The sequence below is a fragment of the Streptomyces sp. NPDC057623 genome (genome assembly GCF_042800355.1).
Taxonomy (GTDB): Bacteria; Actinomycetota; Actinomycetes; order Streptomycetales; family Streptomycetaceae; genus Streptomyces.
The window spans coordinates 1-48,239 of the sequence record NZ_JBHVGZ010000075.1; the positions used below are offsets into that span (position 1 = coordinate 1).

At 69.3% G+C, this 48,239-nt stretch carries 43 protein-coding genes and 4 pseudogenes; 17 read left to right on the forward strand and 30 right to left on the reverse strand.

Annotation, left to right across the window (positions count from 1 at the left end):
- Positions 1-391: 391 nt before the first annotated feature.
- Positions 392-1,462 (reverse strand): AAA family ATPase, encoded by a 1,071-nt coding sequence (locus ACFU95_RS42510; protein WP_383840452.1) that lies wholly within the window; start codon positions 1,460-1,462, stop codon positions 392-394.
- Between the two features lie 36 nt (positions 1,463-1,498).
- Positions 1,499-1,639 (reverse strand): annotated as a pseudogene (locus tag ACFU95_RS42515) (helix-turn-helix transcriptional regulator); the annotation flags it as partial.
- A gap of 479 nt (positions 1,640-2,118) precedes the next feature.
- On the opposite strand from ACFU95_RS42515, the gene ACFU95_RS42520 reads away from it, so the two are divergent.
- From ACFU95_RS42520 to ACFU95_RS42530, 3 genes are all read left to right on the forward strand, one after another.
- Positions 2,119-3,474 (forward strand): condensation domain-containing protein, encoded by a 1,356-nt coding sequence (locus ACFU95_RS42520; RefSeq protein ID WP_383840340.1) that lies wholly within the window; start codon positions 2,119-2,121, stop codon positions 3,472-3,474.
- A 97-nt stretch (positions 3,475-3,571) separates the two neighbouring features.
- Positions 3,572-4,216 (forward strand): TetR/AcrR family transcriptional regulator, encoded by a 645-nt coding sequence (locus tag ACFU95_RS42525; protein WP_383840342.1) that lies wholly within the window; start codon positions 3,572-3,574, stop codon positions 4,214-4,216.
- A gap of 85 nt (positions 4,217-4,301) precedes the next feature.
- Entirely contained in the window at positions 4,302-7,982 is a 3,681-nt protein-coding gene (locus tag ACFU95_RS42530; protein WP_383840454.1) for an ABC transporter ATP-binding protein, read from the forward strand.
- A gap of 9 nt (positions 7,983-7,991) precedes the next feature.
- Here ACFU95_RS42530 and ACFU95_RS42535 read toward each other — a convergent pair whose 3' ends face one another.
- The 13 genes from ACFU95_RS42535 to ACFU95_RS42595 form a co-directional block, all read right to left on the reverse strand.
- Entirely contained in the window at positions 7,992-9,167 is a 1,176-nt protein-coding gene (locus tag ACFU95_RS42535) for an acyl-CoA dehydrogenase family protein (RefSeq protein ID WP_383840345.1), read from the reverse strand.
- On the reverse strand, positions 9,164-9,427 hold the full coding sequence (locus ACFU95_RS42540; protein ID WP_383840348.1) for a phosphopantetheine-binding protein: 264 nt from the start codon (positions 9,425-9,427) through the stop codon (positions 9,164-9,166). Before ACFU95_RS42540 ends, ACFU95_RS42535 begins: the two co-directional genes overlap by 4 nt.
- Positions 9,424-10,683, reverse strand: coding sequence for a type III PLP-dependent enzyme (locus ACFU95_RS42545; protein WP_383840351.1), 1,260 nt, complete (start codon positions 10,681-10,683; stop codon positions 9,424-9,426). Before ACFU95_RS42545 ends, ACFU95_RS42540 begins: the two co-directional genes overlap by 4 nt.
- A complete protein-coding gene (locus tag ACFU95_RS42550) occupies positions 10,680-12,245 on the reverse strand; it encodes a class I adenylate-forming enzyme family protein (protein ID WP_383840354.1) in 1,566 nt (521 codons plus the stop codon). Before ACFU95_RS42550 ends, ACFU95_RS42545 begins: the two co-directional genes overlap by 4 nt.
- Positions 12,242-12,961 (reverse strand): response regulator transcription factor, encoded by a 720-nt coding sequence (locus ACFU95_RS42555; RefSeq protein ID WP_383840357.1) that lies wholly within the window; start codon positions 12,959-12,961, stop codon positions 12,242-12,244. The genes ACFU95_RS42550 and ACFU95_RS42555 overlap by 4 nt, the downstream gene beginning before the upstream one ends.
- Positions 12,958-13,638, reverse strand: coding sequence for a hypothetical protein (locus tag ACFU95_RS42560; protein WP_383840360.1), 681 nt, complete (start codon positions 13,636-13,638; stop codon positions 12,958-12,960). Before ACFU95_RS42560 ends, ACFU95_RS42555 begins: the two co-directional genes overlap by 4 nt.
- Position 13,639: 1 nt before the next feature.
- Positions 13,640-15,286 carry a hypothetical protein gene (locus ACFU95_RS42565; protein ID WP_383840363.1) on the reverse strand — a complete coding sequence of 549 codons (1,647 nt, stop codon included), beginning with the start codon at positions 15,284-15,286 and terminating at the stop codon, positions 13,640-13,642.
- Complete coding sequence (locus tag ACFU95_RS42570) at positions 15,283-15,885, reverse strand: hypothetical protein (protein WP_383840367.1); 603 nt, start codon at positions 15,883-15,885, stop codon at positions 15,283-15,285. Before ACFU95_RS42570 ends, ACFU95_RS42565 begins: the two co-directional genes overlap by 4 nt.
- 8 nt (positions 15,886-15,893) lie before the next feature.
- Positions 15,894-17,180 carry a YcaO-like family protein gene (locus ACFU95_RS42575; protein WP_383840370.1) on the reverse strand — a complete coding sequence of 429 codons (1,287 nt, stop codon included), beginning with the start codon at positions 17,178-17,180 and terminating at the stop codon, positions 15,894-15,896.
- Positions 17,181-17,185: 5 nt separating this feature from the next.
- Positions 17,186-17,974, reverse strand: a complete 789-nt coding sequence (locus tag ACFU95_RS42580) for a glycosyltransferase family 2 protein (protein ID WP_383840372.1) — start codon at positions 17,972-17,974, stop codon at positions 17,186-17,188.
- A gap of 16 nt (positions 17,975-17,990) precedes the next feature.
- Complete coding sequence (locus ACFU95_RS42585; protein WP_383840375.1) at positions 17,991-18,755, reverse strand: class I SAM-dependent methyltransferase; 765 nt, start codon at positions 18,753-18,755, stop codon at positions 17,991-17,993.
- A gap of 28 nt (positions 18,756-18,783) precedes the next feature.
- Complete coding sequence (locus ACFU95_RS42590; protein WP_383840377.1) at positions 18,784-20,232, reverse strand: hypothetical protein; 1,449 nt, start codon at positions 20,230-20,232, stop codon at positions 18,784-18,786.
- A gap of 176 nt (positions 20,233-20,408) precedes the next feature.
- A complete protein-coding gene (locus tag ACFU95_RS42595) occupies positions 20,409-20,657 on the reverse strand; it encodes a hypothetical protein (protein WP_383840380.1) in 249 nt (82 codons plus the stop codon).
- A gap of 353 nt (positions 20,658-21,010) precedes the next feature.
- Here ACFU95_RS42595 and ACFU95_RS42600 point away from each other — a divergent pair, with 353 nt between their 5' ends.
- Genes ACFU95_RS42600 through ACFU95_RS42625 form a run of 6 tightly spaced genes read left to right on the forward strand, consistent with a single transcriptional unit; the run spans position 21,011 to position 30,238 of the window.
- Positions 21,011-22,357, forward strand: a complete 1,347-nt coding sequence (locus ACFU95_RS42600) for an LLM class flavin-dependent oxidoreductase (protein WP_383840383.1) — start codon at positions 21,011-21,013, stop codon at positions 22,355-22,357.
- Positions 22,354-23,997, forward strand: a complete 1,644-nt coding sequence (locus ACFU95_RS42605; RefSeq protein ID WP_383840386.1) for a hypothetical protein — start codon at positions 22,354-22,356, stop codon at positions 23,995-23,997. The genes ACFU95_RS42600 and ACFU95_RS42605 overlap by 4 nt, the downstream gene beginning before the upstream one ends.
- Positions 23,998-24,008: 11 nt before the next feature.
- On the forward strand, positions 24,009-25,775 hold the full coding sequence (locus ACFU95_RS42610) for an NHL repeat-containing protein (RefSeq protein ID WP_383840389.1): 1,767 nt from the start codon (positions 24,009-24,011) through the stop codon (positions 25,773-25,775).
- A complete protein-coding gene (locus ACFU95_RS42615) occupies positions 25,772-27,031 on the forward strand; it encodes a nucleotide sugar dehydrogenase (RefSeq protein ID WP_383840392.1) in 1,260 nt (419 codons plus the stop codon). The genes ACFU95_RS42610 and ACFU95_RS42615 overlap by 4 nt, the downstream gene beginning before the upstream one ends.
- A 40-nt stretch (positions 27,032-27,071) precedes the next feature.
- Positions 27,072-29,429 (forward strand): amidohydrolase family protein, encoded by a 2,358-nt coding sequence (locus ACFU95_RS42620; RefSeq protein WP_383840395.1) that lies wholly within the window; start codon positions 27,072-27,074, stop codon positions 29,427-29,429.
- Complete coding sequence (locus tag ACFU95_RS42625; RefSeq protein ID WP_383840399.1) at positions 29,426-30,238, forward strand: inositol monophosphatase family protein; 813 nt, start codon at positions 29,426-29,428, stop codon at positions 30,236-30,238. Before ACFU95_RS42620 ends, ACFU95_RS42625 begins: the two co-directional genes overlap by 4 nt.
- An 83-nt stretch (positions 30,239-30,321) precedes the next feature.
- On the opposite strand, the gene ACFU95_RS42630 is transcribed toward ACFU95_RS42625, so the two are convergent.
- From ACFU95_RS42630 to ACFU95_RS42640, 3 genes are all read right to left on the reverse strand, one after another.
- Positions 30,322-31,461, reverse strand: coding sequence for a nucleotidyltransferase family protein (locus ACFU95_RS42630; protein WP_383840402.1), 1,140 nt, complete (start codon positions 31,459-31,461; stop codon positions 30,322-30,324).
- A gap of 61 nt (positions 31,462-31,522) precedes the next feature.
- Positions 31,523-33,097: an amino acid adenylation domain-containing protein gene (locus tag ACFU95_RS42635; protein ID WP_383840405.1), complete on the reverse strand. Its 1,575-nt coding sequence runs from the start codon at positions 33,095-33,097 to the stop codon at positions 31,523-31,525.
- A 174-nt stretch (positions 33,098-33,271) separates the two neighbouring features.
- Positions 33,272-33,979, reverse strand: a complete 708-nt coding sequence (locus ACFU95_RS42640; RefSeq protein ID WP_383840457.1) for an alpha/beta hydrolase — start codon at positions 33,977-33,979, stop codon at positions 33,272-33,274.
- A gap of 150 nt (positions 33,980-34,129) precedes the next feature.
- Between ACFU95_RS42640 and ACFU95_RS42645 the strand changes: the two genes are divergently transcribed.
- Positions 34,130-34,660, forward strand: a complete 531-nt coding sequence (locus tag ACFU95_RS42645; RefSeq protein WP_383840460.1) for a MarR family winged helix-turn-helix transcriptional regulator — start codon at positions 34,130-34,132, stop codon at positions 34,658-34,660.
- Between the two features lie 3 nt (positions 34,661-34,663).
- Here ACFU95_RS42645 and ACFU95_RS42650 read toward each other — a convergent pair.
- Positions 34,664-35,269 (reverse strand): annotated as a pseudogene (locus ACFU95_RS42650) (gamma-glutamyl-gamma-aminobutyrate hydrolase family protein); the annotation flags it as partial.
- A 2-nt stretch (positions 35,270-35,271) separates the two neighbouring features.
- Between ACFU95_RS42650 and ACFU95_RS42655 the strand changes: the two are divergent.
- A pseudogene (locus tag ACFU95_RS42655) lies at positions 35,272-35,496 on the forward strand (tyrosine-type recombinase/integrase); the annotation flags it as partial.
- A gap of 287 nt (positions 35,497-35,783) precedes the next feature.
- On the opposite strand, the pseudogene ACFU95_RS42660 reads toward ACFU95_RS42655, so the two are convergent.
- Positions 35,784-35,975, reverse strand: a pseudogene (locus tag ACFU95_RS42660) (CorA family divalent cation transporter); the annotation flags it as partial.
- Positions 35,976-36,606: 631 nt separating this feature from the next.
- Between ACFU95_RS42660 and ACFU95_RS42665 the strand changes: the two are divergent.
- The gene (locus tag ACFU95_RS42665; protein ID WP_383840408.1) at positions 36,607-37,662 is read left to right on the forward strand and encodes a beta family protein; all 1,056 of its coding nucleotides are present in this window, start codon (positions 36,607-36,609) and stop codon (positions 37,660-37,662) included.
- A gap of 48 nt (positions 37,663-37,710) precedes the next feature.
- Here ACFU95_RS42665 and ACFU95_RS42670 read toward each other — a convergent pair whose 3' ends face one another.
- The 7 genes from ACFU95_RS42670 to ACFU95_RS42700 form a co-directional block, all read right to left on the reverse strand.
- Positions 37,711-38,199: a hypothetical protein gene (locus tag ACFU95_RS42670; RefSeq protein WP_383840463.1), complete on the reverse strand. Its 489-nt coding sequence runs from the start codon at positions 38,197-38,199 to the stop codon at positions 37,711-37,713.
- Positions 38,081-38,533, reverse strand: a complete 453-nt coding sequence (locus ACFU95_RS42675) for a DUF3093 family protein (RefSeq protein ID WP_383840411.1) — start codon at positions 38,531-38,533, stop codon at positions 38,081-38,083. Before ACFU95_RS42675 ends, ACFU95_RS42670 begins: the two co-directional genes overlap by 119 nt.
- A gap of 42 nt (positions 38,534-38,575) precedes the next feature.
- The gene (locus ACFU95_RS42680; RefSeq protein WP_383840414.1) at positions 38,576-39,142 is read right to left on the reverse strand and encodes a carbonic anhydrase; all 567 of its coding nucleotides are present in this window, start codon (positions 39,140-39,142) and stop codon (positions 38,576-38,578) included.
- A 21-nt stretch (positions 39,143-39,163) separates the two neighbouring features.
- Complete coding sequence (locus ACFU95_RS42685; RefSeq protein ID WP_383840417.1) at positions 39,164-39,832, reverse strand: DsbA family protein; 669 nt, start codon at positions 39,830-39,832, stop codon at positions 39,164-39,166.
- Positions 39,829-41,868, reverse strand: a complete 2,040-nt coding sequence (locus ACFU95_RS42690) for a cytochrome c oxidase assembly protein (RefSeq protein ID WP_383840420.1) — start codon at positions 41,866-41,868, stop codon at positions 39,829-39,831. The genes ACFU95_RS42685 and ACFU95_RS42690 overlap by 4 nt, the downstream gene beginning before the upstream one ends.
- Positions 41,858-42,460 carry a copper resistance protein CopC gene (locus ACFU95_RS42695; protein WP_383840423.1) on the reverse strand — a complete coding sequence of 201 codons (603 nt, stop codon included), beginning with the start codon at positions 42,458-42,460 and terminating at the stop codon, positions 41,858-41,860. The genes ACFU95_RS42690 and ACFU95_RS42695 overlap by 11 nt, the downstream gene beginning before the upstream one ends.
- Before the next feature lie 90 nt (positions 42,461-42,550).
- Positions 42,551-43,222: a hypothetical protein gene (locus ACFU95_RS42700; RefSeq protein WP_383840426.1), complete on the reverse strand. Its 672-nt coding sequence runs from the start codon at positions 43,220-43,222 to the stop codon at positions 42,551-42,553.
- A gap of 294 nt (positions 43,223-43,516) precedes the next feature.
- Here ACFU95_RS42700 and ACFU95_RS42705 point away from each other — a divergent pair, with 294 nt between their 5' ends.
- From ACFU95_RS42705 to ACFU95_RS42720, 4 genes are read left to right on the forward strand one after another with little or no spacing between them, the layout of a single operon-like run.
- Complete coding sequence (locus ACFU95_RS42705; protein ID WP_383840429.1) at positions 43,517-43,657, forward strand: hypothetical protein; 141 nt, start codon at positions 43,517-43,519, stop codon at positions 43,655-43,657.
- Between the two features lie 43 nt (positions 43,658-43,700).
- Positions 43,701-44,036: an ArsR/SmtB family transcription factor gene (locus ACFU95_RS42710; RefSeq protein ID WP_383840432.1), complete on the forward strand. Its 336-nt coding sequence runs from the start codon at positions 43,701-43,703 to the stop codon at positions 44,034-44,036.
- Complete coding sequence (locus ACFU95_RS42715; RefSeq protein WP_383840435.1) at positions 44,036-44,782, forward strand: cation transporter; 747 nt, start codon at positions 44,036-44,038, stop codon at positions 44,780-44,782. Before ACFU95_RS42710 ends, ACFU95_RS42715 begins: the two co-directional genes overlap by 1 nt.
- A complete protein-coding gene (locus tag ACFU95_RS42720; RefSeq protein WP_383840438.1) occupies positions 44,779-45,075 on the forward strand; it encodes a methyltransferase in 297 nt (98 codons plus the stop codon). The genes ACFU95_RS42715 and ACFU95_RS42720 overlap by 4 nt, the downstream gene beginning before the upstream one ends.
- A 120-nt stretch (positions 45,076-45,195) precedes the next feature.
- Here ACFU95_RS42720 and ACFU95_RS42725 read toward each other — a convergent pair whose 3' ends face one another.
- The 3 genes from ACFU95_RS42725 to ACFU95_RS42735 all read right to left on the reverse strand — a co-directional run bounded on the left by ACFU95_RS42725 (position 45,196) and on the right by ACFU95_RS42735 (position 47,623).
- The gene (locus tag ACFU95_RS42725; protein WP_383840441.1) at positions 45,196-45,681 is read right to left on the reverse strand and encodes a DUF5990 family protein; all 486 of its coding nucleotides are present in this window, start codon (positions 45,679-45,681) and stop codon (positions 45,196-45,198) included.
- A 191-nt stretch (positions 45,682-45,872) separates the two neighbouring features.
- Entirely contained in the window at positions 45,873-46,607 is a 735-nt protein-coding gene (locus tag ACFU95_RS42730; protein ID WP_383840444.1) for a DUF899 domain-containing protein, read from the reverse strand.
- A 584-nt stretch (positions 46,608-47,191) separates the two neighbouring features.
- Complete coding sequence (locus ACFU95_RS42735; RefSeq protein ID WP_383840447.1) at positions 47,192-47,623, reverse strand: hypothetical protein; 432 nt, start codon at positions 47,621-47,623, stop codon at positions 47,192-47,194.
- 317 nt (positions 47,624-47,940) lie between these two features.
- Between ACFU95_RS42735 and ACFU95_RS42740 the strand changes: the two genes are divergently transcribed.
- Positions 47,941-48,239, forward strand: a 299-nt coding sequence (locus tag ACFU95_RS42740; protein ID WP_383840449.1) for a transposase, incomplete at its 3' end; no start/stop codon positions are given.

The window sequence follows — 48,239 nt, forward strand, 5'->3', positions numbered from 1 at the left end:
AACCAGCGAGACCGACCTACCCACCGAACTCACCGCATAGCCTCAAAACGAGATCACCGAGTGGCCGTCAATACACCACTCCCGCGGACGTGACCACGTACCAGAACGTTGCCCCTGCGAGTGTCCGGGCCGCCGGCCGCGCCATCCGTCGTCTTGAGGTCCGCCCGCTCGCGTCACCCTTCCAACTGCACCTGGAGGCAAAGCCGTCGGCCGATGGCGGCGTGGCGGTCGAGTTGCAGTGGGACCCACGCGCCGTGGCCACGTCCTGTGTCCATCGCCTGCGCGACGTACTGGTGACCGACGCGGAACGCACGGCAAGCGCGAAAGGGAAGTCGTCGGCCGGAAGGCGCCGGAGCGGAACGTGAAGCTCGTCGGCCAGCGGCCATGGCAGCTACGCGTCGACCGGGATCGCACGCTCCGCCGCGCTCAGTACGACGGAGCGTACGCAGGACATCACCCGGTACCGGTAGACGTCACCGCGGACGACTTGGACCAAGGAGTGGTCGGCGAGTTGAGCCAGCATCTGGACGATGTCCAGAGGTGAGAAAGGGGCAGGAGGCGCGGACGCGGCGGGAGACGGAAACCTCTGGATGTCCCGCAACGAGAACTCGCCGCCGATGGACGCGAGTCGGCCGAGGAACGAGCGAAGGGTGGGGTCCAGCAGGTCGAGGCTCCATTCCACGCTCCTGACGATGTCCCGCTGGTGCGGCAGCAGCGAGCCGTCCATCGACCTCAGCACCTCCTGCTTCGCCTCGTTCCCCAGCAGAGCCAGCAGATCTTCGAGGGAGACCGAGCGCAGCCGCTCCGCGGCGATCTCAAGGGAACGCGGTATGCCGTCGAGCAGCTGGCACAGCCTTTGCACCTGGGTCGGATCCATGGTGTCGGCCAGACCGGGGAACGCGGTGCTCGTGCGCTGCAGGACCAGCTCGACGGCCGCCGGCAGCCCGCCTCGCGCACGGGGAGAATCCGCGCGCAGCGGTGTGACCTCCCAGGTACAGGCGGCGTCCATCGCGAGGCGGAGTCTTGAGGTGATGATCAGCCGTATCCCGGGGTGATCGGCGAGGAGGCGCCTGCTCAGCCGGGTCACCGATGTGGCGACGTGCTCGGCGTTGTCGAGAACAACCAGGTGGGAGGGGTGCAGACGCTCCTTCGTGACCGCGGCCGAGACCCGTTCGTAGCTCTGCTGCGGGTCGCCGCCCTCGGCGGGCAAGAGGCCCAGGTCGATCACCGACACCCCCTTGACCGAGACGCCCTTGACCGGCCCTTCCGTCGCGGACTCGGCCAGCGCCATGGCCAGCCTGGTCTTGCCCACTCCGCCCGGTCCCACGAGGACGACCATGCGCCGCTCACGGATCATCCCGGAAAGGAACCGGAGGTCCTCGTCCCGGCCCACGAGTGGGTTCTGTGGAGATTTCGTGCCACGCCAGGGCACCGTCAATTCGGCGTACGCTTGTTGCTTCATGAGGAACGCCTGTCTGCCCTCCGGGTCGAGAACCGAGGACAGGAGGCGCAAGGACGCCCGTCGCGGGTGACTCACCTTTCCGGTTTCCAGGTTTCTGATGGTGCGTACACTGACGCCGGAAAGCTCCGAGAGTTCCTCTTGCGTCCAGCCGTGACGTTGGCGCAGATTTAACAGCATCTCATGCAGCAAGGAATACGTCCTCGTTCAATAAACCGCTTCGTCGATCTGGCCTGTTGGCACGAGGCGGATGTGCGTTCAGTGCGGAAGGCGCTACCCGGGTAGGCGCCAGGTCTAAGAAGCAGTCATACGAGTACGCCACCTCCGCCCGGCCTGTTGGCTCCCCGTGAGTCAGTCCAGCTGCATGGACACCGTCTGCCGAGATTAAGAGTGCCTTCGCGAGTTAAGCAAGCCCTTTCCCTTGCCCCCTCGTAAAATCTCCGAAAGTAGCGAAGTAGGACCAAAAGGTAGAAAAGGTGACAGCTGCTGATTTGTAGCCCGGGGCTTCGCCTGGCGGGTGGCAAACTCGCGGGGTTCGGTTTTTGCCAAAAATTGAGAGATCCTCGATGTGGGTACGGCGTTGACAAGCGCTTTCTGGTCGGATTAGATATCGTGGGCCGTCAATTCCGCAAAGCGCGTGGGCGGGAAATGGAGAAGAGGTGAAAGTGGACAAAATAACGATTCACTTCGAAGGTGAGCGCGACGCGGTCGCACCCCTTACCTGGGCACAGCGAAGGACTTATCGAGGATCTCGCCTCAAGTACCGGCCGTTCGTGTGTGTCCAGGCTGTTCCGCCAGGGATGGGCATCCATGAGGTCGGTAACGCCGCCAAATGGGCATTGGAGGAGTTCGAGTCCCTGCGGACGACATTTCCGTTGGATGGAGATGGCGATCCCTACCAGAAGGTCGAAAAGTTCGGATCGGCGGATATCTTCATAATTCCAGCCGGAGAATCCACCGGAGAATCCACCGGAGAATCCGCCGGGGAAGCCGATATCCAAAGTGCAATACATCGCCTCCAGAGGGAGCGCTTCGATGTCACGGCCGAGATCGGGGCATTATTTGCCATAGTGACCTGCGCCGACGTTCCAACGCACCTTATTTGTCTGGTTTCCCACCTCGCAGTGGATGGTCATGGTCGCGCGGCGCTGGGAGCGGCGCTCGACAGCCACTTCTCCGGGCAGTACGACCGGCCATCGACGCCTCTGATGCAGCCGGTGGACCGAGCGCAGCTGGAGCAATCGACGAAGTGGCAAGAAAGGAGTGCTCGCTCCCTCGAATACTGGAAGTCGGTTCTGGAGAAGCTTCCGCAGGACGCCAGTCGGTCGGCAGTAATTGATTCTGATGCACTGGGGGCTGCTGTCTCAGTCATCTCGAAGAATTATGCAATGAGTACATCCGCTGTCTATCTGGCCATTATTTCGGTGGCTTCCGGCGCACTCATCGGGCGGGACAAGTCCTCCTTTCTGCTGCCGGCTTCCAATCGTCTGAACCTGGAAGAGCGTTCGTTCGTCGGGGAGCTTGTGCAATTTGCCCCTGGGGTACTGGAAGAGCTCGACAGGCCTTTCGAGGCGATAGTCAATGACGCTTGGAAAGCAAGTGCCAAGGGTTACAGATTCAGTCGCTACGACGAGCAGGCTCTTCAGTTGATGCTCACAGACCTCGACGAAGGCAGGGAGTACAAAAGAGCTTTCGACTTCTCATTCAATGACGTAAGGAATTCCACGGAAGGGGAAGCGTATCGCGGAGTGGTAGAAGATATTCGCGACCTCGCGAAACAGACGAAAATCGAATTGCGCGAAAAGGTGCCCCAAGGCGGAGCTCGTTTCCTGTCGTTCACCCTCTGGGGTGAAGGCAGTCAAACACTCGCGATCGCTGTTCACGACTCGTACTTCCCGGAGTTTCCGGTCCCGCGCATTTTGCTGGCAATTGAGGCTCTGGCGGTCGGAGTGGCCCTGGGGGATGCGGAGGCGCTCCATCACCCCATGCGATTCGCGAGAGCCCACCTGACATGAGGAGGCCGCCCTGGTCCGGGTGTGAGCTTGTCCGCGCAGGATTTTCGACGGTGGAGGAAACGCCGATATGGCAACTCGGCGTACTCGTACCCACAGCGTGAACCGTCCCACCGGCGACCAGCCGGCCTTCCTGCTCGACGCGGCAGCAGAGATGTTCCTGGCCGCCGGCTTCGACAAGACCTCCATGAACGAGATCGCCGCCAGGGCCGGCGTCTCGAAGACCACGGTCCATGCGTACTTCCGTGACAAGCTCGAACTGTTTCACGCGGTGGTCCGGCGGGGCGCGTCCAAGACGAACCTCAGATTCGACCCAGCGCTGCTCGACTCAGCCCAAGACACCGAGGAAAAGCTTTCCCGGGTCGCCCTGATCCTCTTGGAATCCACGACCGAGCCCGAGCACCTGGCCTTTCTGCGGATCCTGGTCATGGAGCGCGACCGCATACCAGAGCCGTTACGAGTGGTGAACGAATGCGGCGGCCACGATGTCATCGACGTTGTCACCGCTGTCCTCAGCGAGGACGCCGCCGAACATGGCTACTCCGTGCCAGAACTGAACACTTACGCCGCGATGTTCACTCGAATCGCACTGGCCGGCGTCCAACTGTCCGCACTTCTCGACCCTGGCTTCCGGCGCGACCGCACACTTCTCCAGGCCCACGCCAACTGGATCACCGCAGTCTTCCTGCGCGGCATTCGCCCACGGGACGGCGCCGACAGTCAACCCCTGCCGTCAAACATCTGATTGAACACGAGTCATCCGACAGGCTGGAGCGTCAGTGGAGAAGTTTGTCGTCAGTACGGGCTGGGTGCGGCGCCTGGGGGTTCATATGCTCCGGCACCGCAGGGAAATAGTGCTCACACTGCTCGGCGCGGTACTCGGTAGCGTCTGCATGATCGCCACGCCTCTGATCGTGCGGCAGATCATCGACGGCGTCATACTCGCCCAAGGGTCGGCGTTGTGGCCGTGGCTGGCCCTGGTCCTGGCGCTCGGCGTCGCTACGGTCAGCTTCGAGTTCCTCCGCCGTCTGTCCGGTGCTCGCCTTGCCCTCGAAGTCGAGTGCGACCTTCGCAACGGCATGCACGACCACCTTCATTCCATGGACGCGGAGAACCTCAACCGCATGCCGACGGGCCAACTCGTCGGGCGCGCCAATTCCGACACCACCCTGGTCCAGGGACTGCTCAACTACTTCCCGTTCCTGGGCAGCGACGCCCTGAGGGTAGTGCTGGCGGTCGGGGTGATGCTCTTCCTGTCCCCGCTGCTGGCCATCGTCAGCATCGCCATCGTGCCGACGGTGCTCGTCCTCGCCCACCGGATGCGCTGGAAGGTGTTCCCCGCCACTTGGAACGCCCAGCAGCGCGTGGGCGACGTCGTCCAGATCGTCGACGAGGACATCAACGGAGTGCGGGTCGTCAAGGCTTTCGGCCAGGAGCGGCGGGAACTCGAGCGAGTCGCCGAGGCGTCGCGGGCCCTCTACGGTTCGCAGATGCGCCTGGTGCGACTGCAGGCCCGCTACCAGCCGGTCCTGCAGGCTGTTCCGGTCTTCGGGCAGGTTGCCATCCTGGCCTTCGGCGGCTGGATGGTGCTACGCCACGAGATCACCCTGGGCACGTTCCTGGCCTTCTCCACCTACGTCGCCCAACTCGTGCCCCCCGCCGGCCGATTGGCCCGCTTTCCCATCCTCGCGCAGCAAGCCAGGGCCGGTGTCGAGCGCATCTTCCAGCTCATCGACATGCGCCCTGCCATCGCCGACGCGCCCGACGCGACGGAACTGCCGGCTCTCCGCGGCGAGATCACCTTCTCCGGTGTTCATTTCTCCTACGCGGAAGGCCCCGACGTGCTGCGCGGCCTCGACCTGCACATCCCGGCCGGATCACGCGTCGCCGTCGTGGGCCGGAGCGGGAGCGGCAAGTCGACCGCGGCAGCGCTGGTCTCACGCATCCATGACCCGCAGCGGGGTGCCGTGCTCGTAGACGGCCACAACGTACGGGACGTGACGCTGCGCTCCCTGCGCAGCCAGGTCGGCGTGGCGTTCGAGGAGAGCTTCCTCTTCTCCGAGTCGGTACGGGACAACATCGCCTACGGATGCCCGGGTGCCGGTGACGCCGACATCGAGCAGGCGGCACGCGCCGCGGGCGCTCACGACTTCATCATGGGCCTGCCCCGTGGCTACGACACGGTGGTGGGAGAGCGGGGACAGACCCTGTCGGGCGGGCAGCGTCAGCGGGTGGCCCTGGCCCGTGCGCTGCTGTACGACCCCCGGGTCCTGATCCTCGACGACGCGACCAGCGCGGTGGACGCCTCCACCGAGGAGGCCATCCACGACGCCCTGCGCGAGGTGATGGCCGGGCGGACCACCATCCTGATCGCGCACCGCCGCTCGACCCTGCGTCTCGCGGACCAGATCGTCGTCATGGACCACGGCCATGTCGTCGACACCGGCACCCACGACGAGCTGATGGAGCGCAGCGCCCTCTACCGGACACTGCTCAGCGGGGAGCCCGACGACGACGCGGCCGGTGGCCGTATCGAGGCACTGGCTTCCCTGTCCGGCACCGGTACGACCGCCACGGCGTCGAACGGGAAGCGTCAGCCCGGCCGGGGCGACGGCGGCTCCGGCCGGCGAAGCGACGTGGCGTCAGCTCCCGGACCGCTGGGCCACCGGGCGGCACTCGAGCCGGTGCGCGACATTCCGGCCATCGACCTGGAGACCGAGTCACGCCGGGACTCCTCGTTCGGGCTGGGCCGGTTCCTGGCGGAATTCCGCCGCCCGCTCCTGCTCGGCCTGCTCCTGGTCGTCCTCGACGCACTCGCCTCACTGGCCGGCCCGTATCTGATCAAGAACGGCGTCAACAGCGGCGTGATGGCCGGATCGGAGGTCGCCCTCTTCACCGCATCGGGCATCTACCTGACGGTGGCCCTGCTCGGCATGCTTGTCCAGATCGGCGGTACGTTCGTGGCCGGCAAGACCGCCCAGCGCATCATGCTGTCCCTGCGGATCCGGATCTGGGCCCAGTTGCAGCGGCTGTCCCTCGACTACTACGAGAGCGAGATGGCCGGACGGATCATGACGCGGATGACCACCGACGTCATTCAGTTCGAGTCGCTGATCGAGAGCGGCATGCTCTCCGCGATCGTCTCACTGGTCACCTTCGCCGGCGTGGGTATCGCGCTGTTCGTGCTCAACCCCGAACTGGCGGCCGTCGTGCTCACCCTCGTCGTCCCGCTCGCCATCGCGACCGTGCTGTACCGACGGCGCGGCGGCATTCTCTACGGCCACGCCAGGGAACGTATCGCCGTCGTCAACGCCGACTTCCAGGAGAGCCTGTCCGGGATACGCGAAGCCCAGGCCTTCGTCCACGAAGAGGCCGCCAAAGCCCGGTACCGCCGATTCGGCCGCGATCACATCGCCTCCCGGATGTCGGCCCAACGGCTGATGCTGGCCTATTTCCTGTTCGTGCAGTTCCTCCCGGACGCCGCCGTCGCCATCGTCCTGGGCGTGGGAGCCGGGATGGTCACGTCCGGGCACCTCACCTCGGGCGCTCTGATCGCGTTCATCCTCTACATCGGCCTCTTCTTCTCACCCCTCCAACAGTTCTCGCAGGTCTTCGACTCCTGGCAGCAGACCCGGATCTCGGGGAACCGCATCGCCGACCTCATGAAGACCGACACCCGCACCCCCAACCCCGAGCATCCCGAGGAAGCGGGTCACCTGTCGGGTGAAGTGGTCATCGACGACGTGCACTTCTCCTACCCGGCCGTGGCGCACGCCGACGCCCTGGGGGCCGGGCCACCCGAGGCGCTGCGCGGAACCAGCCTGCGTATCGCGTCCGGTGAGACGGTCGCGCTCGTCGGCGAAACGGGCGCGGGCAAGTCGACCGTCATGAAGCTGGTCGCACGGTTCTACGATCCCGGAGAGGGCGCCATCCGCGTCGACGGCCACGATCTCCGCACGCTCGACCTGCCGTCGTACCGGCGCCGGCTCGGCTATGTGCCGCAAGAAGCGTTCCTGTTCACCGGATCGGTCCGCGACAACATCGCCTACGGCCGGCCCGGCGCCGACGACGCCGAGGTGGAGGCGGCGGCGTGCGCGGCCGGTGCCCACGACTTCATCACCGGGCTGCCCGGCGGCTATCTGCACGAGGTGGCCGAACGTGGCCGGTCCCTGTCGGCCGGGCAGCGTCAGCTCATCGCGCTGGCCAGGGCCGAACTGGTCGACCCCGTCCTGCTCCTGCTGGACGAGGCCACCTCCAACCTCGACCTCGCCACCGAGGCCCGGGTCGCGGCGGCGATGCGGCGCGTCGCGCACGGCCGGACCACGATCGTGATCGCGCACCGCCTGCAGACGGCCCGGACCGCGGACCGGATCGCCGTGCTCGACGGCGGCCGGATCATCGAGGCCGGGACGCACGAGGAACTGCTCGCCGAGGGCGGGAAGTACGCCTCGATGTGGCAGGCGTTCGAAACGGCCGGCCACGCCGGAGCGCGCACCGTGCTCGAGACGTAGGCCCCCGGGTCAGGCGAGGGTCACCGAGCGGTCCCACAGCGACAGGGCGCCGTTGGCCGTCCACAGCCTGTCGTTGGAGTAGTTCAGGCTCGCCGACCGCAGGTCTCTGAGCGCTCGCTCCAGTGGTACAGGGCTGCTCGACGAGTAGCCGGTGGACAGCCCGGCCAGCTCCACCATCCGGTCCACCGCGCGGAAGGAGAGGTCCGAGGCGGCCAGCTTGAGCGAGTTCAGATGGATCTGCAGCACCTCCGGGCGCACCTCGCGGACACCCTCGCGAACCTCGGCGACCTCCTGGGTCACGCGCTCCAGGTAACCGTGGACGAGTTCGAGGTCGAGACGGATGCGAGCCAGTCGCTCCCGTACCAGGTCGGAGGTGAGGGTGGGGCCGCCCTTGCGGCGTGGGTTGCGCAGATGGCCGATGAGCTGGGCGAAGACATCCCGTGCGGCGCCGAGCCAGCACGCGGACAGTCCCAGGTGCGCCAGTGGAATGGCACTCTCGGTGGCCACCGAGCGGAAGCCGCCGGGGCCACCGATCAGATTCCGTTCGGGCACGGTGCCGCTCAGTTTGAGCGAGACGTTCTCCATGCCCCGCATGCCCAGTGTGTCCCAGTCCCCCGAACATTCGACGCTCACCTGGTCGCGTCCGGCGTACACCAACGAGACCTCGTGGCTGGGCACGTCCGGGGCCGCCCGCATCGTCAGGAGGAAGCCGTCGGCGTGTGCCCCGCCCGAGACCACGGGGGCCCACCGGTCCAGGTGCAGCCCGTCCACGTCCGGGACGACCGGGGACTGGGCCGAGACGAAGCTCCAGCCCTTGACCGCCTCCGTGGTGATCGACGCGAGATAGCTCTCCCCGCCTGCCACGGAGGGCAGCAGCTCATCCTTGAGCTCCCTCGTGCCGTAACGCACCACGGCATCGACCTGCTGACAGTGCATCGCCCAGATCGTCGCCGTGTTCAGACAGCCGCCGCCCAGTTGTTGAGCGGTCCGCACCAGGCCCGGCAGATCCCCGCCCCAGCCGCCGTACTCGACGGGTACGAGAAATCCGAGGAGTCCCGACCCGCGCAGAGCCGCCATGCCGTGGGCGGGGAAGGACGCCTCCTTGTCGGCGTGGGCGGCGTGCTTGCGCAGCGTCTCCAGTACATCCGTCAGGACGTCGTTGACCCGCTGGCCGGGGGCCGTCATGGCTGCGGCTCCGCGGTGGGCAGCCCGGAGACCGCCTGCCACAGGCTGCCCGCCGTGGCGAAGGTGACCGGCTGCAGCAACTCGTCCGGAATCTCCGCGCCGTAGTTCTCCTCCAGCATCAGCAGCAGCTCGACGCTGGCCATCGAGTCCAGTCCCGCCGCTGCCAGGTCCAGGTCGGCCCGCAGCGGTTCACCGTCCGGCAGGGTGCGCAGCACGGAGCGCAGGATGGACTCGAACGCCGAGTCCCAGGGAGCCGTCATCTCTCTCTACCTTCCAGTGGTGTCTCGATCACTTCGAGCCGACGGACGTGCACCTCGGCGGCGCCGTCGACGACCACCTCCGTGGCCGGAGGGTGGCTCAGAAAGGCCAACAGGCTCGCGGTCAGGCCGTAGGCACCCGTGTTGGGTATGCGCAGCACGTCTCCCACCTTCAGCGACCCGAGGGGCGCCGACCGGCTGAGCACGTCGAGGGGGGTGCACAGGGGGCCCACAAGGGTGACGGCTTCGCGGGCCGGCTCGCCGCCCGACGCCTCCCGTGTGTCGGCACCGGCGTCCGCGCCCGGTTCCGGAAGGGCGGCGGGGGCCATGATCCGTCCCAGTCCGGACATGCCGCCCAGCACGTTCGTCCCCGCGTCAAGGATCGCGTACGTCCTGTCGCCGCTGTCCTTGATGTCGAGCACGGTGGTCAGCAGGGTGCCGCAGGCGGCGGTGAGGTGGCGCCCCGATTCGAAGGCGACGACCGGACGGCCGTCCCGCCATCCGGGAAGGTGGCGGTCCAGAACCGACTCGAGCTCAGCACGCAGGCCGCCGTAGTCCGGGCGGTCTCCCGGCTTGGCGAAGGGAGCGGCGAAGCCCCCTCCGAGATCGATCAGTTCGGGGTCGAAACCGGTTCTCTCGCGCAGGGCGGCGGCTGTCTCCACGCTCAGCCGGAACTCCCGGGCCAGCGCGGCCGGGTCGGCGACGTTGGTGGCCGGAAAGAAGTGCAGCCCCACTGGGCGCAGTCGGCCGGTGGCCCGGAACAGGCCGGGCTGGGCACAGGCCTGGTCGAAGTCGATACCGAACTGCGAGGGCACTCCCGTCATCCGCAGCCCGGTGCTTCCCGCCGCCGGGCCGGGGGCGTTGATCCGTATCAGACAGTCGATCTCCTCCGCCTCCGCCTCGGCGGCCTCGGCGAGCCGGTCCCGTTCGGTGGCGGACTCGACGGAGAAGCGGCGGACCCCGGACCGGATCGCGGTCCGCATCTCCTGGAGGGTCTTGCCGGGGCCGGTGTAGAGGATGTCGGACGGAGACTGGGAAGCGGCCAGGGCCGCCCGCAGTTCGCCGGGCGAGCTGATCTCGGCGTGCACGGTCAGGTCCGTCAGCTCCCGCACGATCCGGGGGTGCGGATTCGCCTTCAGGGAGTAGTAGAGCCGGGAGCCCTCGGGCAGTCCACGCCGCAGTGCGGTGACCGCTTCCCGGACCTTCTCCAGCTGGTAGACGTACAAGGGGGTGCCGTAGCGGCTCGCGTAGTCGATCATGGCTTGGGGTCCGTCCGTGTCACCGGCGTCGAGGGTTCCGGCAGGTCCCGCTCGGCCTCGCGCAGCCGCCGCTTGTCCACCTTTCCGTGCGCCGTCTGCGGAAGCCGCTCCCGTACCCAGCAGTGGTCGGGAACCTTGGCGGGCTCCAGCCGTTCGGACAGCCCCCGCAGGACATCGGCGGGAGCGGCGTCCGAGACCACCCACAGGTGCAACCTGCCGACCGGGCCGGGCGGGTTGACCGCGGCCTGGACGACTCCGGGTACATCGAGGGCGGCCGCCTCGATCTCGGCCGTACTGGTGCGCATGCCGCGCCGCTTGAAGATGTCGTCGTCCCGGCCGAGGAACGTCAGACGCCCCGCTGAGTCGAGCATCCCGAAGTCGCCCGTGAACAGAGCCCGCTCACCCGTGACCGGATGGGGGCGGTAGCGCTCTTCGGTGGGCCGGGGGGCCTGCCAGTACCCGTCCATCAGGTGGGGTCCGCACACCACGATCTGGCCGGGCTTCCCGGGAGGCAGGACCGTCCCCGCCTCGTCCACGATGTCGACGGTCGTGCCGGGCAGCGCCGTGCCCACGGTGCCGGGGGCGCGCAGATCCTCGTCGGCACCGGCGATGGTGATCCGCTTGCACTCCGTCATGCCGTACATGAGGACGACGGCGGCTCCCGGGAACACGGACCGCAACTCCCCGGCCGTGCCCGCCGTCAGCTCGGCACCGGTGTTGGTGATCAGCCGCACCGGTGGCAGCTGTCGGCCCCGTCGCGCGAGGCGCAGCAGGAGGATCGCCAGCGTCGGTACCAGCGGCAGGACGGTCGCCCCGTATTCGGCGGCGAACTTGAGCACCGCGGGCTCGGGCTGACGGCCGGTCACCGCGAGCGCGGCTCCGGCCTGTGCACAGAGGAAGACCTGGTAGAGGCCGTAATCGAAGGAGAACGGAAGCCTGCAGTAGACGACGTCGTCAGGACGGTACGCCAGTCGGCTCGCCACCGCCGCCACCGCGAAGGCGATCTGTTCGTGCCGGCAGACGACCGCCTTGGGCCGGGACGTGGATCCGGAGGTGTACATCAGCAGAGCGACGTCGGAGGGACCCGCCCGATCCGCGTGCGCGCGTGACAGCGGGGCGGGCAGGCCCGCGAGAAGCTGGTCGACGGAGATCTGCCGGGCATCGCCCGTGGGGACGTCGTGGTCGTTCTCCTTGCGCCCCTCGTGCACGAAGAGGACCGGACGACAGTCCTGCAGCAGCGCGGCGAGCTGGTACGGCCGCGACTCGGGGCTCACCGGAACGAAGACAGCGCCGTACCGGATGACGCCGTACAACAGACCTACCACCGTCCGGGAGTTGGGCAGGCTAACGACCACCCGGTCTCCCCGGACAACGCCCTGGCCCTTCAGCCAGGCGCACACCGACCTGCTGAACCGGTCGAGTTCCCGGTACGTCCACACGGCGGTCTCGTCCCGCACCGCGACCGCGTCGGGCTCTCGCTCGGCAGCCTTCACCAGCCACTCGTGCACCGGTCCGGTGCGCGAGGACCCGGCTGTGTTCCCTTCGTGGACAGGGGCGGTCATCGGCGCTCCCCTCGCGCGGCCGCTCCGCACCGGGGGGCCGTGAGCAACCCCGCCTCCAGCGCGAACACGGCGGCAGCCGTACGGTTGGGCGTTCCCAGTTTCAACAGGATGTTGCCCACGAGTCGCTTGACGCCATGGTCGGAGATGCCGAGCCGCCGCGCTATCTGCTTGTTGCTCAGCCCCTCCGTCAGATGCACCAGGGTCTCCCGCTCGCGTTCCGTGAGCGGGGACAGTGGGAACCGGTCCCGGCCGGGCTCCTGCAGGGCGGCGACAAGCCGCCTGCCCAGCCTGAGCGGCATCGGCATCTCGTTCCTGGCCAGTTGGGCCAAGGCCCGGTCCAGGGTCTGCCCGGTCACTTCCTCCCGCAGCAGAAAGCCGTCGGCCGGCAGGGTGTCCAGCGGCGTCGCCGAGGTCAGTCGTGACTCGTCGAGCAGGACCAGAACCCGTGGTGTCGGGCCGGAACGTCCGGACAGACAGGCACGCAGCGCGGCACTCCGGGAGCCCGAGACGACCAGCACGTCCGTCTGCCCCTGCGACAGGACGCGCGACAGTTCGGCGAGAGTGGCACAGCTCTGGGCGAGCCGGACGATCGCCAGCTCGCTCAGCTGCTTCCGCAGCCCCTTCCGCAACAGTTCGTCCTCGACGAAGAGCGAGACGCGCAGGGCGTCCTGCTCGGCCATGGCCGGCGTCTTCGCCGGCGACGTTCCGTGTTTCATTCTGCGATCGCCTTGGTGAGAAGGGAGCTTGACTTCGGGTTCGGCAGCCCCACCGACAGGCCGATGAGTGGCGCGCGGGTGACACTGTCGAAGCGCAGGGCGGTGCGCCCCGCGAGAGTGGGGCCGTAGAAGAGGCACGACTCCAGTCCCGCTGTCGCGGCCGCCAGCTGCGCCCGGTAGACCGACCGTCCGGCCAGCTGGTAGAGCGGCGCGGCGGACCTCCCTGCCGGGACGAGCAGGTTCGCCATGGCGACGACGATCACGGGCGCGAGATGGAACTCGCGCTGCGGCCAGGCCTCGGCACCTGGGACGGGCCCTACCCGGTGCAGCCGCAAGCCGCCGTCCGGCAGCGCCTCGACGTGGTACGAGCCGACGGCGAGGCCCTGCGCGCGCCGGGCGACCACGGCCCAGCCCAACAGCGGGGTCAACCGCACAGCGCCCGACAGCACTGCCGAGACCGCCGCCGCCGGGACCTCCTGCTCCGCGTAGAGCCGCGTCGACCGCCGATCGGCGAGCGCGGCGGGCAAGGCCACTGCCGGGGCGGCGGGCGCCGGGAGCGGCACCGGCGTGTCCCCCCGTTCCGGCAGGCAGGGCGGCAGGCCGTCCGTACCGGCAGCGCCCGCCCGCGGATCCCGCGCCTGTTCCAGGGCCTGTGCGAACTGCGGATACCCCGTCATGTCACTCGCTCTCCGTGTGGATGTCCGGCAGTTCGACCAGCCCGGCCAGGAGCAGTTGCCGCGACAGCCCCGGAACCGCGTCGAAGAACTCCCCGGCGCACGCGGGAGAGGACAGGCGCGCTGTGACCGCCCGGGCCTCGCAGACCGTCAACAGGTGTTCGAGGGTCACGCCGGCGTCGAGTCGCCCGATGCGCGGGGCCCGCGGACCGTACTTGCTCTCCAGCGGCTCGATGTCGACCACCTGGAGAACACAGGTCGTGTCGCCCGCCGACACCCGGAGCCGGTCGTGCGCCCCGTGCGGGACCTCCAGCCGGCACAACGCGTCGATCTGCGGCTCGTAACTGTGCAGCCCGGCCCGCGCCGAACCCCACGTCGACTCCGGCAACCAGGCCAGCGCCCGCGGTGAGCCGATGTTTCCGCCGGTCGGCGGATAGCGGCGCAGCGTGCCGGGCCGTAGTCCGTAGGTCTCGGTCAGCAGGGCGCTCAACCGCGCCCATGGCCCGTGCTCGATCACGGCCGGCTCGCGGACATCGGTGCTCCACAACGCCGTCTCGTCCACACACAGCCGTCGTGGTACCTGGGCCAGCACGTTCGCGGCGGTGTAGTGACCGTACTGGGCCCGGCCTCCGTGCAGGTCCTCCGGAAGCCCGGCGACCGCGTACTCGTACACATGGGCCGATGCCGTCGACGTGTCCCGCACCGGCCCGTCGGACACGCACCGACGGCAGTCGGCGGCCGGGCTGACCGACCGCACGGTGACGCCGTCCTCGACGTCTCCCACACCGATGATCTGGCGCACGGTGGAGGGGTGGCCGACGCCCGCCATCAGAGCGAGACACTCGGCCGCGACGTAGGCGGCCACGACATCGGTGCGCGTCTCCCGCTCGAGAAGGGTGTCGGTGTTCTCGGGGGCCTTCGGCTTCTCCTGCCCAGCATGGTCGGGCAGGGCCCGTCGGGCGCAGCCGAGGCACGGAAACAGACTCCTGTCGAGCAGCGGGCCCAGGAAGGCGCCGTCCTCGCTGTCGAGAACGACGAGCCAGCGCCCTCCCGACACGGCCATGGCGTCGTCGAAGGCGATGAGCTCCGCCGGATCGTCGGCCCGCTGTCTGATGACGACGGTCAGGTCGGCCGTACCGTCCGGGTCGATGGCGTCGGGGCTGCCGAAGGCACTCGTACGCACCGTCAGCCCGTGCTCCGTCAGCAGTTCGCCGACCCGGGAACGCAGTCCGCCGTTGCCGATCAACCGGACCACCTGGGCCCGCAGGCACCGCACCACCGCCCGGCCACTGGAGTGGAGGGCCGTGTCGGCGGTGACCCGCGCGTACCAGTCGGACAACGGGGTGTCCGGGATGTCCTCGCATCCGGCCAGATCCTCCAGGACCCCGATGGAATCCAGCTGCCGCAGCGCCTTGTGCAGGACGGCCTCCGAGCAGGCCGCGGCCGCGGCGAGTTCGGTCTGGTCGGCCCGGCCCGTCATGGCGGAGAGCAGGGGCACGAGCAGTCGGCCGACGTGCCGCCCACGGACGTAGTGTGTCCGGTCGGCACCGCGGACGACCATGGCGTCGTTCTCCATGGCCCATGTCACCCCGGGCCGGAGCCGAGGCTTCAACGGCAGTTCGGGCAGGCTCAGATCGATCGCGTCCGTCATGAGACCGCCCTGGCCGAGATGTCCCGGACGTGTGTGCACCGACGGCAGTACGGCATCGGCAGGACGCGCAGAGCGCGCGCGCCGTGGGGTGGGAACTCCATGTGCCAGGCCAGCCCGGCGGGGGGATCGTCGCGTCCCGTGCCGAGTGCCATGCGCATCACCAGCGCGGCCGCGGCCCGCGCCGCCAACGGGCTCACTCCGGACACCCCGGAGGGCCTCCCGTCGGTGGTGAAGAACGGTTCCAGTCCCCACTGGTGCTGGTCGCTGCGCTGCAACAGGCAGGACAGGCAGGGTCGTCCCGCGTCCCGAAGCGGGCCGACCAACAGGCCGTGCGGACCGCTCAGCACGGAGAGCTTCCATGCGCCCGCCGACTGCGCCTCCTCTTCGTCGGCGCCGAGTACCGATACCGATACGGGAGACGCGGCGACGTCGACGACCAGAGTCGGACTGCCGCAACCCTGGGCGAGGCGACCGGGCCGCTCATGGCGCCGCAGGTAGGCGGCCACGTGGTCGGCCACCCGCTGTCCGAAGGCGTCGTGTGCCGTGCAGCGCACGACGGGCAGCACGCTGTCACGGCGACCGGGGTCTTCTTGGAGCATGCCGTTCCTCAGGCCAGGGGACAGGGCATCGGGTTCACCTCGGCGAACGGCACTCCGATGCGACGGAGGCGGTCGCTCGCGAGGTATCGCGCCGCGAACACGGGGGACAGTGGTTGGAGGGAGGGAATGATCGCCCGCACGACGCGAACGCCGGACGGGGCGACGTCGCGCGGTGTCAGATCCACCGCGTAGATCTCGTGCCCGGCCTCGATCAGCCGGCCGACAGGGTCGGAACCGGGCGTCGGGCTCAGGGACGGCTCAAAGGCGTCGTCCGGCCTGGAGCCGTCCAGGAAGTCGAAGCAGTGAGCCTTGCTCTCCGGTGCCATGAAGAGAGCGCCGTCATGGACGCGTCGGCAGCGGACCGGGCTCGTGGGCGCCCGGTCTCCCGCGCGCACGGAGGCCTCCAGACCCGCGTGGATCTGGGCCGCCTCAGCCGCGCTCGCTGCGGCGGCGGCCCGGAGGGTCCGGCGTGCCGCGGCTCCGACGATCCGGTGCACACCGCGTCCGGGGCCGCGCAGGACCGAGAGCACGGTGGGGACACCGAGGTCGCTGGTGATGTCCCAGCTGGTGAGGGTGTACTCCCGCATCCGCTCGGCGGAGTACGGCAGTCGGGCCTCCGGGTCCGTCTCCGAGGGACCGCCGAACCCGTCGGGAAGCCTCCGCGCGCGGGCACGCAGCAGCCAGGTCAGCGCGACCGCGTCACGCTCGACGACCTCGAGCACCGCGTTCTCCAGTGCCCGCGCCCAGGACAGGTGCGCGGCGGTGCCGGTGGAGACGGGCACCCAGAACTCCTCCCCGGGGTACCGGGGCGCGGTGTTGAACGCCATGACCGTCGGTACGTACACCACGGCCCCGTCCCCGCAACGCGTCGCGCGTACCCAACGCACCCGGTCCCGGTCGCCGAGCACGCCATGCGTGCCCGAGCGCGGGCCGGGTTCCCTCGGGTCGTGGCGGGGCAGGACACGCGTCGGGAGCGCGCCCGGCCCCAGTTCGACCGCCGACGCGAGTGTCGACCGCTGTTCGGCACAGGTGACGGAGGCATAGCGTTCCACCGCTTCCATCCGTGCTTTGAGGGCGGCTGAGGCGGAGTCCGGGTCGCTGGCCGCGCCGTGCAGGACCTCGGCACAGCCCAGAGCGTCCACGGGCGGCCGGTCTCCGGTCGCCGCGCGGTGCAGCCCGGCGCTGACCACGAAGGTGTGCCGGTCACCGTACGCGGCATGGCCGCCCCGCGGCGGCGACAGCACACCGTCGAGCGACTCCGCGAGCCGGGAGGCCCCGGCCTGTGATTCCCGCACCGTGGTCACCTCTGCACGAGCAGCGGCCAGGCGTCGACGTCATGGCGGTCCATGACGTCGGTCACCACTTCCAGGTAGACGGCGGCTCGGGCGCAGCGGTCGCCGAGCCGATCCGCCCCGTACCGTTGCTCCACGCCCAGCCCGGCGTAGATGGCGGGATGCGGTACCTCAGTGATCGAGAAGCGACCGGCCAGACCGAGCAGCATCAGGATTTCCAGCGTGCTTCCGTACTCCCGCACCTGGATCCGAGGTGCCAGGAACTCCATCGCCGCACGGCCCATGGCCCAGCAGCCGGAGATGACGTCGGTCATCGCCAGACCGCAGACCTGCTGGACGAGGGACCGGAACATCACGTTGAGCGCGATGCGGTCGGTGGGCGGCGCGGCGACGACGTGGGACAGCGGGTGGTAGCGGGATCCCAGCACCAGGTCGGCTCCGGCCCCCTGCCGCGCCAGGAGTTCCCGCAGCACGGCGGGATCGTGCTGTCCGTCGCCGTCGATCCGGGTGACGACGTCGTAGCCGTGGGCCATGGCGTACTCGATGCCCTGCCGTACCGCCGCGCCCACGCCCCGCGGCACGCCGACGGAGGTGACCCGGTCGGGAAAGGCCGAGGCGCTGAAGGCGTTGCCGCCCGCATCGAGCACCAGCACATCGGCGTCCAGCGCGTCCAGGACGGAGCCGACCACACCGGACACCCGACCGGACTCGGCCAGCGCCGGGACGAGCACCAGGGCCCGAGGCGCCGAGGTGCCGCTCACCGGGGTGCCGCAGTCGGCGGCGGAGAGGCTCGTCATGCCGAGCTGGGTCACCTCAGACCCACCCCTCCACGACGTAGCGGTTCCAACGGCGGGCCCAGCGTTCCAGCCGGGGCATCGCCGGGCGTTCCACCGCGTCGATCCACGGCAGGCGCTCTCCCTGGACCCGGACCAGGCCGGCCCGGCGCATGGCGTTGGCGACCGGCAGCACGGACGTGGCCCGCTTCAGCGGCTGCTCGTGCAGGGGGATCTTCGGGAAGTCACCGTCATGGCTGTCACCGCTGCCGATCAGCGGGTTGAGCAAGTCGGCCAGCTCCCGGACGCCCTGGCGCACGGGGTGCACCCGGGGGCGCAGCTGGTCGATCACAATGATCTTCCCGCCCGGACGGCACACCTCCTTCCAGCGACGCAGCACCTCCTCCGGGTAGGGGAGGGCCCACAGCAGATGCCGGCAGACGACCACGTCGAACTGCGCGTTCGCCAGTTCGCCGAGCATGGCGTCGGTGTGCGCGAACGAGATGTTCAGGTCCCGCGCGGACTGCTTGGCCTTGCGGGCGGCCACCTCCAGCATCGCCTCGGAGTAGTCGGCGCCGGTCACTTCATGGCCCAGCTCGGCCACCAGGAGGGCGATCATGCCGGTCCCGGTGCCGACGTCGAGGACCTTGAGCGGTGTCTCCTGAGCGGGCAGGAGACGCCGAAGGAGCAGCAGCCAGGCGGTGCGCTCCGCTTCCGAGTGGAGGCCGTGCCCGTACAGGGAGTCGTAACCCTGGGCGGACTGGCCCCACGCGGTCCGGAACGCCGACCACAGGTCTTGTGACACCGGGAAAACCTTTCGGTAGCGCGACGGTTCAGCCGCGTGCGCCGTACACCGGCACGAACAGGGGCAGCAGACGCAGAGCCGAGGAGGGGGGAAGGTGCCGGCGGTCGTCGGGGGTGAGGAGGGCATGTCCGCCGAGATAGGTCCCGCCTCGGAAGTAGGCGGCGAGCTTCAGCGTTCCGGAGACCGGTGACGGCTCCCCGTCGGCGTCCGGGACGGGGAAGGTGAACCGGCTCTGGCGGACCCGCTCCTGGAGCAGCAGTCCCTCGTAGTGCGAGGCCGTGAGCGAGTCGGTGAGCTCTGCCCTTTCGCCGGGCGACGCAGGCCGGCTGGTCATCTTCAGCCCCGCACCGCCCGTGGAGTCCGCTCGCTTCAGCACGGCCCCGTCGAGATCCCCGGGCCGGCGCTCACGCACCGAGAACCGGGTGGGCGCCACTTGTTCCCCGTCGACGACCCGCAGAGTGGGCGGGATGCGGGACATCAGGTACGACCGGTCCGCTTCGCCGTGCAGGGCGCGGAACCTGTCCGCGAACTCCCCGTCGTGCCAGTAGTGCATCCAGGCGTGGCTTTCCAGATACATGTGAAAGCCGGGAGCCATACGGACGGCCCCCGACCGCCAGGCGTCCGTGAGGTGTTGGAACGCCTGGGCCTCGCGCAGCCTCAGGGCCGCGGTCGCCGCGTGTTTGGTCGTCGCCCGGACCTGCCGGAAGACCCGCTGGACCGGGTCGCCGGAGCCGTCGGTCAGCCGTCCCCCGACGAGCCGCAGTTCGTCGAGGGAGGTGAGCCGGGCCCGGGTGCCGTTGCGCCGCAGTGCGGACACCACAGCCTGAGCGTCGGGCACCAGGGCGTGCCCGGACCGGACGACGTAGTCGATGACGCCTGTGCCGGGAGCGGGGTCCGGCAGTCCGTCGGCGATTCCCCGCGCCCAGGCGTCGAGGTCGAAGGAGCCGGGGAGCGCGTCCGGGCCCCAGACGAGGCCGGAGTAGTCGGCGTAGGCCTGCTGGATCTCAGCCGTGATGCCTGCCATGCCGGCCATGAGGTTGATGTCCACCAGCCAGGGGACGATCTCGGTGCCGTTCTGTTCGAGAAGGAGGTCCAGCCGGAAGAGAGGGGCGTCGCCGAGCGGGTACGCCTGCCGGGGGTCGAAGTGCTCGCCTTCCGCTTTCGGCGACCGGAAGATGAACGAACGTACGTCCTCGCAGGCCACGAGGGTGTCCCACGAGCAGCGGAGCGCTCCGGGCACCAGGGCGCCGATGTTCCGCACCTCCGAGAGCAGCGGGGCGGGCAGTACGACGGGAGCGAGGGAGACGGGCCAGGGCACGTCGACATGTCCGACGCCGGGTTGCGGGTACCTGCCGGGAGACGCGGCGAGCAGGTCACGCACCACCGGCTTGTCGGAGAGCCCCGCGGAGACACGGTATTTCGCCGAGGTGGCGTTCAGCCGTTCCGTGAGGAGTTCTTGGTGTGCAGCTTGGAACACGGAAGAAGGGAGTGGAAGGGAAATAGGGTCGGACGCTTTTCCGGTGCCCCAAGATGTTTTCTTCACGGTCTGGATGCCGTTCGGTTCTGCTGCTTCAGGAAATGTTCGTGGTATGGCGCCGAACCCTCTGATGCCGGTGTCCGACGCCATACCCCGGCTCACTCAGGAGCTTGTGTTCAGACGGTCGGAGCGTACGTGCCGAGCTGAGTCGGAGCGTACGTGCCGAGCTGCGCCGGCGCGTAGGTACCGAGCTGGGTCGGGGCATACGTACCGAGCTGCGTCGGAGCGTACGTGCCGAGCTGAGTCGGAGCGTACGTGCCGAGCTGCGCCGGCGCGTAGGTACCGAGCTGCGTCGGCGCTTCCTCGGCCGCGGTGCCGCTGTCCAGGTAAAGCTCCAGCTCTTCGATCTCAAGCAAGGTTTCCAAGAGGATTCCTTTCGCGTAGGCGGATAGCCCGCTGGCTATTAAGCCCCTGCAGGGAGGCGCCTTTTTGAAGACCGTGAAGTCGCTTGTCAGCGAGCCGAAAAAACTGAAGCACAGTCGAGTTGTAGTGGCAAGACCTTCTTTTTCCGGAGTCAGTCTCGGCAGCGGTCAATTCTGGGCGGCCACAGCCGACTTCGTCCAGGCAACTGACCGGCAACTCAACCGGTAGGTAAATGCCGGGCAATTGCCTGGAGCGGCTCCGGGACGCATGTGCAGTATCGATGGCGGTCTGCTGCCAGCGCTCTTATGGGACGACCCGAGTCCGCCGAGCAGCTACGCACAGGCAGGAGCAAGCAGTGAGTACGAGACGCGCCGGGACGCTGCACCTCAATGTGTTCCTTCACAACGTGGGCCATCACGAGTCGGCCTGGCGGCTGCCGGAGAGCAATCCCGTCGCGGACACGGACATCGATCACTACCGGGACCTGGCGGTCATCGCGGAACGGGGGAAGTTCGACTCGGTCTTCCTGGCCGACAACCCCAAGATCACCACGGACATCCGCCGGCGTCCCTCCGGAACACTGGAGCCGACTGTCGTCCTGACGGCGCTGGCCGGCGTGACCCGGCGCATCGGGCTCATCGCCACGGCCTCGACCACCTACAACGACCCGTACAACCTCGCGCGCCGGTTCGCGTCCGTCGACCACGTCAGCTCCGGACGTGCCGGATGGAACATCGTCACCAGCTCCGGAGCGGCGGCCGCCCGCAACTTCGGCCTCGACGACTCGCCCCCGCACCATGAACGGTACGAGCGGGCCGCGGAGTTCGTGGATGTCGCTCTGCGGCTGTGGGACAGCTGGGAGGACGACACGGTCGTCGCGGACAAGCGGCGCGGCGTCTGGGGGGACGGGGCGAAGATCCACCCAGCGGCCCATGCCGGGAAGTTCTTCCGGGTCGAGGGCGCGCTCAACGTACCCCGCTGCCCCCAGGGATCCCCCTTGCTCGTCCAGGCCGGCTCCTCGGAGGACGGACGCGCTTTCGCCGCCCGGTACGCCGAAGCGGTGTTCACGGCTCAACAGACCCTGGAGGAGGCGCAGCGGTTCTACGCCGACATGACCCGGAGAGTGGCGCGGGCCGGCCGCGACCCTCGCATGGTCAAGATCCTTCCCGGTCTCGTCCCGGTCGTCGGATCCACACGGAGCGAGGCCCAGGAGCGGGCCGACGAGCTCGATCGGCTCATCCTTCCCGAGTACGCCAAACTCCAGCTCGCCTCCCGGCTCCGGCTGTCTCCGGACGAGCTCCACCTGGACCGCGAGTTGCCGGCGAATCTCCCCCAGGAGAGCGAGATCGAGGACGTCAAGAGCCGCTTCACCCTGATCGTCGATCTCGCCCGACGGGAGCGTCTGACCGTCCGTCAACTCATTGAGCGTCTCGGGCCGGGGCGGGGCCACCGAACCCTGGTCGGTACCGCGGAGAACATCGCCGACTCGATGCTGCACTGGTTCGACAACCGTGCCGCCGACGGGTTCAACCTCATGCCCGCGGTGATGCCCTCCGGACTCGAGGTGTTTGTCGACCAGGTCGTACCGATCCTTCAGGACCGTGGCATCTTCCGCCGTGACTACGAGGGCAGCACGCTGCGCGAGCACTACGGCCTCGCACGACCGGCCAACCGCTTCGTGCCCGATCGGTCTCCCCTGTGACCACCGGCTCTCCGATACCCGAGCTCGACCCCGGCACGGCGCTGCGGTTCGCGGTGCTGACCGATGCCGCCGTTCCGCGCCACTGGCACACCCGGTGTCTGCGGGCGCTGGTGGCCCAGGGGGAGATCTGTGTGGCGCTGCTCCGGATCGCGGCACCCTCCACACGGCGTGGACGCACCGGAGTCCTCCACGATCCGGCGAGACGGTCGGCGGCGCTCGCCGACGCGGATCCCGACGCCTTCACATGTCCCGCGTACGACGTCGAGGCGGGCGAAGTGGCGGCCCGGTTGGCCGAGCACGACCTCGACTTCGTCCTCGACCTGCGCGAGTGGCACCCGGAGATCACGTTCCAGGTGCCGGTCCACGGCGTGTGGCGATTCTCGTTCCCCACGCTCCCGGCGCGGATGGCCGCACGCGCACTGCTCGACGGCGACCTGACGATCACCGCGGCCCTGATCCGCACCACCGTGGACGGGGAGCACCAGGCGCTCGTGGACGGGAGGTACGGCGTCGTGGCCGCCTCGGTCGCCAGAACGACCGACCGTGTCCTGCACGGAGCAGCCGGCTTTCCGTCCCGGGCCGCGCGCGCCGTCCGGCTCCGGCTGCCGCGTCCGGCGGTGGTGCGCGACCGAGGACAGGCCTCCCCGGCAACGGCCACGCTCGGCTTCCTGTGGCGCGCCCGCCTCGCCTTCACCATGGTGAGCAGGCGCTGTGCCAAGGCGCTGCGGGACGCCGTCACCGAGACGTACTGGTCGATCGGCGTGGTGAAGGCGCCGGTGGAGAGCGTCATGGACGGATCGGTGACGGGCGACCAATTCCACTGGCATCCGGGAACCCGGCCTGACACCTATGTCGCGGACCCGATCCCGCTGCCGGGCGACCCCGGCGTGGTGTACGCCGAGGAGTTCGACCACATGACCCGCCACGGCCGGCTGATCGCGACGACGTACTCGGAGACGGAGGGCTGGTCGGGCTCGGAGGTGGTCGCACAGGAGTCGTTCCACATGTCGTACCCCTATCTCTTCGAGCACCACGGCGAGACGCTCTGTGTCCCGGAGACGGGATGGAACAACGCGGTGTCGGTCTACCGCCTCCAGGACCCTCCGCGCCTGGAGAAGGACCGCGACATCCTCACCGGAGTGGCCGCCGGTGACCCCACGGTCTTCTGGTGGGACGGCCGTTGGTGGATGTTCTACACGGACTGTTTCGAGCCACGGGACACGGACCTGTACATCTGGTACGCCTCCACCCCCTGGGGGCCCTGGCGTCCGCACCTGCGCAACCCCGTCAAGAGCGACGTCACCTCCAGCCGTCCGGCCGGGGCACCGTTCGTACGCGAAGGGAGACTGCTGCGCCCCGCCCAGGACGACGCCGGGCGGTACGGCTGGCGGATGGTCGTCAACGAGGTCGTGAAGCTGAGCCCGAGCGAGTTCGCGGAAGTCGAGGTCACCCGGATCGGCCCCTTCGGAAGCGGCCCCTACCCGGTGGGGCCGCACACCCTCTCGGTGGCCGGCCCTCATGTGTACGTCGACGGCAAGCGCAGCGTCGTCTCGCTCTCCCTGAAGGCCCGTCGACTGCTCGGGCGGCTGCGCGCACGGCACGCCGGTCGCCGCCACGACTCCGCATCGAAGGGACACTGATCGTGGAGCCCATGGTGCCGATCTCGACCGCCCTCCCCGGCGGCGTGACAGAGATCGGGCTCGGATACCTGCCCGGCAGCACGACTCCGGCCAGGCCGCACGACTGGCGGTCGGGGAGCCTGCTTCTCGACCCCGATGTCCTGTTGTCCGTCTCGTACTGGTCCGGACAGGCGGAGATCGTCCGCCGCGATGCCCCGGACCGCCGGAAGACCGTCGCCGGACTGACCGGGCCCCGGGGCGTCGCGCGCTGCGCCGAAGGACTGGCCGTCGTCGCACAACCGGAGATCGGCAGGCTGACGCGCATCGACGGCGACGGCCGGATCCACGGACACCTGGACCTGCCCGGGGTCTCCCCGTGGTTCGCCTGCCAGTGGCAGGACCGGTGGCTGGTCTGCGACGACACGCGCAAGGCGGTGCTGCTGGTGTCTCCGGACGGCCGCACCGCCGACCGGCTTCCCGCCCCGTTCACCCTACGGTCCGTGCGCTCGGCCATACCCGTCGATGACAGTCACTACCTGCTGTGCGACCGGGAGAGCCAGAGCGTCGTGGTCGTCTCCCTGACCGGCGAGGTGGTGTGGCGGTACGGGCGCAGTAACCACCCCTCGTCGGAGGAGGGGTGCCTGACCAGTCCGGAGCACGCCGTCCCGCTGCCCTCCGGTGTCGTGATCGCGGACACCCGCAATCACCGGGTGCTGCTCGTGGACTGGAACGGCAGACTCGTCTGGTCGCTCGGAGGGGTGGGCCGGGTGGGAAGCGGACCGGGCCGTCTGTGGCATCCGACATCCGTCTCCGCCCACGGATCCCGGCTTCTGATCACCGATACCGGCAACGATCGCGTCCTCGAGACGGATCTGGACGGCAGGGTCACCGCCGTCCACGGGGACAGCCGGGTGGCGGCAGGGATGTTCCATCTGCCCCGCTCTCTCGAGGCCACGCCCGCCGGGTATCTGGTCGCCGACTCCTACAACAACCGGGTGACCTCCTTCGGCGCGGACGGCCGCGACGTCGTCCACACGGCTTCCGCCCTCGGCCGAAACCTGTTCTGGCCGCGGAACGCCTCGGTCATCGACGGTTCCACGGTCGTCTCCGACAGCCGCAACGGCCGGTTGCTCCTGTCGCCCGGACATGCCGCCGACGCCTGGCAGGAGTTGCGCCTGACCCTCGCCGGCAGGCCCCTCGGCCTGATCGACCCGCACGCCGTGCGCAAGAGCGGCCCGGGCTGGCTGGTCACGGACACGGGGCTCAACGCGGTGCTGCTCTTCGACCCGCGGACCGGCGAAGTGCTGCACGCCTGGTGCGGTGAGCGCAACGCGGCGGCCCTGGGCCCCGGCGAAGCAACGCTGCTGCCGCTGGACGACGTCCATGACGCCGTGATCGACGACGAGCGCACGGTCTGGTTCGCGAACACCGGCCACGACCGGCTCTCCGCCCTGCCCTACGGCGAGTCACGGCTGCGGAACATCACCCCGCGCCGGGCGACGGGGACCGAGTCGCCTTTCCTGTCGCCCCGCAGCGTCGACCTCGTCGACGGTCAACTCCTGGTGACCGACAGCGGAAACCACCGCATCGTCCGCTTGACGCCCTCGGGAGTGGTCACCGGTGTGTACGGACGACGGCGCGGCCACGCCGTCGACAGCCTCTCGGACCCGCGCCTCGCCAGGGTCTGCCGCACAGGTGACGTCATGTCGATCGCGGACTACCTCAACGACAGAGTGCTGCTCGTGCCCCTCGCGGCACTGCGCGAAGACGGTGACAAAGTGGGGAGTGCTGCCTCGTGACGGATCAGCGTCGGTTGACGGTCGTGGGTCTCGGCTATGTCGGACTGCCCCTGGTCATGGAGGCGGTGAGAGCGGGTCTGCGGGTGCACGGCCTGGACCGGGACGACACCCGGGTCGCGTGGCTGGCCCAAGGGCGCAGCCACGTCGACGACATCACGGACGAGCAGGTCGCCCAGGCCCTCGCCGACGGGTTCGTGCCGACCACCGACCCCGGCTGCCTCGCCTCCGCGGACGTCGTCATCATCTGTGTCCCCACGCCGCTGCGCGACGGCGCTCCGGATCTGGACGCGGTACGGGTGGCGACCGAACAGATCGCCCTCACCATGCGGCCGGGCACCCTCGTCGTCCTGGAGTCCACTTCCTACCCGGGCACGACGTCGGAGGTTCTGCTCCCCATGCTGGAGCGGGCGGGACTGGAGGTGGGCCGTGATTTCCACCTCGCCTACTCGCCCGAGCGCATCGACCCCGGCAACCGGGAGTTCTCGCTGCGCAACACCCCGAAGGTGGTGGGAGGGGTGACACCGGCCTGCTCGGAGGCGGCGGTGCGCTTCTACGAACGCCTCGCGGACAGGGTGGTCCCGGTCAGCTCGCCCTCGGTCGCCGAGATGTCCAAGCTGCTGGAGAACACCTACCGACAGGTCAACATCGCCCTGGTCAACGAGATGGCGGTGTTCTGCCACGAACTGGACATCGACCTGTGGGAGGCGATCGACGCGGCCGCCACCAAGCCTTTCGGCTTCCATCCGTTCCGCCCGGGACCGGGGGTCGGCGGACACTGCATTCCGATCGACCCCAACTACCTCTCCCACAGGGTGCGCAGCCTCGGATATCCGTTCCGTTTCGTGGAGCTGGCGCAGGAGATCAACGGGAGGATGCCGGCCTTCGTGGCCGACCGTGTGATCCGGCTGCTCAACGAGGACGGGCTCGCTCTGCGGGGCTCGCGCGTGCTGCTGCTCGGGGTCACCTACAAAGCGGACATCGCGGATGACCGCGAGTCCCCGAGCCTGGCCGTCGCCGAGCGACTGCGGGCCCTCGGCGCGGAACTCTCCTACCACGACCCGTTCGTGCCCGAGTGGCATGTCGCGGGCGAGCGGCTCGTCCGGGTTCCCGACCTGATCACCGCGGTCTCCGAGGCACGGCTGACGGTGGTGCTCCAGCACCACCGGCACTACGACCTGGACGAGATCGCCAAGCACGCGCGACGGGTGCTGGACACCCGGGGGCGCGCATACGGCGCGAATGTCACCAGACTCTGACCGCTCCCCACGGGCCGCCGCCGAGAGAGGAAAGACGGACATGCCCCCTGCCCCCGCGTGGTGGCGGCCGCTGACGGTCGTCGAGGACAAGGCGCTGGAGTTCGCCCGAGAGACCGACTTCCGTGAAGCCGCCGCCACTCTCGAAGCGGTCGGCGGTCTGCGTGCCGGGCCCGCCCTCCAGCGGCTCGCCGCCATCACCTTCAAGCCGGAGGCCGTGGTGGGTCGGCGTATCCCCACGGCCCTGGACTTCATGAGCAGGCACGGGTTCCGGCCGATCGCCTTTCGCCGGGTACGGCTGCACCGGTACCGCGCGAGGGCGTTGTGGCGGTTCCAGTGGAACGTCGCCACCCTGGACCGGCTGGCCGTCGCCGACCTGTTGATGCCCGCCTGTGATTCGCTGTGGGTCGCGTTCCGGGACGAGACGGCGCCGCTGGAGATACCGGGGACGGTGCGCTTCCGTAGCCTGAAGGGGCCCGCGTACCCGTCCGTACGCAAGGAGGGCCAGCTTCGGTACGAACTCGGCGGCACGAACCGGATGATGACCTTCATCCACGCGGCCGACGAACCGGTCGACATCGTCCGGGAACTGGGCGTCCTCTTCGATCCGGAGGAGCGTCCCGCACTGGCACGGGAACTCGTCGCCGCCGACGACGCCGATGTGACGGAGGTCCTCCGCAAGCATCTGTCGGCACTCCACGACGACGTCCCCGGCGAGGAACTCGACATCGACGCCGTCATGGGCCGGTTCGACTCCGTGCTCGCGGAGCACCTGTCCCGTTCTCCTTCGTCCGGCCTGAGTGCCGTGCGCCGGGCCGTGGACCGGGCCCGGGAGGGGGCGACGCTCGACTGGGCCGGTCTCGTCCGGGACCTCGACAAAGCGGAGATACGGCTGCCGCTCTGGGACCGGATCCAGATCGGTGCACAGTACATCCGGCACGACGAGGAGAACACGGTCTGCACCATCGACGAGGACGGACGCTCCGGCTGGCTGTCCGGCCGGGGCACGATCCTGCCGCTGGACGAACCGCGACCCGTGCGGGTCCGTGCAGCGAACGCCCCTCCCGTCGAGATCGTCGGCGTGACCGTGGTCGACGTGGCGGGCGGCCGCCTGCTCCCCGACATGACACTCCGCCTCTCGGACGGGCGGCTGACCCCCGCCGACCGGGACGCCGCCGCGTCTCTCCCGGTCATCGACGGCTCGGGCCGGTATCTGTGCCCCGGACTCCACGACGGCCATGTCCACTACCAGGACGACGACGGCGCCCTGTATCTGGCCAACGGCGTCACCCACGTCCGGAACATGTGGGGCAACGAGGAGCATCTGGCCCTCGCAGCAGGGAAGGACAGCGGGCTCCCTGGGCCGCGGCTGATCACGACAAGCCCCGTCATCGACGGCCCCACGGACTCACAGGCGTCCACCTGGCCGGGGGTCGTCGTGTGCCGGTCCTACGAGGAGGGCGCCGAAGCGGCCACCGGGCTCGCCGACGACGGATACCCGATGCTGAAGGTCTACGGGAATCTGGACCGGGAGACCCTGTCCGGGATCTGCGCGGTCGCCGAGGCACGCGGCCTGCAAGTGGTCGGCCATTGCCCGGGCGCCCTCACCTTCGAGGAGGCGGCGGGCCTGGGGATGGCGTGCATCGAGCACCTGGAGAACGTGGAGACGGGACATCTGCTCCCCGAGTACGCGCGGGCACTGCGCTCGCTCGGCGGACGGGCCCGGCAGCTGGGACCCGCGTACACCGCAGTGGAGGCGCTGCGGATCCGTACGACCGGAATCGACTGGGCCGCGATGGACCGCATGGCCGACGAACTGGCCGCGACGGGCGTCGCCGTCTGCCCGACGCTGTCCGTGTACCGGATGATGTTCCAGGAACCCGAGGTCGCCCTGCGTGATCCCGCGCTGGAACACCTCGCGCCCGAGCGAGTGCGTCACTGGCATCCCCGACAGGATTTCCGGACGCGTGACCTCGCGCCGGTGTGGCCCGACATCGTCGCGCTGTCGCGGCAGCGGCTGGACAACTACCTGGAGATCGTGGCGCTCCTCCACACACGCGGTGTGCGGATCATCGCGGGAACCGATTCCCCCAACCCCTTCCTGGTCCCCGGCTTCTCCCTGCACCGGGAACTGTCCCTCCTCGTGCAGGCGGGACTTGCCCCCGTGGAGGCGTTGCGTTGCGCCACCACGGTGCCCGCGGAGGTGTTCGGCCCGGCCGGCCGGCAAGAGGGCCCGGGCGCGGGTGCGGATTTCCTGCTGCTGAACGCGAACCCGCTGGAATCGCTGCGCACCCTGCGGCAGCCGCTCGGCGTGGTGGCCAAGGGCGTCTACCGTTCCCGAAGCGCCCTCACCGCGCTGCTGGACGGCTCGCGGCGCGACCTGACGGGAGCGGACCGGTGACGACGGCGGAGGAGGAATTCATCGTCGGTCTGCTGCGGCGAGCCGGCACTCTGCTGACCGGCGTCCGACGGGACGGACTCTCCTGGCACACCAAATCCGGTCCCCAGGACATCGTCACGGAGGCGGACACCCGGGCCGAGGAACTCATCCTCGGTGAGATCCGGCGGAGCTACCCCCTGGACAGTGTCCTGTCCGAGGAGGCCGGGCTGTCCCGCGGGGAGTCCGACGCGGTCTGGGTGGTCGATCCGCTGGACGGCACCAAGAACTTCGCCGCGGGCTCGCCGGACTTCGCCGTCATGATCTCCAGACAGATCGGCGGCCGGGTCCAGGCGGCGGGGATCCATCTCCCCGCCCACGGTGTGCTCTACTCCGCATCGGCTGGAGCGGGCGCCCGCCGGAACGCGGAGCCCTTCCGCCTCGGAGTCGCCCCGCCGCTCGGCCAGACCCTGGTGGACTTCTCGATGGTGGCCGAGGACGGCGGCTTCCTGGAGGAACAGCTGCGGCTGCTGCGGCTGTTGCTGGAGCGTTCGCGTGGCGTTCGAGCGGTGGGCAGCGCGAAGATGTTCGCCGACGTGCTGGACGGAACTCTGGCGGCCGCGTGCTCCTTCGCGTACCGCTTCTGGGATGTCGTCGCCCCGGCCCTGATCGTCACCGAGGCGGGCGGGCGGGTTTGCGGACTTCAAGGCGCCCCGCTGGGCCTGTTCGCCTCCGGGGCGCGGGCCCGAGGTGAGCGGGTCCCGGCGGTCTTCGGCGCTCCGGGCGTGGTGGAGGAGATCGTCCGGGCCGCGCGCGACGCCGGCGCCGCCTGACACGGACGGACGGCCCGCCAGGTGCGCCCGGACGGCCCGCCCCGGTACGCCCGGACGGGCCGTCCGTCGTCGCCATGCCTCGTTCATTGCCGCGGAATGGGGCTCGCCTGCCGTACCTCGGCCGTCCGGCGGGTGTCGAACAGGCGCTGCAGGAAAGGCTGTTGCCAGCGCTCCGGACTGCCCTCGAACCTGCCGTACTCGTCCAGGTAGTCGCAGTCCGTGGGGCGCAGTGCCGCGAGCTCCTCCGCCGGCACCGACTCCGGATACAGCAGTGCCGTGTGGTGCAGGGCGTAGTAGACGCTCTCCACGACCCCGAGGTCCTCGGCCCGCTTCCGCACGGTGGGCCACCCGTTCTCCGCGGTGATCCGGCGGCATCCCACGGCGACGTCCAAGAACTTCAGGACTTCCAGATCGCCGCCCTCGGTGACGTAGTACAGCGAGGTCGCCTCCATGTGCAGATTGGCGCACACGTCGATGAACTGGTCCTCCGGGGCGAGGACGAAGCCCTGCTCACCGCAGAGCGACACCGGGGTCCTCGGCCCCAGCAGCTCACCGGTCATCCGGGCGCCGTCATCCCGGGTCTGGAAGACGTTGGAACAGATGTCGACGATGAAGGTCTCGATGCCGTCGTGCTCGGAGATCCTCTGATACGGGAGTTCCACCGGCACGTTGAGCTGCCAGAAGACCTTGGTGCGCCGACTGAAGGGCTCGATGCGCTCACCGTCCGGCGCCAACTTGCCCTGCACGTAGCCGAGGCCGGTGAGCACCGCCCCGGCGGACGCGGCGTCCCGCAGCTCCACCAGGACATCGAGGTCGCTGACCGGCCGTAGGCCCACGTCGCCGTAGAGCCGCTCGCCGAGCACCGGGCCCTTGCGAATCGCGTAGCGCAGTCCGGAGTCGTTGAGAGAGCGGATGACCTGCCCGAACTCGCGGGCGAGAAGCTCGTTGCGGTTCCGGTTGCCGAAGTACACGAAGGTGTAGACCCAGTGGTACGGGACGGTGGAAGTGCGGTGGAGCCCGTGCCGGAGGATGTTCCGGGCCACCAGCGGCAACAGGCGATGACGTGCCGCCTGGTCGACGAAGAAGCCCCATTCGAGTTCCTGGCCACTGCGGGCGAGAAGCTCGCGGCAGCGCTCGACGCGTTCCTCGTCGAGGTCGAGATCGGCCAGCAGCAACAGCAGCGTCGTTTCCGGCCGCCGCGGCGGTACGTCTGGCGTGTTCATGGGTGGCAGTCCTCTCGACGAAACGCTGGAATCACAATTCCTGAGACGTCATGGCCCCGGCTCACCCGCTCGTGGGCCGGAGCCACGCGGCAAGAGCCTTCCGGTCCGTCTTGCCCCGGTCGTTCACCGGGAGCTGGTCGAGCAGTACATACCGGGCGGGGACCAGGACCGGCGGCAGCGCCTTGCGTAGCTGTTTGTCGATCAGGGCCTCGTCCAGCGAACCGCCGCCGCAGAAGGCGACCAGATGCCGGCCGACGCCCTCGCCCTCCGCGAGGACGACCGCGGCCGCCACGCCCGGCAGGGCCCGCAGCCGGTGCTCGATCTCCGCCGGCTCGACGCGCTGACCCCGGATCTTCGTCTGGTGGTCGGTCCGGCCCAGATAGAGCAGACCCGCTTCGTCGCTTCGGCGCACCACGTCACCGGTGCGATACCAGAGGCGCCCGGCCGACCGGAGAAAGCGCCCCTCGTCGTCCTCGGCCCGCAGATAGCCGGAGAACATCTGAGGGCCGCTCACACACAGCTCACCCTGACGGGGGTCCGGATCGCCGGTCTCGTCGAGCAGCACCGCCTCATGGCCGGGGAACAGTCGGCCGATGGGCACGATGCCGTGCTCACCGGACTGTCCGTCCTGCGGTGACCAGCGGTGCACCGAGCACGCGATCGTCAGCTCCGTCGGGCCGTAGAGGTTCTCCACGGTGGAGCCGGGCGCGGCGGCCTGCCAAGCGGCCGCGTCCTCGTGGAGCAGAGCCTCACCGCAGAACAGGCTCCACCGCAACGAGGGCAGCGAACCGGCCGTCAGCGCACCGGAGCGCCGCAGCAACGAGATCGCGCCGGGAACGGAGAACCAGACGGTGACCTCTTCCCGTGCCACGAACTGCGGTAGGCGGGCCAGCGCCGCCGGATGGGTGTACACCAGGGTGCCGCCGCAGGCCCATGTCACGAACAGGTCGAAGAAGGCCAGGTCGAAGGTGAGGCCGAAGGTCTGGCTGAAGACGTCGTCCTCGGTGAAGTCGTAGCGGTCCAGCACGCTGGTCACGAAGTGGAGGACGTTGGAATGGCCGACCGGCACCCCCTTGGGGCGCCCCGTCGAGCCCGAGGTGAACAGCACGTACGCGATGTCGCTGGGCTGTTTCCGAGGGGGTGGCGCGACGTGGTCGGTCCCGGTGAGGACGGCCACGTCCGAGCCCGCCCAGGTGGAGGCATCGACCTCGGGCGAGAAGACCGGCGGGAGCTCCGCGCGCCCCGCCAGTTCCCGTACCTTGGCGGCACACACGGCGTCGGTGACCAGGACGTCCATCGGATGGTCGCGGAGCAGCTCGCCGAGCCGGTCGGCCGGGAGGTCCGGTGGGAGGGGGATCACCGCCGCTCCCGCGCACATGCCGGCCAGGATGCCCACGTACCCCGTGAAGGTCCGATCCGCCAGGATGCCGATCGAGCGGGGCTCACCCTCGGGGTGCGCGGACCGCAGGACTCCGGCCCAACGATCGGCCGTAATCCTCAGCTCCGTGTAACTGACCTGTCGGCGGCCGATTCGCAGGGCCGCCCTGTCCGGCACACGGTTCGCGCTGTGGCGTACGAGATCCTCCAGACGAGGCGCCGCAGCCGCGTCGTCGGCTTCGAAGGCCGTTCTCGTCACCGCGTCTCCCGTCTCGTATGCGTCTTGGTGTGCGATGCCCCGGACGTCGGGCACGACCGCCGCCATCGTGCCGGGCGGCGGCCCGTCGCGACAGATCCTTCCGGACGCCCATCAGGGGGTGCCCATACGGGCATGCCTGCTCGGGTGCCCCGCGTCGGGGCGGTGGGCACGTCGCTACGGTCGATGAGGAGTCGAGTGCCCGCCGTCGCTCCGGTACGTCGTCGCGCCGCCGCGCAGCAGTTCGAGCGTGAGCTCCACGACGAGCTCTGGTCGGACGACGAAGGGGGAGTGGCCCGTCGGCCACTCCCGGACCGATGTGCAACGGCGGGCCAGCACGCGCTGCAGTTCGGGTTCGATCGCACGGTCTTGAGCGCAGACGACGTACGTGGACGGCGTGTGCTTCCAGCTCTGCCGCTCGGGTACGCCCCGCCCGCACCCCGGCGCCTGAACGCGCAGCAGGTCCACCGCCCAGGCGGCGCGATCCTCGGGGCAGTCGGCGTAGAAGACGTCGGCGGCCAGGTCGCGGCGGATGAAGGTGGAGTCGTCAGGTGCGGACACGATGGCGTTTCGGAGCCGAGGAGTCGCACCGCCCGTGCCTGCCGCGCTCTCACCCGCGTCGGGCACGAAGGCCGCGACGTAGACGAGGTGTGCCGCGCCCTGAAGACCGGTGACCACCGAACCGCCGTAGGAGTGTCCGAGGACGACGGGCGGCTCGTCCAGTTCGTCGACGGCGGCCTGAACCGCCGCCGTGTCCGCTCCCAGGGAGCCGCGGTGCAACTCGGGAACGACCACGTGAACGCCCGCGGCGCGCAGGCCTGCCGCTACCAGGGCGAAGTGTTCGGCGCGATGGTACAGACCGTGGACCAGTACCGCGCCTGCCATCGCCATCGCCCTCGCCTCCCCTGGTCAGCCGTCGGCACGTGATCCTACAGAGTGTCCTGGCACTCGGTGCGTGTTCCACCGGGCAGTGGCTTCGCGGACTCCGGGGAGGCGAGTGGGCGCGTCCGGGCTCGTACAATTTGACTCCGAACGATCAAAGAGCTCGGAGGTATCCCGGTTCACCGCGAGCAGATGGCGGTGGTCGCCAACATCTACCGAGCGGCGTCAGCGGTCCGCCAGCACCTGGAGAACTCGGTGCTGCGCGGGGCCGATCTGACCTGGACGGCGTTCGTCGTCCTGTGGGTCGTCTGGGCGTGGGGCGAGTCGGAGACCCGGCACGTCGCGGAGGAGGCCGGGATCTCCAAGGGAACCCTCACCGGGGTCTCGCGGACGCTGGAGGGCCGTGGCCTGATCAGGCGGGCCGGTCACCCCACCGACGGCAGGCTGGTGCTGCTCAGTCTCACCGAGGAGGGCGAGGCGCTGATGCGGCAGCTGTTCCCCCGGTTCAACCAGGAGGAGGCCTTCGTCGCTTCCCGGCTCGGTGACGAGGAGTGCCGGAACCTCGCCGACGGGCTGCGAGAGGTCGTGCTCCAGGTCGAGGAACACGGCGAGGAGCGCCGGCTGGCCCTCCTCGACGGTGCCGAGCCCGCGCCGCGCCGCAGCGGGCGGCGGCCGAAGAGCTGAGTGTCAGCGTCCGTCGCGGGCGGCTCGGACGAGGGCGTCGAAGAGGCCCTGCTGGGCCGGGTCCTCGTGGGCGGTGTCCTCCGGGTGCCACTGGACGGCGGTGAATCACCCTGTGGCGCCGGGGAGTTCGAGTCCTTCCACCGTGCCGTCGGCGGCGCGTGCGGTGACCGCGAGCCCCGGCCCCCGACGGTCCACCCGCTGGTGGTGGTAGCAGGACGCCTCGATCTTCTCCGCGCCGGTGGCCTGCTCCAGAAGGCTGCCGCGCCGTATCGCCACCGGGTGCACGACGGGCCGGTGTTCGCGCCGCGGGCCGCCCATGTCCTGTTCCAGGGTGCCGCCGAGGGCGACGTTGACGACCTGGAGGCCGCGGCAGATCGCCAGCAGGGGCAGGCCCAGGTCCAGGGCGGTACGGGCGACTTCGAGGTCGACGTCGTCCTGCACGTCGTCGACGTCGTAGACGCTGTCGTGGACACCTCGCGCCTCGTACCGGTGCGGGGAGAGGGCCCCGCCGCCGGGGAGCAGGACACCGTCGAAGCGGGCGAGGCGGGAGGCCACGTCCGTGTTCGCCGGGTGGATGCTCGCCGGTTCGCCGCCCGCCCGCCACACCGCCTAAGGCGTCTCGCAAGGACGGCTTCCATGTGCTGCGGCACACGTACGCGTCGGTCATCCTCGAAGCGGGTGAGTCCGTCGTCACCCTGGCCCGTTGGCTCGGCCACTCCAGCCCGACCATCACCCTGGACTACTACGCCCACTTCATGCCAGAGGCCGGCGGCAAGGGACGAGGGGCCATCGACGCTTTGCTCGGCCAGACTGCCGCCGTCGCCACGGCCGGGTAGAGGGCCATCCTCCACAACCCACGAAACGGATGGGCACAGTACCTCGCTGTGCCCATCCGTTTCGGTGTTTCAGCCCGGAAGGCCACTACCTTCCGTGACCGTCGCCGCTTCTGGGCGCTGTCACAGCCGCTAGGCGTTCGCACGCCGGCGCTCACCATCGCAGGAGACCGGCCCGAACGCAGCGCGGCTCATTCTCCCCAGATTCTCCCCAGCGGCCTCAGGCGCGTCAGTCGTACCTGCGACCGGTGCTGCACGAGCTCAGGACAGCGCCCCTCCAGGGTGATTACTCAGAGCCAGTCCCGCCGCTTGAAGACGATGTACAAACTGGTGCAAACAATCCCCATTAGGGCGATAGCGAAGGGGTATCCGAGCACCCAGTGCAACTCCGGCATGTGCGTGAAGTTCATCCCGTAGATCGTCCCGACCAGCGTCGGAGCAAACAAAATGGCCGCCCAAGAAGAGATCTTCTTGAAGTTGTCTACCGGGCGGCTCTGACCTGCGGTGATGCTGCTGAATCGGTCTCCGACCTGGGCTGATCCGTCTTTCTGGATCTTTCCGACTCCTGCCGGGCTACGCAGCCGATTCTCCCCACGCGCTCCCCAGCGCCGCCCGCACTCCCCAGATTCTCCCCAGAGGGCCTCCCCGCCACTGATCGATGGGGCATGGCGAGAAGGGTCCTTCGGCTTCCGTCAACGGTCACGGAGAGTGCCTCCGCGTGTGGTCCGTTGAGCGGAAGACGTCATCGGTGTCGACGAACGGGATGCCCAGCAGCGTGTATGCGGCGTCCTGGACGCTGATCAGTGGCCGCGTGGGCGATGCCGGCGGAGAAGCGTCGGCTTCCCTGGCGGCTGGTCCTCTCCTTCACGAGCGTGTGCCAGCACGGGCGAGGTTCGGCGCTCGGAGTCCAGCGCGGTGAGCAGGCCATGGGCGCCTGCCGGGGAGAGCGCATCGATGAGGTCCATCACGAAGCGCTCAACGTGCGACACACCGTCGCCAGGTACTTGAACACATCGGCCATGCAGGCCGAAATTGCTCTCTTTTCAAGTGTTTCGGGGTGAACGGACCCTGGTGGGAAGGGATGCGCACGGACGGTGCTGAGGGGGAGCCGCGATGTCCGGACCGCTCTATGTTCCCGTTCTGCCGACACGGCCGCACGCGGCCGGGGCGTGCCGGCGATTGTGGCCGGACGTCCGTGCCGCGATCAGGCCGCTGTGGAACCTGCCACCATTGCCCGGAGTGGCCCCGGAGACGCTGACCACGCTGGTCGGCAAGTACGTCGATCCGGTGAGTGCGGTGAGCCGTCACGGCGGATGGATCGACGCTCCCTTCGGTGAGGATGCGCAGACCGCTGCCCTTGCCGAAGTGTTATCCGTCTACTGCGAGTTCGGGCGAATGCGACCGGTCACCGGACCGGAGCGGACCGAGGCGCAGCAGACGGCGGCTGTGGAGACGGCCCGGCGCTGTCTGCGCGGAATGGGGGTTCGAGTACGGGTCACGGGCGAGTGGGACGGCCAACTTGGGGAGGACGTCCGGGGCCTGCTGGCCCGAAGTGGTCCGGAGGTGCCCGTGGATCTGCTGCTCGACATGGGCGCGGTCCTCGATGGCCTGCCCGACGCAGGCAAGGAGGCGCTGCGCGCCCTCGACGCGCTGATGCCCTTGGCGGTCTGGCGGAGCGCCGCGCTGCTTGGAGGGGGCTTTCCCCGGGTCACCGCCGACATGCTGGAGGAGGGATCGTGTGAGCAGTCGCGGGCGGAGTGGCGCATGTGGCACGAGGTGCGCGCGACGAGCAGGGCCTATGCTCCGCTGCTCTGTTACGGCGACTACGGGGTGCAGCCCTCGAGTGCCCTGGCGCAGGCCCCGGCACCCGGGAGGAAGGGTGGGCCGCCCTGGGGTGTGCTCCGCTACACCACCGATAGCTCGTACCTGCTGTTCAAGGCGTTGACCCGGGGATCCGACCGGATCGCAGTCAACCGTAGCGCGGCTCGCCGAATCATCGAACTGCCTGAGTTCCGGGGAGCGGGAGCGGGACAGGGCGAGGAATGGTTGAGTGATTGCGCGCACGGTCCGCTCTCGTCCAGCGAGGGTGTGGGCGGGCCTACGGAGTGGCTGCGGGCGGGAAATCTCCAGCACATGACGTACGTCGTGCGGAGCCTGCACGGCGGCTGAACGGGTCGCCGGGCCTGGCCATCCGGTTCCGGCCGTCGTGTCCGGCTCTCAGCCGAACAGCGGTGCCAGTGCGGTCTCGCCTGCCACGATCCGCCAGGCAGGCACTCGCAGCGTCCGCCTCATAGGGCAGGGCTTGGCCCCGTGGCCTCCGGAGTGCAGTCCGGTGAGCAGATCGCCTTGGGCGTGGGTCAGCCGAAGGTGCCGTGCGGGGTCGTGACCGCGGCGCGGGCTGGGGTCGATCAGCACTGCGGTGTTCTCGCCGGCGTCGGTGAACAGCAGGTCGACCGGGTGGCCGCCCACCACCACGGCCCGCTCCAGATCGGTGATGCCCTGGTCGGCCAGGTACCGCGGCGAGCGGTCGACGAGGTCCTTGCGGGCCTCGGTCATCGGGCCCGGCATGCCGGCCTCGGCTGTCGTGTCATCGGCGCCAGCTGCCAGCGGCGCCGAGTGCGCGGCGAGGAGGGCCGGAAGACCGCTCTGGTCCTGCCAGAAGGCACGGCCGCCCACCGTAATCAGCTGCGACTTGGCCCGGGTCACCGCTACGTTCCACAGGTTGACTTGACTCGCGACCCAGTGCGTCTTCCGGGGTGGTGTGTTGTGCGCTGCTACCGGGCTGAGCACCATTACGTCGCGGGATGCGGGCATCGGCCACGAACAGCGTGTCGCCGGTGACCCGGATCCGTGTCGAGCCCTGTGAGCTGACGTACATGCAGGCCAGACAGGTGCCGATGGCCAGAGCGATGAGCGCGACTACGGGGCCGTAGGGAAAGAGGACGAGGGCGAGGGAGATGCCGAAGAGGGCGGCGATGACCCACCAGGTCTTCGGGACGGTCAGACGTTCGTCGTAGATGATCCGGCTGGTGGAGGTCACGGGCGTTCACCTTGTCGTATACGGCAGATGCCGTGGGGCTGTTCACAGGGGCAGGAAGGTGCCGGCGCGAGGGTGGTGGGTCAGGGTCGCGCCGGTGTCGATCTCGTGGAACCAGGCGTGCAGGCGCAACGACCGGTCGGCCAGCCGGGGCACGATGCACGGATAGGCGCTGAGCGCGTCGACCTGTGCCAGGACGTGCCGGTGCCCGGCGGCGGTGAGGTTTCCGGTCAGCGGGGTCGCGTCGTCGTCGGGCCCGGTGATGCCGGCCGTCGTCAGGGTGCCGTGCATCTCCGCCGAGACGAGTTCGCAGTGCGAGTGGCCGCAGACGATGATGTCCGAGACCTCAAGTTCGTTGACCGCGTACTCGATCGTTCTGGCTTCGCCGGTCGGTGTCTGCGCGTCGTAGGGCGGTATCACCCCTCCGTATGTGCGCAGTTCGAAGATGTCTCCGGGCTGGGCGGCGGTGAGGAGCGCGGGCACGACGCGGGCGTCCGAGCAGGCGATGAACATCGCCCGTGGGCGGTGGTAGCGGGCGAGGCCGCCCAGGTGCAGGGTGTGGGCCGCCGCGCGGGCGCGGAAGACCCGGGCCTGGTCGATCAGGTACTGCATGGTGTGGCCTCCCCGCGCACGTCAGTCGGCCAGCTTGTCGTCGATGAGCGCCTTGAACGCCTTGTAGGAGTTGGGGTTGGTGATCCGCTCTCCGTCGAAGAAGAAGGTGGGGGTGCCCTGGACGCCCAGGCCGAGGCCGTCGCGCTGGTCGGCCTGGATGCGTGCGGCCACCTTCGGATCGCGAAGGTCGGCGTCGAACCGGGCCATGTCCAGGCCGAGTTCCTTTGCGAAGCCGCGGAAGACGGACTCCTTCGACTCCTGGGCTTCGCCCCACTCCTTCTGGGTGGTGAAGAGCTTGTTGTACATCTCCTCGAACTTGCCCTGACGGGCGGCGGCTTCGGCGGTACGGGCGGCGAGTTCGCCGTTGCGGTGGCCGGGCATGGGGAAGTAGCGGGCGACGAAGGTGACCCGGTCGCCGTACTCCTCACGCAACTGTTCCACCACCGGGTAGTACGCCCCACAGCCCTCGCATTCGAAGTCGAGGAACTCGACGATGGTGAGCTCGTTCTTCTTGGGCTCGCTCAGGCGGTGGCTGGACTCGCGCACAGGCAGCGCTTCGGCCGCCGGCATCACATCCAGGCCACTACTGCGCCGATCTTCGGGGGAGAACAGCAGGTAGGACCCGAAGGCGGCGGCGAATCCGGCTACGAGTACGGCGGCGGCGATCAGTTGCTTCTTCAGCTTGCTCATGATTCCTCGGGGGTGCGGGAGTGGGCGGGGCGCCGGTCACGGGCGTGGAGGCCGGCGAGGTGGGCGTTGTAGGCGGCGAGCGGGTCGTTGTGGTCGCCGCGGTCGATCTGCCGGTCGATCCGGCGGGCTTCGCGCTGGTCGGAGCGGACCCACTGGATGGCCAGGATGAGTGTGGTGATCAGGACGGGGATGTCGCCGGTGGCCCAGGCGATCGCGCCGGCGTCGTACTGGTCGTCCATCGCCCGCTCGACCCACGGCCGGTCCAGCAGCGACCACCAGCCCTCGCCGATCAGCGCGGTGGAGCTCATCAGCGAGATGCTGAACCAGGAGTGGAACGGCATCGTCAGGATCAGCGTGAACAGCCGGCCCAGGTGCGGAGGGCGGCGTGGGCCCGGGTCGATGCCGATGATCACCCAGAAGAACAGCAGGCCGACGGCGAGGAAGTGCACCAGCATGAACATGTGACCGAGATGGCTGCGCATCAGCGTCTCGAACAGCGAGGTGTAGTAGACGACGAACGCGCTGCCGATGAACAGCACGCTCGCCACCACCGGGTGGGAGATGACCTTGACGTAGCGGCTGTGCAGCAGCTTCATCAGCCACTCGCGCGGCCCGTCCGGCTCGCCTTTCGGGGCGGTGGGCAGGGTGCGCAGGGCGAGGGTGGCGGGGGCGCCGAGGACCAGCAGGATCGGCACCGTCATCGCGAGGATCATGTGCTGGCCCATGTGCACGCTGAACAGCACCTTGCCGTACGCGTTGAGCCCGCTCATGGTGGCCAGCACGGTCACTGCCAGGCCCGCGAGCCAGGAAATCGTCCGCCCGACCGGCCACTTGTCGCCCCGTGCGCGCAGCTTCCGTACGCCTGCCAGGTACAGCAGCGCCGCGGCGGCCGTACCGAACGCGAACAGTGGGTCGAAGTGCCATTGCGTGAACAGCGGCGTCCACGGGAAGTCGCCGAGCGGTGGCGGCATGGCGAAGCCGAGGAGTTCCTCGGTGGGGGAGAGTTCGGCGTCTCCGGAGCCGGGTGCTGGGGTGCGGGCGAGTCCGACGGCCAGGCCCATCGCGGCGGACATGAGCAGGAGTTCACCGGCCGCAAGCCGCACGAACGTGCGCCGCCTGCCGTCGTTGAGGGCGGGCAGGGTGCGCCGCCGGTGCCACCAGCCGATGCCACCGAGCACTGCTAGCGCCAGCGTCTTGGCGAGCACCATCTGCCCGTACCGGCTGGTGAACACCTCGCCCACGGACGGGAACCGGACCGCTGCGTTGACGATCCCACTGGCCGCGACCGCGATCAACGCCCAGCCGGCGAGCGGGCTGAAACGCCGGACCGCTGTCGCCGCATCCGACTCGCGGCGCACGGCGACCACGAGAACGAAGACAAGCCCGCCAACCCACACCGCCACACCCACCAGGTGCAGGGCGAGGCTGGTGACCGCCGCGTCGTGGTTGCCCGCCGCCGAGGAGTGCCCGCTGAACGCCGGCGGCAGCATCCCCATGAGCGCGACCAGCAAGGCCAGGCGCGCCCACCACGCCGTGCCGATCCCCACACACAGGGTCGCGACAACTCCCGCGGCTGCCGCCATCAGGGCGTACGAGCGACCCTGGACATCGGTGGTGACGAAGTCGGCCACCACGGCGGCGGACGCCACCTCGCCGACCGGCTGGGCGAACAGGTCCGACAACGTCAGGACGAGGGTCGCCACTGACGCGGCGGCCCACCCCCCGGCCCCGACCGCGGCCCAGGTGAGATAGCGCAGCTGCGTCGGACCGAGCTTCCTGCCGCCCGGCAGCAGCACGGCAACGAGCAGCAGCGCGCCGACGGTGGCCACGGCGGACGCGTTCACGACCGTACGGGCCACCGGTAGGCCCCAGGCAGTGAGCGCCCCGGCATCCTCGATGCCGGGGACCTGGACCGCCGCGCCGCCACCGGCCCACACGGCGACCGCCGTCACCGCGACCGCGACGCCGAGCGAGGCGGCCAGGACGAGGGGCAGCCGCGGAAGTCGACGGGGTTTGACGGTGGCTTCAGCCGCCATGACCGGCTCGCCTCCGCCGCATCACGTACGCGCCCACGGCCGCCAGGGTCAGGACCAGCGCGCCGCCACCCACGAGGGCGGAGGTGTTCGTGCCGGATGGCTCCTCGGCGGCTGCATCCGCCTTGGCCGCACGGGCGGCGGGCGATGGCGGTGCGTCGGCAGACTGTTCCGCTCGCGGCGACGGGCTCGGGCTGCCGGCCGCCTTGACGGTGAACGTGTACGAACCGGAGACCGGGTGGCCATCGGCGGAGACCACCCGGTAGCCCACGGTGTAACGACCGGCCGGTGAGCCGGTTTCGAGCGGCAGGGTGACGGTTTTGCCGTCAACCTGAGGGTCGCCCGCAGCGGCCGACTTCCCGTCCGGGCCGGTGACAGCGACCTTGGCGTATTTCTGGGTCATCGAATCGCTGAAGGTCAGCGTGGCGTTCGGAGGCAGCCCGGCGAGCGTCGCTCGGGCGCCAGGACTGCTGGTGTCGAGGTCGGTGTGGGCCGCGGCCTGCGGAGCGGATACGGCCAGGACCGCCAGAGCGGTGGCGGGTACGGCGATGCCGCGTGCCGCCAGGCGGGCGGCAAGCCGAGGAAAGACGTTCAAGATGCGGGACTCTCTGTGTCCCCCGGCGAGGTGCTGCGCCGGGACGGGAAGGGACCGGCCCGCGCGACGGTCACCTCTGTGCCCGCCCCGTCAGGGCAGGCAGAGACCGCCGATCAGCGTCGGCCGGAGAAGGGCAACAGGGTTCTGCCCGGCCCGCGGGGGCGCCCTGCCCTCGTTCAGCCGAACCAGGAGCGCCGACATCAGCGGCGCGGTGTTCTGGGGGAATGTGGTCCGCGGGCCGTTGCCGTCACGGCTGCTCAGCAGCGGCCAGAGGAACAGCAACAGACGTTGTACGACGGTCAGCAGCGTCCTGCTCTGCCACAGCAGCCGCTCGGAGATGCCCAGCAGACGCGCGGCGAGCAGCAGCATGATGAGGTGACCGGCCAGCACCACCCCGGGCGACGGATCGGCGACCGTGCCATGCTCCACCAGCAGGGACAAGCCGCCGACGGAACCGCCCTGTTCCGTCACCGCCGCGCATGCGCCCGACAGGGAGTAGGCCGCGTGGTAGGCGAACTGCGCGGCCGTGAGCACGGCCAGCACTTGGGCGTCCGTCAGCCGCCGCCGCGTCAGTAGCACCGCGCCTGGGCCGGCCACCGCGGCCATCCCGGCCACGATGATCCACCGGGGCGCGTGGCACTGCGCCAGCACGTGTCCGGCCAGCGGCAGCAGCACACACAGCACTGCCAGCACACCCGCCCTGAGCCCTTGCAGCACGCCGGACGCCGGTGAGGCGGGTCCTCGCGGGCGGTGCGGTCGCATCAGGTGCGGGCCTTCGTGAGCCCCGTCCGGGATCGGACGGAAGAGCGGACATCGGACTGCGGGGCTGGACTCCCCGTACGCCTTGGCAGCGTACCGACCTCCCCGCACCTCGGTTCACAACAGGGTGACACCCGCGACCGGACCGCTCGACACATTCCCGCCAGTCAGACAGTTTCCGCAGGTCAGAGGCAACTTATCGCTCATGGTAACGGTCACCGATGCAGCCTTTGGTGATGGGCGTGGGTGTGCGCTTCACTTCGGGCAAGGCATCCGTCTCAGGGGGAAGGCATACGAATGAGTGATCACGATCACGAGCACAGCCCGGGACACCAGCACGGGGAGGGCGGGCACGCTGGGCATTCCCACGGGGTCTCGGCGGACAGCGACCGCCGCTGGCTGGCCATCGCCCTCGCACTGATCACCGACAGCAGATAATCCATGGTTTCCTGAATCCACGACTGCGTGTACTGTCGGGGACATGCTGAGCATCGCCTCCGACATCGACGCCCTGGCCCGCTTCGGCCGTGCGCTCGCCGACCCGATCCGGTGCCAAATCCTGCTCGCTCTCCGGGAAGCCCCCGCCCACCCGGCCGACCTGGCCGACAAGCTGGAGATCTCCCGCACCCGGCTGTCGAACCACCTCGCCTGCCTGCGCGACTGCGGCATCGTCGTCGCCGTCCCCGAAGGCCGGCGCATGCGCTACGAGTTGGCCGACGCCCGACTCGGCCGCGCCCTGGACGACCTGCGCGGCGCGGTCCTCGCAGTTGAGGCCGACCGCACCTGCGTGGATGCCGAAGAGAAGGGCTGCTGCTGATGACGTCCGTCTCGCTCGGCCCCACCCCGGACCGCCGCACCCAACTGGCCCGGCGCATACGCCTGCTGGTTGCCGCCACCATCACCTACAACGTCATCGAAGCGATCGTCGCCATCACCGCCGGCACCATCGCCTCCTCCACCGCCCTGATCGGCTTCGGCCTGGACTCGGTCATCGAGGTCTCCTCCGCGGCAGCCGTGGCCTGGCAGTTCTCCGCCACCGACCACGCCGTCCGCGAAGCCCGCGAGAAGACCGCCCTGCGCATCATCGCGGTGTCCTTCTTCGCCCTCGCCGCCTACGTCACCGTCGACTCCGTCCGTGCTCTCGCCGGCACCGGCGAAGCCCAGCACTCCACACCGGGCATCGTCCTGGCCGTGCTCTCCCTCGCAGTCATGCCGTTCCTGTCCGCCGCCCAGCGCCGCGCCGGCCGAGAACTCGGCTCCGCATCCGCAGTGGCCGACTCCAAGCAGACTCTCCTGTGCACCTACCTGTCGGCCGTCGTCCTCGTCGGCCTGCTCGCCAACTCCCTGTTCGGCTGGAGCTGGGCGGACCCGATCGCCGCACTGGTCATCGCCGCCGTCGCGGTCAAGGAGGGCCGCGAGGCTTGGCGCGGCGACAGTTGCTGTGCCGTCCCCATCGGTGGGATCACCGAAGCGGAAGCGGAAGGCCAGAGCGACAGCTGCGGCTGCGCTCCGGGCTGCGCCTGCTGCACGCCCGGCGAGGAGAAGGTGGCGGACGCCCGATGACCGGCTGGGCCTGGACGGCGTTCAGTGAGGGTCCGTTCGCGCGAGTCCGCAACCCGATCTTCACGGCCATGGCCGTCACTGGGCTCGGCATCACTCTCATGGTGCCGAACGTCCTTGCCGTCGCTGCTCTCGCCGCCTTGATCATCGCCGTCGAGCTGCAGGTACGGGTAGTCGAGGAGCCGTACCTCAGGGCCGTACACGGTGCGGCCTACACCGCCTACGCGGCTACCGCAGGCCGTTTCGTGCCGGGCATCGGACGAGGGCGCACAAGCAGCGAGGCCGCCGGTCTCTAGCGACAGCGCGATCTTGCGCCGGGTAAGACGCTGCGGTGCCTACGGTCGTCGTGCGCTCGCAACCAGCGCCCTCGGCCGATGCGACTGGCGGCTCGTCGAAAGGCTGCTGGATTGCACTGTTCAGTGATCGGCCCCCTCAACTGGTCCTGCTGTCCAGGTGATGCGTGGCGGCACGACGCGTGCGCACAGCGGTCCACCGCGGGCGTCGGTCAGGCCGAGGCGGCCGACCAGGAGGCCGGTGCGTGCGGAGGCTTCGAGGATCTCGTCGGGTACGGCGTCGAGCATCAGCTTGGCGCGGCGGAACATCGTGAATGCGCCGGAGTCGTCGATGGTGCCCCAGGAGAGGTAGATGAACCTCGCTCCCGGACGTCCCTGTACATGTGGGCCCTTCACGTCGGTTCCGTTGGGTGTGGCTGCTGTGGTGCACTCCAGGGTCCAGGTCGCGGAGGCGGCATCGCCGGGCTGTGGGTCGAGGAGTTCAGTGGGTCGGTCTCGGCGTTGTACCGCGACGTGGATGTTGCGGTACACGGGAACAGCGTCGCCGCTGAATGCTTCGGGCGGGCAGGTGAGGCCGGGCAGGTCGACGGCGTCGATGCGGATGCGCATGCCCCTCGTCATTCACGCCCCTGTTTGTGCTCGTGTGTCTCGGTCTCCTGCCGCTCGTGCCCGCCACGGCCGTGGTCCACGTCGACCAGCGCTCCTGTGCCGGCCCCACCACCTTGTCCTCCTGCCGGCAGATCCGGTTCACCCGTGCTGAGTTCAGGTTCTCCGCGTGCAGGTCGGGACCAGACGACCATTCAGGTCTTGCCGTACTCGTCGTGGCGGCGCAGCCAGTGGGTCTCCTCGCCCTCCTCGTGGCGGCCGAGCGGCGCCCGGTCGAGGAGTCCGTAGTAGGCCATGGCGGGTTCGAGGCCGCGCGCGGTAGTGGCGTACGTCCGGTAGACGGTGCCGTCCGAGAGCGCGTAGGCGCTCAGCCCCGGCCCCTCGGTGACGTAGCTGCGCACGTCCGTGCCGGACAGCCCGGCCATCTGAGTCACGATCGGCGGGATGTCGCCCTCCAGGAACGGCCGCAGCTCCTCCTCGGTGTACTGGAAGCCGAGGTCGCGGTGGAAGTCGCTGCCATCCGCGGAGACCCAGTCGAAGTTCCAGCCCATCCGGTCCCGGTACGTGAGGAGCTTGTCGATCGGTGCTCGCGAGGAGCAGATCAGCGTCACGCCGCGGGCCTTGAGATGGACCACGTTGGGAGAGAGGGTGTCCGCGATCGAGGAGCAGACCGGGCATCCTGCCTCGTAGGGCGGGCCGAACATGAAGTGGTAGACGAGCAGCTGCGGTCGCCCGTCGAAGAGGTCCGCGAGCGACTTGGCCCCGTCCTCGGTCTCGAAGCGGTAGTCCTTCTCTACCGGCACCCAGGGAAGCGCCCGCCGCTTCCGCGCGAGCTCGTCGCTGCGTCGGGTGAGTGCCTTCTCCTCCGCGAGCAGCTCTTGGCGGGCTGTCTCGAATTCCTCCTGTGTGCCGACCTCGTGCTCGGGCATTGCCTCTCCCTCCTGTGCGGGAGCAGACCGCCGGAACGCGTGTGGCCGCCTGCAGCGGCTGCCGGTAGTGGCTGCACCGGCGTACCCGACCGTCCTCATATCCACCGTACGCGTGCGGCGGCGGGCCTTCGACCCCACCTGACGGCCCTCGCCTTTGCCACCCATGGCATCAGGATGAGGCTCTCGCCGAGGGGCCTGGCGCGGTCACGTTGCCGGGCCTTCGTGCTGGTGCTGCCGGTGCAGGGGCCGAGTCATCGGCACAACCGTCGGCACTGCGTGACGGGCCTCGTCGCAGCCGCCATGGGCGGCGAGACGGCCCGGACACCGGATGAGGTGGAAACCTCGGGTGCCTGTAATGCGGTCGGTGATGCTGAGGGTGGTTTGGCCCTGCGCTGACCATCCACTGGTGAGGAAGCACGTTGGGTGGAGGCTCCGAGCGCTCTGCTGTCACCGATGTGCTGGTTGCCTGTGGCGAAACGGAGACTTCGTGCCAACTGGTCACGATCAGAAGTGAGTTGGTGTTCGTTGCAGGGCGGGTGAGGACGCGGTCGCTCACCCGCCCGGGTGTCGCGTGGGGCGTCGGGTCAGCTCGGCTGCCGCGTGGCGTGGTAGTGCTCGGCGAGCCGGGCCAGGGCGACGGCGCCGAGCAGGAGCCCGAAGTCGCGCAGGGCGATGTCGTAGTGGCCGGGGATGGTCAGCGGGTTGACGATGATGCCCGCGAACCAGCCGGCGACCAGCCAGCCCCCGAAGCGCGGGGCCACGGCGACGGTGATGCCGGCGACGATCTCGATGACGCCGACGGCGTACATGGCGGCCTGGGCGCTACCCGGAACCAGGTCGTTGATCCACGGGGCAAGGTAGGTCGGCCAGTCCACGAGCAGGTTGGCGAACTTGTCCAGGCCGAACAGGATCGGGGCCACGGTGAAGCCCGTCCGCAGGATCCAGTACGCCTGGTAACCGGGGTCGGCTGCCAGGCTGCGCCGGGATGTGGCCGACGCGGCGCCGGTGGACAGCATGGCACCCTCCTCTTCTATAGACAGCATTCGCTATCAATAGAAGTCGGTCCTGCCTCTTTAAATCCATGCCCTTATTGAAATCTTGACGGAATGCGAATGGATGCCTATCGGTTTCCGTCGGAGTCGGTGCTGGACTGCGCCGGGGGAAACGCTGGCGAGGACCGACTTCTCACCTTAACTTGATCTTTAACGTCCGGCGTCGAATGGTCCGTCGAACTTGATCACTCGGTTCGGTAACTGCCGTACACGAATGCGGCCTTCGGCTGAATATGTGCTCCGACCAAGGAACACACACATTCAGCACGAAGGCCGTGAAGATGAGTCTGCTGCATCACGACGTCCGGCGAGAGCCGTTGGCGCAACTGTCATGCTTCCGGGGCGAGTTCTATGCCTGTCTGACCGCTCGTTCGGACGCGTTGTTCGAGCTGGCTGATGCTGTTCTGTGCGGCGACGGGCCGGTGAGGTCGCTGGCCGAGCTGTCGCTGGTGGGTGAACACCGCCGCGGCCATGGAGGGCTCTACGCGGCGGTGGCTCGTGGACGCATCGATGCCGGCCGGCTGCGGCGGGCACTGGCCGAAGTACCACTGCCGCGGGCTGGCGACGGCCGGCTGGTCCT

Excerpts from the sequence above, each read along its gene's own strand:
- ACFU95_RS42715 (WP_383840435.1), top strand. The coding sequence starts at position 44,036 with ATGACGTCCGTCTCGCTCGGCCCCACCCCGGACCGCCGCACCCAACTG.
- ACFU95_RS42560 (WP_383840360.1), bottom strand. The coding sequence starts at position 13,638 with ATGACGGGGTATCCGCAGTTCGCACAGGCCCTGGAACAGGCGCGGGAT.
- ACFU95_RS42570 (WP_383840367.1), bottom strand. The coding sequence starts at position 15,885 with ATGCTCCAAGAAGACCCCGGTCGCCGTGACAGCGTGCTGCCCGTCGTG.
- ACFU95_RS42705 (WP_383840429.1), top strand. The coding sequence starts at position 43,517 with ATGAGTGATCACGATCACGAGCACAGCCCGGGACACCAGCACGGGGAG.
- ACFU95_RS42735 (WP_383840447.1), bottom strand. The coding sequence starts at position 47,623 with ATGCTGTCCACCGGCGCCGCGTCGGCCACATCCCGGCGCAGCCTGGCA.
- ACFU95_RS42540 (WP_383840348.1), bottom strand. The coding sequence starts at position 9,427 with ATGACGGCTCCCTGGGACTCGGCGTTCGAGTCCATCCTGCGCTCCGTG.
- ACFU95_RS42580 (WP_383840372.1), bottom strand. The coding sequence starts at position 17,974 with ATGACGAGCCTCTCCGCCGCCGACTGCGGCACCCCGGTGAGCGGCACC.
- ACFU95_RS42555 (WP_383840357.1), bottom strand. The coding sequence starts at position 12,961 with ATGAAACACGGAACGTCGCCGGCGAAGACGCCGGCCATGGCCGAGCAG.
- ACFU95_RS42545 (WP_383840351.1), bottom strand. The coding sequence starts at position 10,683 with ATGATCGACTACGCGAGCCGCTACGGCACCCCCTTGTACGTCTACCAG.
- ACFU95_RS42725 (WP_383840441.1), bottom strand. The coding sequence starts at position 45,681 with ATGCGCATCCGCATCGACGCCGTCGACCTGCCCGGCCTCACCTGCCCG.
- ACFU95_RS42630 (WP_383840402.1), bottom strand. The coding sequence starts at position 31,461 with ATGAACACGCCAGACGTACCGCCGCGGCGGCCGGAAACGACGCTGCTG.
- ACFU95_RS42690 (WP_383840420.1), bottom strand. The coding sequence starts at position 41,868 with ATGGCGGCTGAAGCCACCGTCAAACCCCGTCGACTTCCGCGGCTGCCC.
- ACFU95_RS42610 (WP_383840389.1), top strand. The coding sequence starts at position 24,009 with ATGGTGCCGATCTCGACCGCCCTCCCCGGCGGCGTGACAGAGATCGGG.
- ACFU95_RS42530 (WP_383840454.1), top strand. The coding sequence starts at position 4,302 with ATGCTCCGGCACCGCAGGGAAATAGTGCTCACACTGCTCGGCGCGGTA.
- ACFU95_RS42710 (WP_383840432.1), top strand. The coding sequence starts at position 43,701 with ATGCTGAGCATCGCCTCCGACATCGACGCCCTGGCCCGCTTCGGCCGT.
- ACFU95_RS42730 (WP_383840444.1), bottom strand. The coding sequence starts at position 46,607 with ATGCCCGAGCACGAGGTCGGCACACAGGAGGAATTCGAGACAGCCCGC.
- ACFU95_RS42680 (WP_383840414.1), bottom strand. The coding sequence starts at position 39,142 with ATGCAGTACCTGATCGACCAGGCCCGGGTCTTCCGCGCCCGCGCGGCG.
- ACFU95_RS42510 (WP_383840452.1), bottom strand. The coding sequence starts at position 1,462 with ATGAAGCAACAAGCGTACGCCGAATTGACGGTGCCCTGGCGTGGCACG.
- ACFU95_RS42620 (WP_383840395.1), top strand. The coding sequence starts at position 27,072 with ATGCCCCCTGCCCCCGCGTGGTGGCGGCCGCTGACGGTCGTCGAGGAC.
- ACFU95_RS42550 (WP_383840354.1), bottom strand. The coding sequence starts at position 12,245 with ATGACCGCCCCTGTCCACGAAGGGAACACAGCCGGGTCCTCGCGCACC.
- ACFU95_RS42640 (WP_383840457.1), bottom strand. The coding sequence starts at position 33,979 with ATGGCAGGCGCGGTACTGGTCCACGGTCTGTACCATCGCGCCGAACAC.
- ACFU95_RS42535 (WP_383840345.1), bottom strand. The coding sequence starts at position 9,167 with ATGACGGCCCCCGGCCAGCGGGTCAACGACGTCCTGACGGATGTACTG.
- ACFU95_RS42665 (WP_383840408.1), top strand. The coding sequence starts at position 36,607 with ATGTCCGGACCGCTCTATGTTCCCGTTCTGCCGACACGGCCGCACGCG.
- ACFU95_RS42565 (WP_383840363.1), bottom strand. The coding sequence starts at position 15,286 with ATGACGGACGCGATCGATCTGAGCCTGCCCGAACTGCCGTTGAAGCCT.
- ACFU95_RS42700 (WP_383840426.1), bottom strand. The coding sequence starts at position 43,222 with ATGCGACCGCACCGCCCGCGAGGACCCGCCTCACCGGCGTCCGGCGTG.
- ACFU95_RS42685 (WP_383840417.1), bottom strand. The coding sequence starts at position 39,832 with ATGAGCAAGCTGAAGAAGCAACTGATCGCCGCCGCCGTACTCGTAGCC.
- ACFU95_RS42720 (WP_383840438.1), top strand. The coding sequence starts at position 44,779 with ATGACCGGCTGGGCCTGGACGGCGTTCAGTGAGGGTCCGTTCGCGCGA.